This is a genomic window from Pollutimonas bauzanensis (assembly GCF_900129885.1).
GTDB classification, from domain to species: domain Bacteria; phylum Pseudomonadota; class Gammaproteobacteria; order Burkholderiales; family Burkholderiaceae_B; genus Pollutimonas; species Pollutimonas bauzanensis.
In genome coordinates this window covers 342,750-400,420 of the sequence record NZ_FQXE01000003.1, presented here as the reverse complement: position 1 = coordinate 400,420, position 57,671 = coordinate 342,750, and the positions used below count along the sequence as shown (strand labels likewise).

Below are 57,671 nucleotides of genomic sequence, written 5' to 3'. Positions count from 1 at the left end.
GGCCACGCGAAATGCATGGCGGACGGCGTCGTTCTGCTGGTACCGGTACAGATGCGGCTGCAGGCTGCCCGTTTCCAGGCTGTTGAAATCGGCCAGCCAGGACGGCAGGTGTTCAGACACCTGCGGATCGGCCGCACAGTAGATTTCGGTGCGATTACAGGTGGAAAGTATGGCGGCTTCTTTCACCGACTGGCCGAAGGTCGAGCGCAAGCCGTCGAGGGCGGGCTTTAGCAAGTCTATCGGAAACGACACGCGTTCCCGCACCGATACGGGAGCGGAAACGTGATTCAGACCGAAAGTTAAAACGTCGACAGACATGTAGAGGATGAGCACAGGCCAAGTACTTGAACAGGCTGATTATAATCTCCCCTGAACTTTTCCTGACATTTCGATTTGTTTCAGCGCAAACTTGATGCAGATAAAGGAATAAGCGTGGCGCAAAGCGCACATTCTGTTTTTAGTGTACTATTTCGCCTTCTTGATGATGGCCTGGTAGCTCAGTCGGTAGAGCAGAGGATTGAAAATCCTTGTGTCGGTGGTTCGATTCCGCCCCAGGCCACCAAAGCAGCTATTTGCAATACCTATAAAAACAGCACAGCCAACAAAAAATTAAGCCTCCTTGCGAGGCTTTTTTTTCGCCGGCGGGGGAAACCTGTGCAGCTCCTACAGTTCCCGCCTAACAAAACGAATCGCGCAACAAGGGGCGTCATCCCATCCGGGACAACGCCCCGGAACACTATAGCCCCAGATGCTGCCGCTCATCCGCGGATAAGACCGACATCTGGCCCGCCGACAGATCACCGCGACCAACAATCTGCACCATATGATTGGGCCGGTAGCCGACTTCCTGGGCATTGATGCCCGAGCCGCTGCCCGTTGCGCCAGCCGCCCCGCCGCCGCTCACGCTCTCGCCCCCAAAGCCCAGAATCTGCACGCTGAAAATCGACGGTTGATTCTGACGGGCTTCATTGCGGGCGCGCGACACGGTGTCTTGCGCCGCGCTGGCCGCCGAGGCCGAAGCCGCACTGGCCGAAGTCAAGGCGCCGACGTTGACCGCTGCCATGACCGGAATACCCGTGGACTCGCCCTGCACCTGGATATTGGCCGCGTTCACCACATGCAAGGCCGCGATGTTGACGTTGCCCGACACCCGGATGCCCGCTTCGCCCGCGTCAATGGTGCCCAAGGGCGCCACCAAGTCCACGTCGCCCGGTTCCACCTCGGCAATCGGGTTCAACGTGGCGATACCCGCACCGGTGCTGGGCGCCACAGGCGATAGCGTTACGTTGCCCCACTGGTCGTACACCCGGCGTGGCGGGGTGTAGACGACAGTGGTTTTGGAACCCCGGCCCGCGTTGATGTCACCCTGCGCCGACCAGGCCTGGATGTGGCCGCCAAAGGTGGTCATGATCCGGCTTTGGCCCAGCAGGATGCTGCCCAACGAATACATCTGGATGTCGCCCTGCCCTTGCGTGACCACGCCGGCCATCGAAGGCGGCGCCGCGCCTTCGATGCCATGCACCTGCTGGCCACCCGGCGTGAGCACCTGGATGCCGCCGCCAAAGTCGGTGCGCAGGCCCGAGGCGCCATACATCGTGAAGTCGCCCTCGTAGTGGATGGCCGCGCCATCGGCGTCCTGCTCGGGAAACAGCGCGGCGATGGCGCGCCGGCCCCGCAGGTAGCTGCCAAAGCGCGGGCCGTCGGCATCGTTGTATTCACGGCCGCCCTTGCGCAACTCCGCAAAATACAGCTGGCGGGCGTAGATGTCTCGCTGTGCGGGCGCCAGCGCGGCCAGCGCTTCGTGCGCGGTTGCCTCGTCGCCTTCATAGCCTTGGTGGGCCCGCAGCCAGTTCACCAGATGCAGCTCGCTTTCCTGGAGATAGTCCTGCTTCAAGTTACGGCGCGGCTGCGTGGGGTCGGCGTCGCGCAGCGCCTGCTGGCGCAGCAGTTCCTGGGCCGCGCCTTCTTCCGGACCCGTGTAGCCGAACTCCGCGTGCAACCACTCGGACAACGTCAGTTCGCCCTCATAGGTCTGCACCACCCGGTCGGGCTGAACGTCCAGGCCCAGGCCGTCCTCGATCCGGTTGGCCGCCGGGAGGTAGCGTGCCAGGAACCCGCTGTAGTCGGGTCCCGCCGCGCCCACGCCCGCCAAGACCGCGATGCTGGCGCCCGGCCGCGTGTCGCCGCGCAGCAGCCCGCCGATGCTGCGCACACTGGCCTGGTCTTCCTGGCGTATCTGGCGGCCGGCCTGCAGCACCACCGTGCCTGGACCGGCCACCGTGAAGTCGGCGTGGACGATGTCGCGCGTCGCCTGGATCAGCGACACATCATGGCTGTTATTGTGCAGCGCCACGCCCGTGAAACCCAGGATGTCCTGGCCGGCGCGCACCGACACCGGCACCGCCGCCTCGACCCAGCGGTCGATGGCGGGAATATAGTTGCCATTCGCTCGCGTGGACGTGATGCCGCCCGTCTGCAGGCCGACGATGTCGCCCTGGACCGCATAGAAGCGCGCCGGCGTATCGTCGCCGGCATGCAGCGCCGTTTCCAGCGGCGTGTTGGGACCAAAGGCAAACAGGGACTGGGCACCGCCCGAGGCGGTCATCACGGCTTCCCGCGAAACGTTGGTGATCGGGAAGTTGCCGCCAAACAGCGTACCCAGCGTGAAAGCCGGCCGCAAGGGACTGGCCACCGGCGTGTCGGCGCCCGACAGGGAGACGGCCGGTGCGCGCTGCGCCAGGATGGAGCCGCCGGCCAGCATTTCCAGCTCACCCGAACGGGAGGGCGCCAACAGCAAGGCTTGCATCGTCGATCCGCCCGTAGGCACGGCGGGCAGAATGATGTCGCCCTGTGCCGCCACCGCGCGCAGGATGGAAGGATAGACGAAGTATTGTTGGTGCTCCGTCCATACGTTCGTGCCCTGGTTCAGGCTGTTGTGGGCGGTGATCGGCGTCAGGTTCCCCCCGGCCGAAAACAGGTTGATCGCCGTATCGGGCGCCCACAGCGAGAACCAGCTCTCGCCGCCGCCCGTCTCCGGTTCCGCTGCACCGACCAGACGGTAAGGATTGCTGTTGAGCTGGCGTGTACGGCCAGGATCGCTGGCGCCGCCCAGTACGAGGTCGCCGCGCGTATCCAGCCACGCGGTCGCATCGCCCAGCATCAGCACCGGGCCGCCCATGGCCAGCCCCCCGCCCACGGCAAACGGGTCGATGGCGCGCAGGCCGGCGCCATCGCCATAGGTCAGGGCGATCCCGCCCACTTGGCCGGCCGACAAGGTCAGGTTGCCGCGCAGATTGGTCAGCACGCCGTTCAGATCCAGATGGTCTATGGAGCCGCCCGCCAGCCGATGCGCCCCGCCTTGGCCACCGGTGCCATTACTTTGCTGGGTTGCCCGCAAGGTCGGATTCAAGGCGCCGCCGACACGCAAGTCGAGGTCGCCGCCGCCGGTCAGCACCAGTTCGCCGTCAACGACCCGGCCAGTGCTGCCCACCGCCGCCACCAGGCCTTGTGTGCGGGGGCTGACGTCGTCCGTGGCTCTTACCGCGTCGCCGCGCGCGTCGCGCACGCCGGCATGGCGCTCGGCCGAGATGCTGAGATTGCCGCCGCCCAGCGTACCGAATCCTGTAAAACCGACCACGCGGGGCTGGCCGCTGGCGCGTGAGGAGTTGTTGACGTAAGTGCCGAAGTTGATCCACCAACTGGCAGCGATGTCTTCCACGCCCGGCGTGCTGTGATTGCCCTGGCGCCACAGCCAGTTGCCCACCGCGCTGCTGGCGTGACGCGACCACTCCCGGTCGGTGCTGGGATAACTGTAGCCGTTCTGCGCGTTGTCGCCCCAGACGTCGCCATACACGTCGCGCCCCGCCGATACCGTCAGGTTGCCGCCATGATCCGGATACCAGGCTTGGTAGGCGGCCAGCGCGGCGTCGTAGTCGCCGCCGCCCTGCACCTTGCCCAGCACGCCGCCTTCCTTGATGGTGCCGCGCGCCAGGTTGTACTGCGCGTCATCGGCGCCCAGCGAGGTGGGCGTGCCGGCCGTGTAGACGCCGTAGACCGACATCATGCCGACATCGCGCCCGGCCAGCAGCGACAGGTCTCCGGTGCCGGTGCGCAGCACGCTGAACAAGGGCGTGCCGAGGGCATAGTGGTATTCCGTGATCTCCGTGGGCGGGGTGCTGCCCCCGGCGACGCACCAGCCCGGCGAGCACACATCATCCAGGGTCACGCCCGGCCCCCAAAGACCCTCCCAATCGAGTCCCCAGTTGTCTACCAGCCACACGTTGATCTCCTCCTGCCCCATCCCTGCCAGCGAGGGATCGCCGAACATGTTGAGCGCGCCGTCCGGCGTCAGGAGCATCTCGCCCGGCAAGGCAACGCAGTACCCCGGCCCCCAGCCGCACAGCCCTTCCATGGTCAATCCAGGGAAAAAGAGATCCCAGCCGGCCCCCCAGTTGTCCAACAGCCATTGGTCGATTTCCTCCTGCGTCATCCCTGCCAACGCCGGATCGCCGATGGTGCCGAGTGCGCCTTCCGGCGTCAGGACCAGCGGTCCGCCGCCGCCCCCGCCTTCAAAACGCGTCGTGGTCGTGCCCAGCTTGCCGTAATGCGTGTCGGCCAGAACGATGTCGCCCGTCCCCAGCACATTGCGCGCTTGCACGTCGGCCGACCCCAGGTCGGCGCCGGCCACGGCCGTCAGACTCCAGGACGTCGCACCCTCGCCCAGCATGGGCGCCAGCGCCCAGTTGCGGCCATCCCCCGCCGCACGCAGACGAACCGGGGCGTCGCCCAGCAGTTCGACCCTGGTCTGCGCCGGGATGACCGAGCCGCGCGCCAGGACGATCGGGCCGCTGGCCACCAGCTCTGCCGGCAGCTTCACGCCCTTGGGCCAGGTAAAGGCCTGCACCGCGGCCGCGTCGCGCAGCCGGAAGCCCGCGCCCAGACGCGCGCCCGCCGTCAGCGCCAGCGTGTCCTTGAGCACGGTGCCGGCGGGCAGCACGCTGCCGGCGGCTGTGGTCACCTCGCCCGTCAACACCAGCCCGGACGGCAAGCTCAGTTCGCCACTGAGCGTGACCGCGACTGGCAGCAGCGTGCCCGCCGGCAAGGTCGCCGCATTGGCCGGCAAGTCGTAGTTCAGCGTGACACCGGGCATGAAGGCGGTGCCCGCTTCCAGCGTGACACCATCGTTGGGCACCACCAGATCGCCGCCGAAAGGCGTCTGCCCGATGGTGGCGCCGTAGCGGCCTTCAATCAGCCACCAGCCGTCCTCGTCGGGCGTGTCCGGCGGCGGCGCGAAACCGTCGTTGATGCTGCCGTGGATGTTCAGATTGCCGCCGGCGCGCAGCACCAGCACGCCCGGCTCGCCGAAGCCTCGCAGGGCGGGGTCCGAACGATTGGCGCCGGGGCCGTAGCGGTAGGCCGAAAGATCCAGGTCGCCATCGACGGTCAGGTCGCCATCCGGCGTGGCGCTGACGATTTCCACACCGGGGCGCAAGCGATAGTCGCCCAGGCCGGCCAGGCGATTGCGCAGGCCGGCATTGCCCAGCGCGGCGTTCATGAACGCGGTGCTCTCGCCGTCGATGCCATTCAAGTAGTCCTGGTTGATCAGTTGCGGCGTCTTGCCCGTGACATCGGGCTGCGCGGCCAGCGGCGCGTCGTCGTAGCTGCGAAAGGCGTTGACCGCGATGGCCTTGGCGCCCCGGATGAGCGGATTCCCCACAACAGTCACCGCCACGTCGTTGGCGCCGTCGCCCGAGCCCGCCAGCGCGCCGCGCTGGCTGCCGCCGCCCAGGCGGCGCGCGTTCAGGTCCAGCGTGCCCATGGCGCGCCCATCAAAGCCAGTCAGTTCGGTGCCCACGCGCACATCCACCGCTGCGCCCGGGCCCAGCGTAAGCGTGCCCGCGCGCGAGGTGAGATCCACGATGGCGCGATTGGCGCTCTCGACGATCTGCCGATAGCTGTCCACCCGCAGGCCGGTAGCGTGCGCGTCCAGCATGCCCTGCACCAGCAGGTCGCCTTGCGCGGCCAGGCGGATGCTGCCCGCCTGCAGGCCGCTGGCGTCGATGCGGCCGTTTACCGTCAGATTGCCGCCGTCCACCACGATCTCGACATGGCGGGCGCGCACTTCGTCGCCCACCGCCAGATCGCCCTGCTTGAGCTGGAAACGCCGCGCGCCAAAAACGCCGCCTTCGGTCAGGCGCGTATTGAGCCCCGCAAAGTCGGCCAGCGTCTGCGCGCGCAGCGTAACCTCGGCGCTGTCGTAGGGCACCAGTGTGCCGCCCGCGTTGTAGATGTCGCTGGCGCCGCCCAGGATGGTGCCCGCCAGATCCAGGCGGCCCGCGCCCTCGCCCAGCGCGATGGCCTGCAGGCGGCCGCCCCGGTTGTTGCGGGCGGACAGGTCGATGACCGAGCCCGCCGACTGCGTGATGTTGCCCTCGAAGCTCTGCATGACGAGGTCGCCGCCCAGGCTGTAGCGCTTGACGTCCAGCATCTCGACCTCGCGGCCGGACAGGTCGATGCGCGCGGCATCGCCCAGTACGATGTCGTCTTGCGCCTCCAGCGCCAGTCTGCCCGAGGGCAAGACCACCGCGCTGTCCAGCGCAAGGCGCCGCGCGGCCAGGCTCAGCGTGGCGCCCAGCGCACCGGTCGCACCGGGCTCAACTCCGGTCCCAGTCCCTTGCACGGTCAGCGCGCCGCCGGCCCGCACATCCAGCGAGGCGCCGGCCTCGCCCGTCAACATCGGCGTGCGCACGGTCAGGTCGCCGCCGCGATAGCGCCAGCTGCCGTCGGCCTGCTGGCCATCCAATTGGTGATGCACGGCCAGGCTGCCCTTGCCTCCCGCCGTCACCATGCGGTTCGCGTCCAGTGTCAGTGAAGAAAAACCCAGCACCAGGCGTTCTGCCGGCACCAGCGAACTTGCCGTGGCGTAGGGCGCCGCGTCAAAGCGGATGACCTCGGCCGTGATTGCCAGCGAGCCATCGCCCAAGTGGTCCACCAGCGCGCCGCCCGGCGCGGCCGGCGTCGCGTAGCCGGGAACGATGCTGGCGCGGTCGGCGGCCAGCGAACCGGCCCAGACGAACTCGTTGGCGATGATCGTGGCCGCGTCGCCCGCCGACCCATAGCCATAGATGGCCGGCGCCCCCAGCACCAAGCGCTGCAGCGACGGTGCGCCGCTTGCGCCGCGCGTGTCCAGCAGCACTTCGCCAAAAATGTTGACCGACTCGCCGGCCGTCAGGATCAGGCTTTCCAGCGCCGGCGTGCCCAGGGCGGTATTGCCGCGCAGCAGGTTGTCGAGCACCTCCTGGCGCAAGACCATGCCGGGCGGCAGATGGCCCGCGGCCTGCGCATCGGCCAAGGCCTGGGCTGAGCCCAGGTTCAGCGACGACACGCTCAGCGCCAGGTTGCGCGTGCCGTATTCCACCGCGTCACCCAGGGAGAAAACACCATTGGTGGCCACGCCGATCGTGCCTTCGGAAACGACGCGCGTCACACCTTCGCAACTCGCCAGGCAAGCGCCAAGATCGATCCGCGTGGCGTTGTCGAAAGTCGGAGGCACCAGGGTGAGCAAGCCATTGGATACGGCCAATACACCCGAGGATTGGGTATTCAGGTAATAGCCATTGCGGGCGTCGATCGATGCTGGTCCCATACCCAGCGTGCTCAACGTGGCGCCCTGCTCCACGATGATGCTGCCGTCGCTGCCACCGGCCAGCAGAATCTCGGGCGCCGCCAGCATGGCACCAGAGCGCACGAGCACGGACGACCCCGACACGTACTGCGCGCCCGAGCCGTATTCGCCACCTTGCACAGCACCCAGAACCAGGCGGGAGGGACGCAGACCGGTCAAGGCATCGGCCGACACGGCCGCCGCATCGGCGCCGGAGATCGGCGCCTGCCCGGGGGCCAGGACCTCCAGACCGCCAACGGGCCCGGACACGGACAGCGTGCCGCCAAAGCCCTGGCTGCCCGCAGCGGCCTGGAAACGCGCCTCGCCCTGGACACGCAAGGCGGGGGCATCGCCCATGCCCGCCCCGGGCCTAAGGTCGATATTCAACTGGCTGGCATCGACCGGCAGCATGGCGCGCGGGATGCCGCGGCGCGCGGCGTCGGCCAGCAGGAACTCGGCGTACGAGGTTTCGTTGTATTGGGCATGACGCCGCAGGACATCGGCCGGCATCACGAGCAGACGATTAGCCAAGGCATTGCGCTGGCCGGTGTTGGCTGTTCCCAGATAACCCGTGCTTGCCCAAGCCCCGGCGCGCGTGCGCACGGGCGCACCGCTCTGCGCATCGGACACCGCAGCGATTTCCACCCGGAACGCGCCCGGCAAGAGCGCATAGGTGGATGGCAAGAGTGTATAGGTGCCGGCAGGCAGGCCAGGCAAGCTGCGATCGATCGTGACCTGTTGACCGAAAGCCGGCGCGCCCGCCCCCGACTCGGCCACGATGGGCGCATACGCGCCGCTAAACGAAGGCACGATGGCGTAGACGCCATTGCCCGCCTGGCTAAACATCGCGGCGGGATTGCTGTCTCCCAGCGCATGCTTGAGGATGTCCACTGACCCGCCCCGGCCGCTGACGAATCCCGCGCCGCGCAGATCACCGCCCCCGTTCAGGTCCAGCACCGCGCCCGACTCGATCTCGATGCTGTCGCCATTAATGGCCAGCATCCGCCGGTAGCGGGGGTTGTTGTGGTTGCCGCCGGCCGGCGTCGGTTCAATATTGGCGCCGTCGTACAGGTAGTTGATGCCATCGGCGGTGCCGCCATAAGGCATGACCAGGCCTGCGCCGCTGACCGACGTCAGGCTGCCCGCAAGAAACTGGATAGAGGACGTCGAATCATACAGCTCTGTCGCGCCTATCTCGATAAAACCCAGCGGCGCGCGCAGGACGGTGCCCTGCTCGATGCTGGGCGCATGGACTCTCAAGTAGCCAAAGGCCGAGTAGGGCACGGGCGGCAGTTGGCCATCCGGGCTGCGCAGGACCAGCCTGGCATCCGGGTTATGCAGGGCGTCTTGCGCGGCGTAGTAGTAGCCGGCGGCGATGCGCGCCTGCGCGCCCGTGACGGGGTAGATCTGCGCAGCCGTCACGGTCATGTGATGGGGCGCGAGCAGTTGCGTGCCGCCGGTCGAGGTGTCGATGCTATTGAGCAGGCGCACATCGCCTCGGCTCGACAGGGATACGTCGTCGAAATTGCGGAAATCCCAGAGGCCGCGAACATCCAGCAGATCCGCTTGAACCGCAATGCGGTGATCGCGTTTCATCCAGTCCAACTGCGACGGGGTCGGCCTGTCGTAGAAGTCGCCTCCCGACAGTGGCTCGTAGACAGCCTGGTCGAGGCGCAGGTGCGGGGCGCGCAAGCGCACCGAACGGCCCTCGGGCGCGTCGTCATGCAAACCGATCGGGCCGGAGAAACGCAGGCTTTGCGACAAACCGAGATCCAGATCGCCCTCGATGCGCACGGTGGCGTCTATGGCCAGATTGCCAAAACCGCCGGCCTCGATGCGATCCACGCCCAGGCGCGCCGTGCCGTAGACCGGCCCGCCGTCCAGAACGCCTGGCTGCAAGTCCGCTGCCAACAGGCTGTCGCCCTGCGTCTGCGCCAGCGTCAGAATGCGCGGCGCCAGCACGGCGGCGTCGACGGTATTGCGGGTGTAATAGGCGCTGCCGTTCAGCGACAGGCCCAGCGTGCCGCCGGCCGCGCCCTCGCCGCCCGCTGCGGCGCGCAGCGCGCCATCCAGGTATAGACTGCTGGCCGACACCAGCACGATGCCGCCGCCATCCGAGGCCACCGTGGTCGCGCCGCGCCCTGGCAGGTCAAGCACGGCCTGCGTGCCCGAGGCATCCAGCAAGGCGCCCGGGCGGATGATGATGTGACGGTCCATGGAGCGGTCGGTCCGGTATTCGCCCGTTTCCCAATCGAGCGTGCCGCCGATGTCGATCTGCCCGCCCGCCAGCACCTGTCCGTAGCGAAGACCGTTGCGGTCCCGCGCCACGACACTGCGGCCCGATACGTCCAGCACAGCCTGTTCGCCGATCCAGACCGACTGCGCGCCGGCCTCGGAATTGAATGCTTGGGCATCCAGGCGCGTGTCGTTGATGAAGATGCGCCCGCCCGGCGCCTGCAGCCTGCCTTCGATGGTGATCTGCCCGCCGCCGATAAGGCTGATGGCCTGGCCCGGATCGACCTCCACTCGCGCCCCAAGGCCCACGCGTATCGTCTGGCCCACGCCATTGCGGTTCGAGGCCAGCGCGAGCGTCGCCCCCTGACGCTGGGTCAGCACGCCACGCAACAGATCGGTCTGGTAGAGGGGCGGCATCCATAGCGACAGTACTTCGGACGGCGCCGCGCCCAAGGCCTGCGCCTGACTGGCATCGCCCTCATAGCGGTAGACCGGCCGCTGCACAACGATATGCGCGCCGTCAGCCACTTCCACCCCGCCGTGGCCATTGATCTCGTACTGCGCAAAGCCTTGCTGAAACAAGGCCGGATCGAGCACCAGCGTCTCTGCGGCGGCGATGTCCACCCCGCCCAGCACAATCCTGCCGCCGCTGGTCACCGACAGCGTGCCTGCGCCCGACATCCCGTAACCATTGACAGCGCCTGCGAGGGCCAGGCTGCCGCCCGGCAGGCTCTTGTCACTCAGCACATTGGCCGCCAGCGTGACGTCGCCGCCCCGGCCTGCCTGCAGGCTGCGGTCGCGCATCAGCGCCGCCCCCGAGGATACATCGATCACGCTGCCCTCGATCACGTTCACGTCGCCTGTGCCGCGCAACGAAACGCTGCCGCCATGGCGATACGCGATGCCTTCCATGTCGTGCGGGCGATCGACTCCATTGACCCACAGGCCGCTCGCGTCCAGACGCGCGCCTTCGGAGACGTTCAGGTGGCTCGCCCCGGTCGCCGGCGCCAGCGCCACGTTCTCGTAACGGGCACCGTTGACCTGGTTCAGCACGTTGCCCGCCTGGATCCTGCCGCCACGGCTCACCAGGTCCGCGTTGATGTCCACCTGCGGGGCATACAGCGTGATCTCGCCGCCATGGCCGGCTACCAGGTCGTTCTGGACCGTGATGCTACCGGCGGCCGCCACCATGACGCCACCCAGGTTGAAAGCATTGAGCTGGTCGGTGTTCAGGTAGAGCGTGCCCTCACGGTCTTCGGGCAGCACCGTATCGAGCGCCAGGCCGGCGCCAATGTGCTCGGCCGTATTACTCAGGATGATGTGCTCGATTGCCTGATCGGTGGGCATCAACCGGTACTGCAAGGTCCCGCCGTCCTTGACGTAGTACGGCGTGTAGGTGCCTACGATCAGTTGGCCACCGCGTGCCGCGGCGTTTTGCGACTGGTAGTAGCCCTCCAGCCCGGCTTGTGCCGCTTCAGTTTGCCGTGCGCCCTGGTAGGTGTCGCCCACAATGTCGCCTTCGAGCACGGCGTTGCGTGTACTCACGATCAGGCGCCCGGCATCGCGTCCCACGGTGTAGCCTTGCTCGAAGCGCTGGCGCGGGGCGATCAGCGGGTTGTAGAACGCGCGGGTTACGTCCCAGCGCACGCTGTGGTCTTCATAGCCTTGGTACAGGCCGGTGTAGAGCAGGTCGCCCGGCGCGCGGGAAAGTTCGTACAAGCGCTTGTCCGCGCCACGCAGCCAGCTCTGGCGCATGAAGCCGTCTTGCACATCCAGGGTACCGCCCGAAAGGTTGATCTGCGAACCGGCCTGGGTGATGACGTCGTTGCCGGTAAAACTCACCGTGCCGCCTTGCGCCATCCATTCGCCCGCCCCGTGACCTGTCGTGCCGAGGTATCCCCCCACTTCCAGCAAGCCGCCGGCGGTATACCAGCGGTCTGACGCGTAGCCACCGCTGCCGGCCGGCACGAACACCAGTTCGCGCACGTCCACCCACACATCGCTATTGCTAAGATGGCTGTTGTTGCCCTCCGGGTTGCTGTCGCGATTGACCGGGGCATCGCGCATTTCGTTGCCCTGCACGTTGATCTTGATGGTGTTGGATTCCATTGCGACTTTCACGCCAAGGGCGCCAGACACATCGATGATGGATCCATCGCGCAGCAGAGCGCGCTCGGCGGCATCGACCGCCACCTGGCCACCTGTGGCTAGCGTAATGGAACCATTTTTGAAGTCCACGGTGCCGGCGCTTTTGATTTCCACCAGGGATTGGTCGCGGCGATACTTGTCGCCCGACACAATATTGCCTGCCCTGTCCAGCGTGGGAGCCAGCAGGCTATCGCGCTGGCTGTCCAGGGCGGTGGCGCTTTCGTCCAGCAGGATGGCAGTGGCGGCGCCTTCAGCCAGGATGACCTCGGCATTCTCGCCGCCGGCGTGCAAATGCAGAGTGCCCCGGTTGTTCACCGAAGTGCTTGCCAGCGCCACACCGGCTTGTTCTATGCGGTTGCCGATCAGCGTGATGTCGCCGGTGGCGGCGGTGATCAGGCCGGTATTGCTCACGGCGCCGGCCGTGCTGCCGACAGTAAACTGCGCGGTGATTTCATTGCCGCGCGTAGTCGACTGTTGGTTGCCTTCGGTACCTTGGCCACGCTTGATCACAAAGCTGTCCCCCGCCGCCAGCGCCGTCTGGCCATTAGGCGTGGTGATGGTGCCGGCGTTGTGCACTTGCTTGCCGGCCAGCAGCACGTAGCCGCCGCCTGTGGTGGAATTGGCTGACGTGGCAGTCGCGATCTGCGCGCCCTGCTCTACCAGCACTTGGCCGGCTGCGACCTTGAAGGTCGCCGTCGTCTCGTTGGCTCCGAACAGTCCGATGTTAAATTGCGCATCCGATATGTTGGCGGCCGCCGCCACCAGATTGCGTACATTCACCTGAGACGTGCCGCTGAACACCACGCCGTTGGCATTGGCGATCATGACTGTGCCATCGCCCTTGATCTGGCCCTGGATCTGGCTGGGGCGCATTTGCGGGTCGTTCACACGGTTAAGCACCGCCCAATCGGCTTGCTGCTTGAAGTCCACCGTGGTGTTGCGGCCGACGTTGAACGTTTCCCAGCTCAGGATGGCCTTGTCCTTGGATTGTTCAATCGCCACCGTGGTCCGGCCGGCGTTTTGAGTCTGCACCGGTGCTTTGGCATTGATCCATGCTTCGGTCAAGGGCCGGGTGGCGTCGATCTTCAAGCCGCCTTCAGTCAAACCATCAGGCACCGAGGGATCATGGGCCGCGGCCGCGCGCGCTGCGGCTTGCGCGGCCTGCTGAGCGGCGATGGCTGCCGCCGCAGAACCCAGGTTGATCACTGAGCGATTGAGCTTTTGCCGGGCCTGCTGCTGTTGCTGAGCCGCCGAACTGACACCGGCCAGCATCCCATTGGGCAGTTTTCCCGTTGCAGCAGCTTGCGCCTGGGCCGCGCCCTTGACGGCCATCCAGCCGCTGCTGAAGGGACGCGCCTGCGCGCGGACATCCGTCCCCGCCAGGCTACCCGCAAGAGCCAGCATCGCGATGGCGGAGGCCAACGGCGTCAGGCGCGGCAGTTCCCACCGCTGGCTGAAGCGACGCGCCATGGTGGACGAGGACGAGCGGGCAACGGGGATAGACATGTCAATCGAATCCTGAACTTAGGCAGTAGAACGAAAAAAGCGTCAACCCTGACGGGGCAACACTCACTACCTATTAGGCGTTTGAGCAGCAAATCGGGAAACCAAAAACGCATGAAGCTTTTGTGACATCACCCATAACGAACAAAGCGCCGCGCGTTTGCTTCGTTGCGTCGCCTTGCCTTATCCCGTCCCAAGCCGGGAACCCTCCCGCGTTCAACCGCGTCTAGCTCAGGAATACAAAATCCCCCACCCGGCGCACATTCACGTTGTGCACGACCCGCAGCAACTCGATCGCATCATTCAACGCATCGATCTTGAAATTGGCGCTGAAGCGGCGATTTGCCAGGGCGTCGTTCAGCAACACCACCCGGCCGGACCGGTAACGATTTATTTCCGCAATCGCATCGACCAGCCGCAAGTTGTCGAACACCACCACGCCCTGGCGCCAACCCGCATCATCCGGGGTGATTGCCCCGAGCTCGCCCAACTGACCCCGGCTATACGAAATTTGCTGCCGCGCCGCTAACGCCACCGTGCGCGAAGGATGATGCAACTGGGCCGCGCCTTCGGTACATCGCAGCCGCACCTGGCCCGTTGCCAAGCGGCGCACGTCAACAGCGCCGTGGGTCATTACGATGCGCGCGTCCTCCGCCAGCACCTCGCAGGGCGAATGTCGCGCCGACACCGCCGCCTCCCCAGCAATGAGCGCAATGCGCGGCGTTCCGCCAGTGTGCAGCAGCGAAATGCTGGTCTGCGTGTTCAAGGAGACCTGAACACGATGGGCCAGTTGAATATCGCGCTGCTCGCCAGTGGCCGTGCGATAGTCGGCCCCCAGTTCGGACCACGAAGGCCAGAGCCCCGCCGGCGGACGAATAACGCCCACTACCGCCAGCGTTCCGAACGCAGAGGCCGCGGCCCCAAGGAAAAACCGTCGAGTCGTCTGTTGGCGAGGCGGCCTGGCCATCCGTTGCGGATGACGCTCTTCGAAGACTTGAGCCATCGCGCCCAGAGTTTTCCAATCCTGGCTAGCCTGCGCCCAGGCCTGGGCATGCAGCGCGCTTTGAGCGCGCCAGCGCCGAAACGCCGCCACGTCCTCGGTGGTCGGTTGGCCTGTCTTGAGCTTGATCGCCCAGGCTCGCGCCTGCTTGCCGGCGGCGGCCTGGTCCGCCGCCGGCAATGGACTCGTTGAGGATTGCGGTGGGTTCATAGCTTGTTTTACGCCCTGCGTAGCCGTAGTGCTTTAGTTATAGACGTTTGAGTCCGTAAAAAAGAACCCCCCGCCGCGCAATGTGAGGTCATAGTCTTCAATTAGTGATCGCTTTCTTCGAGCTTGGCCATGGCTTCCAGGCAGACGCTGTGCGCCGCCTGAATCTCCCGGCGCACCATGACCCGCGAGATGCCCCAGCGTTTGGCCAGCTCGCTGGTCTCGGTGCCATGCACGCGATATTCGATCAGCAAGGCGCAGCGGCGCGGCGGCAGCGCCTCAAGCACCTTGAGCATCCGTTCCATTCGGGCATGCCCAGCTATCACGCGCTCCGGCCCGGGGCCGTCGCAAGGCAACTCAAACAGGCCATCAATTTCAGTATCGCTGACCAGGCGCGCATCACGGCGTATCTGATCGATGGCGCCATTGACCGCGGCATTGACCAGATAGGTTTGAGGATGCTGCACTTTATCGAAATCATCGCGTCCCAATAGGCGCACGTAAGCATCGTGCAGGGCATCGCCGGCCATGTCGGATGAGCTGCCCAGCCGCCTGGCCACTTGCGTCTTGAGTAAGTCATAACGCTCGGTCAACAACTCGCGCAGCTTCCCCGACCCCGAACCGCTCATGGCGGACAGGCGCCATAACGGCGCGCCGCCTCGGGCGAGACGATCATCACCACCGGCTGCGCCATCTCGGGCGGCGGCGCGCCGACCGGCAAATCAGCCAACGCCGCCCGCAACGCCGGCTCCAGATCCGGGCGCTCGGCGACCCGTACACGGATCTGATGCAGGCGCTGATCACCGCTGACCGAAAAGCGCAGCGCGATGCGGTAACGGCCGGCCGCGATCGCCGGGTTGGCGCAAAGCGCCTGCGTAATCTGACGTTGCAGGAGCCCGTCGTAACGCCTTTGCGCCACGGAGGGTAAGGAGGTATCGGCCGACGGCGAGGCAGGCGCCGGCCGCGCCATCAGCATAATGGAACGCCGATTGACGAAACGCGCACTCAAGGCGGTATCGCCAAGCAGTTGCTTGAGCGCCGCTTCGGCAGTGTGGTGGCCCCGGACAAGGGAAGATCGCTTGCCCGCAACCACGCTCGTTTCATAGAACACTGAATACCCGGTCAGCCCGCCGTAGCGCTTTAAGGCCTCAGCCAGCGGCAAGGACGGAATATCGAAGTCGAACGTACCCGAAGACGGCGCCAACGGCGCGCCAGCCGAACGATCCGGCGGGGCCTCCTGGGCGTGAACTGTCACCATCGCGCCTGCGATGCCGGTGCTGAGCACCACAATCAGTGCGGCAACCGCACGCACGCGGGCAACAGACAAAAAGACTCGAATAAAATACAGGCTGAATTCATGCGCGGCGAGCCAGAACAAACGACAACGAACCGGGTAGGCGACCAGGACAAGCCTGCATGATACGAATTGTTTGTGTAAATTACATGACAAGCTTATGACAACAACGCCCGCAGCCGGCACCAGCACGGCGGCTTCGGCTATCGGCTTATATCGACCTCATTTGTTTTGACCTGCGGCTGCCCGACGTTTTTTTCAAATGCTCGAAGAACGCCGCATTGGCGGCCATGAGATGCGCCGCCTCGCGCAGCAGTTCGGCCTCGTTGCGGGATTCGCGCGCCAGCCGGGCCGCGGCAAACTCCAGCGCCCGGACGACACGCCCGGGTTCCTGCTTGATGTTGCGCATCCGCTTAAGCAGCACTCGCAGACGGCGGGCCGTTCCCGGCGTTATGTCCGGCGCCTGCAGCAGTTCCTGCACGCGCAGCGCGACAATACCCAGGCTTTGCAGGGCCAGGCTGCCCCCCAGCGCCGAGATCCCCTGCTCGCCCGTCTTGTCCATCCAGTGCACCAGTTTGATGAGACGGTGATAAAGCCGCGCCCGCCGGATTTCCTGGCGCGCGACCGGAGCCTGGTCGGCGGCAATGTCCTGCACTTCCTGCAGCATCATGCCCATCAAGGTCTTCATGCGGCTTTGCGGGGTGGACGGGTAGATGAACCGGAACGCGACGAAGGCGGTCAGCGGAGCCAGTATCACGGCGAGGGTGTTGATCAGAGAGTCGCCGAACGTACCTGTCAGAGGGTAGACCGGTTGCAGCAGGATGAGCATGATCATGTTGAAATCATAGCTGCAAGCCATGCTGCGGCGGTACGCCGCCACCAATCCGCCGAACAGGATGAACGGCATCATCGACAAGACCAGCCCCACTTCGCTGGTGGCGAACGGCCAGACCAGCCAATGGCAAATCAGGGCGGCGATGGCCCCCAGCAGCTGTCCCCAGAAAATGACCCGGCCCATCACCCTGGCCGGGCTGTCGAACGCCGAAAAGATAGACATCATGACGGCCGTGCCTATCATCATGTAGGGGCCGCCCCGCCATCCGGTGGCCACCCAGATGAGCCCGACAAAAAAGATGGTGACGGCGGCGCGGATCATGGCTTGCCGGGCGCCCACCCAATCCAGATGGACGACGGCAGGCTGCGTATCCGGCGCCAGCCGGGTTCCCTTGTCCCGGGCTGCCGACAGCCCGGCCAGCGCGGCCTGCATCCGAAGCAGCGCCGCGTTCAATGAGGGCCGGGACGCCGAGAGATCAATGGCCTGCGCCATGATCTGGGTCGCCTGCCCTATGGGCCGGGACTCCTTCAAAGCCTGGGCCGCGCGCGTCAGCTGGAGCGCCAAGGCTTCGTCCGGAGGAAAGCTCTGGCCGCGCTGCAAGCAAAGCAGCGCCGAGACCTGGGCCGACAGCAGCGTGCGCAGGGGACGAATCGAACGATGCGACTGCAAGGAACCCGCCCCCAATGCATCGAGCCGTTCATCGATGTCGGCGATTTCCGACAGCAGCGCTTCGACGAGGTTCCCGGGATGGGCGGGTTGGCGGCGCAACTGCCGCGCCATATGGTCCAGGATACTGCCGGACAGGTGTTGCACCTGCCGGGTGACGGCTTCTTGTGTCTGCCGGCTGGCAAATAGCCAGCCCACGGCCAGGGCGGCGGCGACGCCCAGCATAGCCGTCAGCAGGCGATCGGCGCCCAGGCTGAGAATATGATCAGGATGCGGGCTGCCCAGCATGGCCACCATGACGGCCGAGTAACCCGCCAGCATCGTGCCATAGGATACGAAGCTGCGCTGCAGGTTGCCGATGCCGGCGCACAAGCCCAGCCACGCGGCCATTCCAATGACCAGCCATAAGGGCTGGCCATCCGCCATGAACACGAGCAGCACACCGGCGAGCGTGCCGGTCACGGTGCCCAGGACGCGGAACAAGCTTTTTTCCAGCATATGATCGCGTATCGGCAAGGACGCCGCCCACACCGTCATGCCTGCCCAATGCGGATGCTCCAATCCCAGCATCCATGCCGCCAGCACCGCCGCGCAACAGGCCAGCGCCGTGCGCAAGGTGAACTGCAGCCGCCCGGCATCGAACCCCAGGCGGGACAGCGATTCCGATGCGCTCATGCGCGCCGCTCCTTGTCATCCAGAATGGCTTGTATGCGTTCTCCGATACGGCCGAAGGCATGCAGCATGGACTCGATGTCCTGATCCTTCAGGCCAAGCAGAATATCCGTCTCCACCCGAGCCAGGACTTCGCGAATTTGCGCGACCGAGGCGCGCCCGGCATCGGTCACGAAGATCAGCTTGGCGCGACGGTCGGCCGCGTCGGCGCGCCGTTCGATCAGGCCGCTGTGTTCAAGTATATCCAGCAGCCGCACCAGGCTGGATTCCCCCAAGCCCACCCGCAAGGCCAGCTCTTTCTGTTGTACGCCATCGCCCAGTTCATGCAAGCGAAGCAAGGGCGCCCATGTGGCGTCGGTCAGACCGGTTTGCGCCAGGCTGTGGTCCAGCGCACGGCGCCAGCGGCGGGCAAGCTCGACGAACTGCACACCGAAGCGCTCGCGCGAGGAAAAGGAAGTCATAGGCAAATTTAGTTCAGATTGCGATAGTTTGAATGCTAATTATATAAGGGAAACCGGACTATTGTCCAAAAATGACGGCGCGGCCGGATCCGGGTCCGGCCATTTCCCGGCAGTTGGCATCGGCCGCCGGCGGGGGGGGCTCATATTGAGCAATCGGGAATATTGAGCAATCGGGAAGGAGGGGCCCTGTCGGCGGAACTGCGGCTGACCGGCCAGCCTATTGTGCGGCCCGCAGCGCGTAGTGGATGCTGAATTCGCTGGAATAGACCGTATCGCCGCATAGCACCGGCCTGTCCTGCAGATCGAAGATGATGTGTTCGCGCACCAGCAGGGCCGCGCCGCGCTCGACGGACAGGCGCTGCGACAATGACGCCGTCGCCAGGGTGGCGCGAACGACATTATCGATGCGCGCGATGCGCAACCCCAGGTACTCGCGGAACAGGTGCTGTACGGCATGCTGCGCCAGCCAGTCGGGCTGGATGTCCTGGCCGATGGCTTCGGGAACATAGCGGTCTTCGGCGGCGATGCGGCCGCCGACGCGGCGCAGGCGCTGTATGCGGTAGACGGCGGCCCCTGGCGCCACCTGCAGCATGTCGGCCACCCGCTGCCCGGCCTCGGTCCGGGCGTACTCCAGCAATTCGTAGGACACGGCCTGCCCCGCGGCGGTCGCGCGCTCTTCATAGCCGCCGACGACCCCGGTATCGACGTTGTCGCGCTGCCGCTCGCTGACGTAGGTTCCGCTGCCCACGCGGCGCGATACCAGGCCTTCGAAGCCCAGTTCCTGGAAGGCGCGCGCGACCGTCGCCCTTGTCGTGCCGAAACGCCGCGCCAGTTCGAATTCCGATGGCAGCCGGTCGCCCGGCATGAAGTGGCCCGCGGCAATGCCGCCGCGTATGAAGTCCTGGATCTGCCGGTAAATGGGAACTGAGGGGCTCATGGAAGCAAAGTATACAGCAGGTAAGTAAGGGTTTCCGTTATGTTGACTAGTTGACTAGTCATATTGTTCAATAGACAAATCATAACGCCGCAAATGCAGACAATGGACATCGTCGACACACATATACACGTATTCAACAGCCTCCTGCCCCTGGCGCCGGAGCGCCGCTACGCGCCTTCCTACGACGCGACCATGGCGGACTATTTCCGGCGCGGCAGGGCCGCGGGAATAACGCGCGCCGTGCTGGTCCAGCCCAGCTTCCTGGGATGCGACAACAGCTTCATGTGCGCCGAACTGCAAAAGCATCCCGGCGCGCTGCGCGGCATTGCCGCGATCCCGCCGGACATCGCCCCTGACACACTGGCCGACCTGCGCCGGACCGGAGTGGTGGGCATACGGCTGAATCTGGATGGCCTGCCCCTTCCCTGCTTCCATCAGCCGCAATGGAGGTCCCTGCTGGCACAGCTGGCGCGCCACGACATGCTGGTCGAGGTCCATCGCGACGCGCGCGACCTGCGTGAATTGATACCCCCGCTGCTGGATGCCGGGCTGCGCGTCGTGGTGGACCATTTCGGCAGGCCCGACGATGCGCTGGGCTGCGAAGACACCGGTTTCCGCTATTTGCTGTCGCAGGCCGCCAGCAGGCGCGTATGGGTCAAGCTGGCCGCGGGCTACCGCAATGGCTGGAGCGATCCCGCCGCCGCGGCGGCCGTGGAGGCGGGCGCATTGCTGCTGGAGCACTTCGGCGCCGACCGGCTGGTCTGGGGGTCCGACTGGCCCCACACGCGCCACGAGGAAAGCAATGATATCCCCGGCACCCTGGCCGCCCTGGGGGCCTGGGTGCCTTCGGCCGAACAGCGCCATACCATCCTGGGCGCCAGCGCGATGCAACTGTTCGGATTCGAATCATGAATACGACAGTGCCATCCACGCGCCGAATGCTGCATGCCGGAGGCAGGCCGCTGGGCTATTTCCACGATCTGGCCGTGCTGCAGGAACAAGGCTGGGGCAATATCGGACGGCTGCCGTTCAGCCTGCGCATTCTGCTCGAATCATTGCTGCGCCACGACGATGGCGGCCAGGAAATGGCCCAATCGATCCGGCAGTTGGCCGGCTGGCGGCCGCGGGAGACACAGCGGCCCGATATTCCCTTCACCGTGGCGCGCATTCTTGCGCCCGATGCGTCCGGCATTCCGCTGCTGGCCGACCTCGCCGCCATGCGCGACGCCGCCTGCGCGCAGGGCGCGGCGCCAGGCGCCATCGAACCGCTGCTGCCGGTGGACATGGTGGTCGACCACTCGCTGCAAGTGGAGCGAGCGGGGTCCAGCTACGCCCTGGCCTATAACACCCGCATGGAATTCGAGCGCAACGGCGAACGCTACAGCTTCCTGAAATGGGCCGCCGGCGCGTTCGACGGGATACGCGTCGTTGCGCCGGGCAACGGCATTATCCATCAGGTCAACATCGAATTCCTGGCGCACCATGTCTGCCAGGATGGCGGCTTGCTCTATCCCGACACGGTGATCGGCCCGGACAGCCATACCGCCATGATCAACGGCCTGGGAGTGCTGGGGTGGGGCGTGGGCGGCATCGAGGCGGAAGCCGCCATGCTGGGCCAGCCCCTGGCGCTGGCCATACCGGATGTCGTGGGCGTGGAGCTCTTGGGGCGACTGCAGCCCGGCGTCATGGCGACCGACCTGGCGCTGAGCGTTACCGAGTTGCTGCGCCGCTCGGGCGTCGTCGGCAAGTTCGTGGAGTTCTATGGAGAAGGCGCCGCTGGCCTGAGTCCAGCGGATCGCTGCACGGTCGCCAACATGGCGCCGGAATATGGCGCCACTGCCGCATTCTTCGCCGTCGATGCGCAGACCATGGACTTCCTGCGGGCAACGGGCCGGACGCAGGAGCAGCTGGAACGGATATGCGCCTATTGGCAGGCGCAGGGCATGTACGGCATGCCCAGGCGCGGCCAGATCGACTACAGCCAGGACATCCGCATCGATCTCGCCCAGATAGAGCCCAGCGCGAGCGGCCCGCGCCGGCCGCAGGACCGCGTCGGGCTGGCCGAACTGGATTCCCAGTTCACGCGGCTGCTGGCGCTGCCGGCCGATCAGGGCGGATTCGGGCGCGGCGCACCGGCCCGCGGCGATGCTCCAGCCGCGCGGGGCGACAATGCCGCCGCGCTGTCCGACGGCGACATCGTCATTGCCGCCATCACTTCCTGCGCAAATACGTCGAACCCCGCCCTGCTGCTTGCCGCGGGACTGCTGGCACGCAACGCCGCCGCGCATGGGCTGCGCTGCGCCGCGCACGTCAAGACATCGTTCACGCCCGGCTCGAAGGTGGTGCAGTCCTACCTGCGGCAGACCGGCTTGCTGCAAAGCCTCGAGCAGCTCGGCTTCCACATTGCCGGTTTCGGATGCGGCACATGCATGGGAAATTCCGGCCCCCTGCCGGCGGATGTGGAAGCCGCCATTGGCGCGCGGGACCTGGTCGTGGCCTCCGTGCTGTCGGGCAACCGCAACTTCGAGGCGCGCATCCACCCCAGCATACGCGCCAATTACCTGATGAGTCCGGCCATGGTGGTCGCTTTCGCCCTCGCGGGGCGCATCACCGACATCCAGCGGGCGCCGCTGGGCCTGGATGCCCGCGGCCAGCCCGTCTTCCTGCGCGACCTCTGGCCGTCGGCGGCCGATGTGCAGGCCTTGCTGCCCCAGGCGCGCGATACCGCGCATTTTCTGGACAGCTATTCCGAGGCCGCCATGGACAACCCGCTATGGAGCGCCCTGCCTGCCCCGCAAGGCAAGCGGTTCGCCTGGGACCCGGATTCCACCTACCTGCGCCGCCCGCCGTTCCTGGATGGCGTCCAGGCCGAGCCCGCGCCGCTGGCGCCTGTCGCCGGCGCGCGGGCCCTGGCCCTGCTGGGGGATTCGGTAACCACGGACCATATCAGTCCCGGCGGCAGCATCCATCCGGACTCGCCTGCCGGACAGTACCTGCTGCGCCATGGCGTGGCCGCGGCTGAATTCAATACCTATGTCGCCAGGCGCGCCAATCACGAGGTCATGGTGCGCGGCACATTCGCCAATGTGCGATTGCGCAATCGCATGGTCGCCGGAATCGAAGGCGGCGTGACGCGCATGCAGCCCGGGGGAAATATCCTGCCCATCCATGAGGCGGCCCGGGTCTATCAGGCCCAGGCTGTTCCCCTGCTGGTCTTTGCCGGCAAGGAGTACGGCACCGGTTCCAGCCGCGACTGGGCCGCCAAGGGAACCCGCTTGCTGGGCGTGCGCGCAGTGATAGCCCGCAGCTTCGAGCGCATCCACCGCAGCAACCTGGTCGGCATGGGCGTGCTGCCCTGCGAATTCCTGGATGGCCAGGATATCGACAGCCTGGGCCTCGACGGCACAGAGGCCTATTCCCTGCCGGGCATCGAAAATGGCGTGGAACCCAGGCAGATACTGCCATTGCGCATCCATCGCCAGGATGGCTCGATCACCGACGCCCGCGTGCTGCTGCGCGTGGACACCCGGCTGGAAGCCAGCTACATCCGCCATGGCGGAGTGCTGCCCTATGTACTGCGCAAACAGCTGGCCAAGCCGCCGGCGCAGGCGAGCCAGGCATGAGCAGCGTGACATTCCCGCAACCTTATCACCCAGTCAACAACACCACGAATTCCTTTCGGAGACTCTCGATGAAAACACCATTGCTATCCACCCTTATCGCCATTCCGCTGTTGGCGTTGGCATTGCCTGCCGCGGCGCAGCAAACCCGGCTGATCATTCCCGCCCCTCCCGGCGGCGGCACGGACGGATTCTTCCGCACCGTGGCCCAGGCCGCCAATGAAACGCTGGATTCCACCCTGGTCGTGATGAACGTGGGCGGCGCGGGCGGTTCCATCGGCATGAACCAGATGATCCGCTCCGTTCCGGACGGCACGACACTGGCGGCCGTATGGAGCAGCCCCGTGACGGCTATCCCCCACACATTGAAGAAAAGCTATGGCCCGGATGACTTCACTCCCATCATCCAGATCTCCAGCGCGCCATATGTCTTCTGCGTGAATGCCGATTTCCCGGCGCGCACCGGCAAGGGGATGATAGAAGAGCTGGCCAGGAACCCGGGCAAGTATTCCTATGGCAACGATGGCATCGGCGGCACGGGCCAGTTGGCCTCGGAACGCATCTTCCGCGCCAAAAATCTATCTGTCCTGGGCGTACCCTTCAAGGGCGCAGGCGACACGCTGAACAATTTCCTTGGCAAGCACGTGGATATCTATGTCGGCTCCATCCTGCCCATCAAGCCCCACCTGGCCGCCGGCAAGGTGTTCTGCCCGCTGGTCAGTTCGGCCGCGCGCGCGCCATCGCTGCCCGACGCTTCGAGCCTGACGGATATTGGCATTCCGGAAGAGGAAACGCTGCTATGGCGGGGCATCCTCGGACCCAAAGGCACTCCGCCCGCCATCATCGAAAAACTGCAGGCGGCATTCACGCATGCCGCGCGCAAGCCCGAAATCCGCAAGTTCGTGGAAGACTCGGGCGAGGAAGTGGTGATCCGCAGCGGCCCGGAACTGGAAAAAATGCTGAGGCAAGAGTATGAGGCGCTAGGCAAGGTCGCCGAGTCGCTGGGCGTGGCCAAGCAATAGCGGGATGGCCGTCGCCGGACGCGGCCCGCTGGATAAGCATTGGCAATATAAGCGTTGACAGAAAAGAATGATCGTTCTACCATTTGCGCTCCTATAAAGAACGATCATTCTCCCAGCGCCGCCATGACCATTCCCGATGAAGCATCCTCGACCCGGGCCAGGCTGCTGGACACTACCGAGCAATTGATCTATGCCGGCGGCATCTGCGCTACCGGCATGGATCTCATCGTCAAAACCTCGGGCGTGGCGCGCAAGACCATTTACCGCTATTACCCCACCAAAGAAGCGCTGGTGGCCGCCGCGCTGCAGCAGCGCGATGAGCGCTGGATGCGATGGTTCATCGGCGCGACTTCGGACGCGGATGCGCCCGCCGAGCGCCTGCTGTCTATGTTTCCCGCATTGCGCCGCTGGTTCGCTTCGGATGATTTCCGGGGCTGCGCCTTCATCAATGCCGCAGGCGAGATAGGCGGCGCCGCCAGCCCGATCCGGGCCGTCTGCCGTCTTCACAAGCAAGGTCTGCTCGACTATGTGCGCCAGTTGGCATTGGCCTGCCGCGTCGACGACCCCGAAGAAACCGCGAGGCAGCTTCTGGTATTGATCGACGGCGCGATCACGGTTGCGCTGGTGACCGGCGATGCCTCTATCGCCGACAGCGCCGAACGAATGGCGGGCAGGCTCATCCAGCCTCGCGCCGTCGCCGAAAATTTTCCACCCCGCCAATGAATGAGGCCATAGCCATGTCAACCAGCAGCGAAGTCCGTCCTCCCCTGCCCCCTTTCACACGGGAAACCGCAGTCCGGAAAGTCCGCCTGGCCGAAGACGGCTGGAACAGCCGCGATGCCGCCAAGGTCGCGCTGGCCTACAGCCTGGATACCCGCTGGCGCAACCGCGCGGAATTCGCCGGCAACCGCGACGAGGCGCGCGCGTTTCTGGCGCGCAAATGGGCCAAGGAGCTGGACTACCGGCTGATCAAGGAGCTCTGGGCTTTTACCGGAAACCGCATCGCGGTGCGCTATGCGTATGAATGGCACGACGATTCGGGCAACTGGTTCCGTTCGTATGGCAACGAGAACTGGGAGTTCGGCGAGGACGGCCTGATGCTCAACCGCTACGCCAGCATCAACGATATGCCGATCAAGGAATCGGAGCGCAAATTCCACTGGCCTCTCGGACGCCGTCCCGACGATCATCCGGGCCTGTCCGAATTGGGCCTTTGAGGCGCCGCGGCGCGATGCAGCCCGCCGCGCAGCGCCGCGGCGGCTAAGCGGATCCGTCGCGGTCCCAGCGACGGATCTCCCGCAGTACGGAAGGCGCCCAAAGCGCCAGGCCGAGCAGCGCCCACGCCATCATGGCCCGGCCCGCATCGGCCTGCTCGTCGACGAGGTAAACACTGCAAAGCTGCTGCGGCGCATCCCGGTACAGCAGGCCGATGACGAAAGTCATCCAGAACCAGTTCAACAAGAAAAAGGCCTGGATCGTGATGCCCGCAAGCTTCCATGACAGTCCCGCCATCGACCCCGCGAGGACTATGCTGGCCACCTTCAGGACCGCCACGGCCGGGTCGAGGACGGCGTAGTCCAGGGCCGCCGGCACCATCCAGAGCGACAGCGCCAGCATGGCGAAGAGCAGGGCCGGCACGCCTGCCATGTTCCAGGGCGCCGCCATCCGGCTCAGCCGCGCACCGCCAGCCCGGGCCGCCAGCCAGCCCAGGATGAATAGCAGGGGCAGCTCGATACCCATGTGCCGGGCCATCGATTGTTCCAGCCAGGGCTGGAACAGCGCCGACACGGCCAGCAGCAAGCCAGGCAGCCATGGGGGCGGCGGCCATCGCCTGGCGCGCCCGGACCGCGGCCGGTTCTTCATCCGCCCCGGCCTCCCGCGCCGCGCGCCAGGTAATCAGCCAAGGCAAGATCCGGCCTGTCGATATCGTAGGCCTTGGAAAGCCGGCCATGCGTATCCAGCAGGAATAGCGCGGCGTTATGCGAATAGCCGCCCATTCCATCAGGCAAAACGACGATGCCGAAGGTTTTCAGCAAAGCCGGCAGATCGGCCGGATCGCGCACGGTTGCGAAGCGCCACAGGTCCGGATCGGCATCCACGCGGCGCGCGTGGGCCGCCATCACCGCCGGCGTGTCGTTGAGCGGGTCGAAACTGAGCGTCAGCAAGCGCAGCCTATGCCGCAGCCCCCTGGACTCGATGGCATGCTGCAGCCACGACTGGCCGGAGATGCTGCCGCGGCAAATGGATTGGCACTGGACGTAAATCAGCGTCACGAAAGTGGCATAGGGCGATGCGGCGCCGTAGCGGCCCAGGGACAAATCCCGGCCGTGTTCGTCCACCAGCGCGAGGGCCGGCAGCGCGCGCGGCGCGCGTTCGAGCTGCGCGCGCCGCACGCCGTCGGCGGTGAGCGCGGCGAACCCGGCTGTCACGGCGGCGTAAGCCGCCAGGCCCATCGCCAGGACCACGGCCGTCGCCGCCAGGGAGCCCAGCGCGCTCGATCTCATGATGCCGGGCCGCCGCCGGCGGCGGGCGAGCCATGTTTCAGCAGGTCCTCGGCCCCTTTCCATGGCTCGGCCCGCCCGGCCGTCGCCTTGCGCGCCGCCTCGACCATGGCCGCATCCAGCGCGGGAGCGCGGTTGCCCCATTCCTGGCGGATGAACGTCAGCACGGCGGCAAGCTCCGCATCGCTGAACTGGCCGCCGAAAGCCGGCATTGCGCCGCTATACGTCACGCCCGCGACTTCGATGGGTCCATTCATTCCGTGCAGGACGATCTTGGCCAGCAAGTCCGGGGCGCCGGCCACCCACGCCGATCCCGCCAGCGGCGGAAACACCCCGGCCAGCCCCTGCCCCGCCGCCTGATGGCAAGCCTGGCAGGCGGCGGTGAAGATTTGCCTGCCATCCAGAACGCCCTGTTGCGGCGCCGCCCCCGCCGCCAGGGTGGCCGGCGCCCTACGGTCGCCCAGGGCGGCGGCGCCATTGGGGCTGGAAGCATAGATATAGCAAACGGCCCATACGACCAGAGCCGCTATCAGCCCGATAAGCACGCGGGGCACGGGGTTGTTCTGTTCGTGCGGCTCGGCGTTCTCCGCGCCGCGGGTTTGCCCGGGCCCGGTCATGGCCGGCTCCCCGCGGGCCCGGCCGGCCGCGCCGCGCCCGCCCGCCCGTCGCCGGCGGAAGCGGACTCGTCCGCCAAGGCACCGGCCTGCTCAAGCGTCAGGACGGGATAGCTGCGTTTCAGGCTCAGCAGATAGGCGACCAGGTCGACAGCCTCGGGGCTGGCCACCACCACTTTGCCTTCTTGCGCCGCGCCGGGAGGCAGATGCACTACGCGCTCATTCTTGGCCACGGAGCCCGGCTCTTTGACATCGAACAGGAAGCGATAGGAAGGCATGTTGCTGCCGGGAGTGTAGGCTCGCGGCTGGAACAGGTGCCCCAGCTGCCAGTCGGCGCTGGGCTGGCGCACGCCGATATTGAACAGGTCGGGGCCGGTGCGCATGGTGCCCAGCAGCGGGGGGTCGTCGTAATGATAGTCCCCGGCGACCGAGGCGCGGCCCCAGCCGCGGCTGGCGTCGGCGGCGCCGGCGCCCGTGGTGCTGGGCTGCTGCGTGTGGCAGGCGATGCAGGCATTGGCCTGGTAGACAAGGCGGCCGCGCAGTTCCTGGCTGGTATACGGCTTGAGCGCCGCCGGCGCCGGCTCATCCTTGAGCTGCAGGAACGGCACGACTATCATGGCCGAGGTGGCGAGCGACAGCGTCACCATGGCGCCGACAATGAGTTTGAGTTCGTTTTCCATAGTCCGGATTAGGCAGTGAGTTGCGCGGGGGCGCGCTCGGAGACCGCGAGCACGCCGGAACGCAGGGTGATCAGCAGCACATGCAGGGCGAAAACCAGGTGGCCCAGCGTCATCAGCGCGCCGCCGGCCGAACGGCCCTGCAGCCACGGCATCGTGACGGCCACCGAATCGATGAACGCCCTTGCCGGGTCCAGCAGCACCAGGCCTTGCAGAATGCCGCCTATGCTCAGCGTGACCATGTAGACGGCGAAGCCGGCGGCGACCAGCCAGAAATGCAGCGAAATCAGCCCGGGCCGCGGCCATGCCGTATCCAGGATGCGGGGCATGGCAAAGTAGACGCCGCCGAATATCACCATGGACACGAAGCCATACATGCCCAGGTGGGCGTGCGCGACCGTGAAGTGCGTGAAGTGGGTGACCGCGTTGACCGAGCGCAGCGCCTCGAACGTGCCTTGCAGTGAAGCGACGGTGTACATCATGGCGCCGAACACGATGAAGCGCAGTGTCGGCGAATGGCGCAGCGCGCCGGAATGCCCTTTCAGCGTCAAGTGCTGGTTCACCGAGAACGCCAGCACCGGAATGACCATCATCACGCTTTGCACAATGGACAAGGTGATCAGCCATTCGGGAATGGGGCCGCCGATAAGATGGTGGGCGCCGACCTGTCCATAGAAAAACGCGAGGGTCCAGAAGCCGAGCAGGGACAGGTTGTAGGAGCGGATGGGCCGGCCGATGACCTTGGGCAGGAAATAATAGACGGCCGCGATGGACAAGGGCGTGTAGAACAAGCCCAGCACGTTGTGCCCGAACCACCAATTCATAGTCGCCTGCTCCACGCCGAAATGCACGCCGGGAACCTTGGCCACGATATATAGCGTGGGAAACCAGAACAGGGCCGCGCCCATGTACCAGACGGAAACGTACAAATGCCTGGCCTTGCGGCGCGTCAGCATGAGCGCCATGGGCAGGCCGATCAGCATGCCGCCTATGGCGAACAGGACGCCAATCTGCCAGGGAATCTCCAGCCATTCCAGGCCGGCGTTCATGCCGGCCGCAATCGCCCCCACGCCCGCGATCAGCGCGGCGTTCCATAGCAATGCGCCGAAGACCACCAGGCGTCCGCCCAGCAGCCTGGTCTGCAGCAGGCGGGGCAGCATCCAGATCGCCAGGCCTAGCAGGCCCAGGGGCGCCCAGCCGTAGGCCACGCCATTGAGGTGTATGGTGCGCAGGCGCCCGAAGCTTAGCCAGGCGGCACCGGTGAGCAGATCGGGCCAATGCAGCTTGAGCGAGCTGAGCAGGCCGGCCAGCGAGGCCACGATCAGCCATACGACCGCGCAGCCCAGCAGCACGAAGGCCGGAAAAGCGCTGGAACGGTCGGCGGCTTCGCGCGCGGCCATTTCCGCGGCGCTGATCCGGGCGCCGCGATTGGCGGCGATATAGCCATCGGCCATGCGCGCCAGCGCGCGGCGCTGCGCCCCGCCGGCCGCGGGCTCTTCGGGCCGCCCGATTTCCCCGGTGGAGAAAATCGTCCGGGCGCCGCTGGATTCGGCATCGAACAGCCCTTTTCGCAGCGACCAGATGAAGGCGAAGAGGCCGGCGATGGACAAAATGAAAGTAGCCAGCAATAAGGCCGTCGGGTTCATGGCTATCCTTGGATGCGCGGGCGCCGCCATCGGCGCCCGCTGTCAATACACGAGAGCATGCTACCCTTTGGATATCAAAATATTAATAATCAGATATCCAATAAAAAAACATATCAGTTCTGCCTGATATCCTTGAATTCCCCGAATCTGATACTGCAAATACTGTCGATTCCCCGCTACCATCCAGATGGTAGGAAATTGTCCGGTTTCATGAATATCGATATCAGAAGAAAGCCTGCTGGCGCCAACCCCTGGAGAATTCCATGAAACTTTACGAGTCCCTGGCTGCGGAACTCGCCCATTCCATCCGCAGCGGGGTCCTCAGGGCCGGCGATCGCCTGCCCTCCATACGGCAGGTCACCGCGAACCGCAATGTCAGCGCCTCCACCGTTTTCCAGGCCTACTATGCCCTTGAAGCCCAGGGCCTGATCCGCGCGCGCCAACGTTCGGGCTATTTCGTGGCGCACGGCGTGCGGCGCCTGGCCCCCGAGCCGGATTCGTCCTCGCAACCCCAGGAAGAAGCGGTATCGGTGGATATCAGCGACCGGGTGTTCGACGTGCTCGAATCCACCATGGTGCGCAATGTCGTGCCGCTGGGCTCGGCGTTTCCCAGCCCCCTGCTCTTTCCCCTGGAAAGGCTGGGGCGGGCGCTGGCCAGCAGTATTCACCAGCTCGACCCATGGAGCACGGTGGACGACTTGACGCCCGGCAACGCCTGCCTGCGGCGCCAGATCGCCTTGCGCTACCTGGCCGAGGGCCTGCATATCCATACGGACGAAATCGTCATCACCAACGGCGCGCTCGAAGCGCTCAACCTGTGCCTGGCGGCCGTAACGCGCCCGGGCGACGCGGTGCTGGTCGAATCGCCCACCTTCTATGCCGCCCTGCAGTCGCTGGAAAGAATGCAGCTCGAAGCCATCGAAGTGCCGACCCATCCGCGCGAGGGCATCGAGCTGGCCGCGCTCGAGCGGGCCATAGAACGGCACCGGCCCAAGGCATGCTGGCTGATGACCAACTTCCAGAATCCGCTGGGCAGCCTGATGCCCGATGAAAAAAAGCGGGCGCTGGTCGAATTGCTCACACGCCACAACGTGCCGCTGATCGAAGACGACGTCTACGGCGAACTCTATTTCGGCAACAGGCGTCCGGCGCCGGCCAAAGCCTTCGACCGCGAGGGTATAGTCATGCACTGCTCCTCCTTCTCGAAATGCCTGGCCCCCGGCTACCGCGTGGGATGGGCGGCGCCCGGGCAGTACGCGCGCGCCGTCGCGCGGCAGAAGCTGACCAGCACGCTGACTTCGCCGGTCCCGATCCAGCTGGGACTGGCTCACTACCTCGAAAAGGGCGGCTATGACAAGCATTTGCGCAAACTGCGGCAATCGCTCGAAGCCCAGCAGACTGTCTTCGCGCAAGCCATCGGCCACTATTTCCCGCCCGGCACCCGGGCGACGCGCCCGGCCGGCGGCTATTTTCTATGGGTCGAAATGCCCGACGGCGTCGATGCCCTGGATATCCACAAACACGCCTTATCCCATGGCATCAGCGTCGCGCCGGGCCCGATTTTCTCGGCCAAGAGAGCTTTCGCCAACTGCCTGAGGCTGAATTACGGGCACCTCTGGGATGCGCGCAGCGAAGCAGCCGTCGCCACCCTGGGCAGACTGGTGGGCGCCTATGCCGGCCGGTCCGGCGCGGGCCCGCGATGAACAGGCGGCCGCGGTGGAAATATTGCCTATTCCCATAGCGCAAGCGCTCTAAATAACCAAAAGGAATAATCAAATACTTTTATATTTGTTTTGAATCAACTGCCCCATTGATAGACTGTTTGGGAATATAAACTTAGATCAAGAATCGAGACCATGAGCCGCATTACCATCCAGACTGTAGAGACCGCCCCCTCCGAAGCGAAAGAACGCTTGCTGGCGGCGCAGAAAAGCAATGGCTTCCTGCCCAACCTGATAGGCGTGCTGGCCAACGCCCCGACCGCCCTGGAAACCTACCAGGTCGTGAGCGCCATCAATGCGCGCACCGGCTTGTCGGGCGCCGAACGCGAAGTCGTCCAGATCACCGCCGCCACCCTCAATGGCTGTGGCTTTTGCGTGGCGGGCCATACCGCCATCGCCCGCAAAAAACTCGCCATGCCCGAAGAAGCCATCCAGGCCCTGCGCGCGACGCAGGCGCTAAGCGACCCCAAGCTCAACGCGCTGGCCCGGTTCACCGTCGCCGTCATGGAAAACAAAGGCCAGGTGTCGGACATCGAACTCCAGGATTTCCTGGCGGCTGGCTACACTCAGGCCAGCGCCCTGGAGGTCGTGCTCGGCGTCAGCCTGGCGACCTTGTGCAACTACGCCAACAACCTGGCCAAGACGCCGATCAACCAGGAATTGCAGGCATACGCCTGACCCCACCTCAACAAGCACCTAGCAAGGAACTACGCCGTGAGCCAACCTGATCCTGGCACAGCGCTGCTCGAAACCATCGCGGCACACGTCAAAACCGGCCTGGCCCCGCTGGCGGACGCCATCGACCGGGAGGGCCTGTACCCGGCCGACTATTTGCGCCATCTCGGCGCCCTGGGCGGTTTCGGCGCGAGCATCCCGCCCGAGCATGGCGGATCGGGGCTGGGCCTGGCCACGCAGATAAAAATCACCACCGAAGTGGGGCGCGAATGCGGTTCCACGGCCTTTCTTGTCTGGTGCCAGTCGAGCTGCGCCGGCTATCTGCTGCTCTCGCCGAATCAGGCCGTTCGCGATCGCTACCTGAAGCCGGTCGCGCAGGGCAGCCTGTTTTCCGGCACAGGAATGTCCAACGCCGTCAAGCATCTGGCGGGCATTGAAAAAATCCACCTGACTGCCCGGCGCGACGGCGACGGCTATGTCGTGAGCGGCTCCCTGCCCTGGGTTTCGAATGTCGGCGCCCAGCATCTGGCGATCGCGGCCGCCTCGGTCGAAGGAGAAGGCTATGTGATGTTCGCCGCGCACGGCAGCGCCGATGGCCTGAGCCTGCACCCCTGCCCGGAATTCTCGGCCCTGGAAGGCACGCAAACGCTGAATCTGCGTTTCAAGGACGCCAGGATTCCCGCCGGCGACGTGCTGGCCCATCCATCCCAGTTCGCGCAGTACATGGCGCGCATCAAGCCCGGCTTTATATTGGGCCAGACAGGCATAGGCTTCGGCGTGGTCGAAGGCTGCCTGAAGACCATACGCGAAAGCAATGCCAGCACGGCCCATGTGAATGCGTTCCTGGACGACCAGGGCCCGGACCTGGCCGCGGCTCTCGATGCGCTGAAAGCGCGGGCCGGCGCGCTGGCGCAACAAGCCGAGGCTGGCGAAGCCGCCGTCCTGGATGTGCTCAGGCTGCGCGCGCGGACCTCCGAGCTCACGCTTGCCGCGGCCAATTCCGCCGTCCTGCACGCCGGCGCCAAAGGCTATCTGATGCGCCACGCCGCCCAGCGCCGTCTGCGCGAAGCGGTGTTTGTCGCCATCGTCACTCCCGCGCTCAAGCACCTGCGCAAGGAAATCCACGACATCGAGCAAGCGCAGGCGGGCGGCCGGCCCGCCGATGCATTCAAGCCCGGACCAGCCGCTCACCAGACCGAGGCCGCCTGGTGAAGCAATGGATGTGCGGCCCCTGCGGCCTGGTTTATGACGAAGCATTGGGCATGCCCGAAGAAGGCATCCCGCCAGGCACGCCGTTCGAGAACATCCCCGAGGACTGGGCATGCCCGGATTGCGGCGTGAGCAAAGCGGATTTTTTTCTGATTCCCGATTAGGACTGCCTCATGAATACCTCGACGGCGCCGGACAGGCCGATTGTTTTGGACGCCCATGAGATCGCGCTCAGTTATCAGCGCCCCAATCAGCGTCCCAACACGGTCCTTCATGATTTCTCGCTGCACCTGGCCGCCGGCGAGGTCGTGGCCATCCTCGGCCCCAGCGGAGTCGGGAAGTCATCCCTGCTGCGCGTGCTGGCCGGCTTGCAGACGCCCGACCAGGGCACGGTGCATATCAATGGCGAACGGCTGCGCGGGCCGCATCCGCGCTTGAGTTTCGTCTTCCAGGACCCTAGCCTGCTGCCCTGGCTGACGCTCGAGGAGAATGTCGCCTTCGGCCTGGATTTCAAGCACCAGCCGGCCATCGGCAAGGCGGACAAGCACGCAAGAGTGCAGGCCGCCATCGCCGAGGTCGACCTGCAAGGCGCGGCGCAGCGCTACCCCGCCGAACTGTCCGGCGGCATGGCGCAACGCACGGCCCTGGCGCGCAGCCTGGCGCGCCAGCCGGAAATACTATTGCTGGATGAACCCTTCAGCGCGCTGGATGAAATCACCCGCGGCGAAATGCAGGCGCTTTTGCAGCAGATCACCGCGCGGCACCAGGCCTCGGCCATCCTGGTCACGCACGACATCGATGAAGCCCTCATCCTGGCCGACCGCATCCTGCTTATCGGCCAGTATCCCGGGCGCCTGATAGGCGAGTGGCGCATAAAGCTGCCCCATCCGCGCGACGCGGTGGCGCCGCAGCTGACCAGCGTACGCGTCGAAATCATGCAGTCGCTGCGCGAAGCGCGCGGCGCGGCGTCCCGCGCGGCCCGCCTCGATTCATAAAAAACCCGTTCGCAAACACCCTTGCCCGCCAGCCCTGACCAACAAAGAACTCCATGAAAAAACCCATGCATTACGGCCCTAGCCTGGAAGCCCGCCGCCAGTTCATCAAGCTTTCCACCCTGTTCACCGCCATGGGGGCCCTGCCTTTATTGCAAATGCACAAGGCCGCGAGAGCCGCCGAGCCCGACGCGCCGGTGAGAATCGGCTACCTGGCCATCACCGATGCGACTCCCCTGCTGGTGGCCCACCATAACCAGCTCTTCCAGAAACAAGGCCTGGACGTGGAAAAGCCCCGTTTATTCCGCAGCTGGGCGCAAATCGTCGAAGCCTTCCTGGCGGGACAGGTCAATGTGGTCCATCTGCTGGCGCCGATGACGGTGTGGGCCCGCTATGGCAGCCAGTCGCGCGCCAAAGTCGTCGCCTGGAACCACATGTCCGGCTCGGGCCTGACCGTGCAGCACGACATCAACCAGATCACGGACCTGGGCGGCAAGACCGTCGCCATTCCCTTCTGGTATTCGCTGCATAACGTCGTGCTGCAGCATCTGCTGAAAAGCAAGGGCCTGGAGCCTGTCAGCCAGGGCGAACCCGGCCCCGCGCAGGTAAAGCTGGTGGTGATGTCGCCATCCGACATGGTGCCCGCGCTGGCCAACAAGCAGATAGCCGGATACACCGTGGCGGAGCCTTTCAATGCCTCGGCCGAGGTATTGAAAGTCGGCAAGATCCTGCGCTTTACGGGCGATGTCTGGAAGGACCACGCCTGTTGCGTGGTGCTGATGCATGAGCAGGACCTGGAACAGCGCCCCGAATGGGCGCAGAAAGTCGTCAATGGCATCGTCCAGGCCCAGGCGTGGATACAGGACCATCGCGAGGAAACGGCCCGTATTCTGGCCAAGGACAATCCGCAGCGCTATACCCCGCATTCGTATGAAGCCCTGGCGCAAGTGCTGCTGCCCGAGCTGATGGACACCGCCCGGTACGAGGCGTCGGGCGCCATTGTGAATACCGGCTGGAAGGAAAAGCGCATCGACTTCCAGCCCTACCCCTTTCCCAGCTATACCGAGGAACTGATCAGGAAGCTCAAGACCACGCTGGTGTCCGGCAAGAATGACTTCCTGCAGCGGCTGGATCCGGCCTTCGTGGCGCGGGACCTGGTGGATGACCGTTATGTGAAGAAGGCCATCGCCGACAATGGCGGCATGGCCGCATTCGGCCTGCCCGAATCGTTCACGCGCCAAGAAACCATTACAACCTGAAACCAAGGACGCGGACCGGCCAGGTCCGCGGCGCCATCCGCCGAGCGCAATGATTAAAGCACTGAAACAGATTCATTTGAGCACAAGACTGGCCCTCAGCCTGGGCGGCCTGCTCGTGCTGATCGCGCTATGGGGACTGGGCACGCACTGGCTGCAGGCGAGCATTTCCCTGGCCGGCCTGCTGGGCCCCGGGGAAACCTTCAAAAGCCTTTATGAACTGCTGGTGCAGAATCAGCTGACCTTGCACGCGCTGACCAGCCTGAAACGGGTCCTGATCGGCCTTGGCCTGGCGCTGCTGCTGGGAGTCCCCATAGGCCTGGCGATCGGGACCTCGCGCGCCCTGGAGAACTGCACGGGCAGCGCCTTCCAGTTCCTGCGCATGATTTCACCGCTGTCATGGATGCCGATTGCCGTAATGGTATTCGGCATCGGCGACGCCCCCATCTATTTCCTGCTCACCTTCGCCGCGGTCTGGCCCATCATCCTGAATACCGCGGCCGGAGTGCGCCAGCTGAATCCGAAATGGCTGATGCTGGCCAAGAGCCTGAGCGCCACGCGCCGCGAAGTGCTGTTCAAGATCGTCATGCCAGGCATCCTGGGGCATATCCTGACCGGCGTGCGCCTGGCCATAGGCATCATCTGGATCGTGCTGGTGCCCTGCGAAATGCTGGGCGTCAGTTCCGGCCTGGGCTATTTCATTCTGGACACACGCGACCGCCTGGCCTATTCCGAGCTGATGGCGGTCATCGTGCTGATAGGCGCGCTGGGCTTCATGCTGGACGGCCTGGCCCAGAAACTCTATCAATACTGGACCCACAGCCCGAAGGCGCCGTAGCGCCAGGGACCGCCGAGCCCACTGCTTCGGCCGGGGGACCGGCGCCGCGCCCCCCCTTTCCGGCCAGGCTTATGGCGCAACGATATTCGCCGCCTTGACCACGGCATCCCAGCGCTCGAGTTCCTGCTTGGTGAATTCGCCCAGCTTGGCCGGCCCCATGTATAGCGCTTCGGCGCCCAGGGTCTGGGCTTTTTCGCGGAACGCCGGAGTCTTCATGATGGTTTCGATTTCCGCCGCCAGTTTGTCGACGATGGCGGACGGCGTGCCGGCGGGAGCATAAACGGCAAACCACGACGAAACGAGCAGGTCGGGGTAGCCGGCTTCGGCGGCCGTGGGAACATCGGGCAGGGTGGGCAGGCGGGTCGTGCCGGTCACCACCAGAGGCGTCAGCTTGCCCGCGGCGATATGCGGCAGCAGCGGCGGCGGCGTGGTCATGGTCAGGTCCACCGAACCGCCCAGCAGGTCATTCATTGCCGGGCCGGTGCCGTTATAGGGAATATGCACCAGGCGCGTGCCGGCCATCTGATTGAGCAATTCGGTAGACACCTGCTGCAGCGACCCGACGCCCGACGAGGCGTAGTTCAGCTTGCCGGGGGCTTTCTTGTCGGCATCGACGAGCTCCTTGAGCGTCTTGTAGGGCAAGGTGGAACGCACCACCAGCACCTGCGGCGCCGACAATATATTGGCCACGGGCGCGAAGTCCTTGACCGGATCCCAATTGAGATTAGGCGTGATCAGCGGCGTGATCACCTGGTAGCCCGAGTACTGCAGGAGCAAAGTGTAGCCGTCGGGCTTGGCGCGCGTGACCAGTTGCGCCGCAATGCTGCCGGCGCCTCCCGGGCGGTTTTCGACCACCACGCTCTGTTCCAGCGCGCGGGCCAGGGGTTCGGCTATCATGCGCGCGGTGATGTCGGTCGTGCCGCCCGGCGCGGCCGATACGATCAGCCTGATGGGGCGGTCGGGGTAGGCTTGCGCCTGCGCCGCCGCTGGGCTGGCGCTCATGGCCAGGCCCAGCGCGCAGGCCAGCGCGGCCATCGGGCGTTGGAATTTCATTGTAGATGTCAAAGCAGTCTCCTCGGGTGTACTGGAAAAATACGTCGCTCGGTCAGGCGCCGATAGCGCCATCGAGTATGCCACCAGCGGGGCTGGAACACCCATCCTTATTGCGGCAAGCCGGTTATCATGAAATACGAAAGCCCGATCCGGCGGCGTTGGGTGAAGGACACTGGCCTGAAGGGCGGGGTTGCGCTTAGGCTCGCGGTCAAGCGGCCGGCGGCTGGCGCTGCAGATGGGCGAGCAAAAGCCTGGCCGCCGCGGTCAATGCCTCGGAGTCGCGCACGCCTATCAGCAGCTTGCGGCGCGCCCAGCAATCGCTCAGCGGAATCAGCGACAGCCGCATGGAGCGGGAATGGGGCGATGCCGCCAGACGGGGCAGGATGCCGATGCACTGGGTCGCGACCGCCATGCGGCAGATGGAATCGAAGCCGCGCACCTGTATGCGCAATTTCAAGGTCCTGCCCAGGCGCTCGCTTTCCTCCTGCAGCCGCAGCGCGAGCGAAGTGTTTTGCGAAAGCCCGATGTAGTCATAGGAGAGCGTATCGGCGAAGCTGATCTGCTTGCAGTCCGCCAGCGGATGGTGCGGCGGCACTATCAGCACCAGATCATCGTAGCGGTAAAGGTAGGTATGCAGGCCCGCGCAGGACGTGCGGTCGGCGAAAATCCCCAGGTCCGCCAGATTGTCGACGACCGCCTTGACGATATTGGTGCTGTTCTCTTCCTTCAGGCTGATGCGGATCGCCGGATGGGCGCGCATGAACGCGGCCAAGTCATCCGCCAGGAACTGGGTGATCGCGGAGGTATTGGCCGCAAGGCGTATATGCCCTTTTACGCCAAAGGCATAGTCGGACAGAGCGCTGGTCATCTGCTCCATTTCGTGGGCCATGCGCAGGGAATGGTGCAGAAAGGCCTGGCCCGCGTCCGTCAGCTCGACGCCGCTGGCGTGGCGATAAAGCAGCTGGGTGCCCAGCGCCGCCTCCAGGTCCGAAATGCGCTTGCTGGCGGCGCCCACGGCCAGATGGGACTGCCGGGCGCCCGCCGATATGCTGCCTTGGCGCGCCACGGCGATGAACAATGAGAACGTGACGAGGTCGAAGCGGGCAAGGTTCATGAAAAAAATGTGTAAGGTCGCGCGAGAGTCCGATCGTAGAACGGAAACGGGCGGGGCTCAAGCGTGAAGAACTCCGGCCTGAAGGGCGACGCTTGCACTTAGGCTCGTGGTCACGGATGATCAGCCAGCACGCACGCATAAAGCAGCTTGTCGGCCGCATAGCAGCCGCAGGCCGCGGCTTCGAGTCCCGCGCGGTCCATAATCATGATGTCGCCGCGATGATAGGCTATGAGCCCGCGCTGCTTCAATGCGCTGGCGGCGCGGGTGACGCCGACCCGGCGAACGCCCAGCATGTAGGCCAGGAATTCCTGGGTGATGTGCAATGCATCCGAATAGGCCCTGTCGTGCATCATCAGGAGCCAGCGCGCGAGGCGGGCCTGGACCACATGAAAGCGGGTGCAGACCGCGGTCTGGGCGAATTGGGCCGCCATGACATACAGGTAGCGCTCAAGCAGGCGCACGAGCGCGGGACTGGACCCGATTTCCCGGCGGAAAGCCGCGGCGCCGATGCGCAGCGCCTTGCCGCTGCCCTGCACCACGGCGCGCAGCGGCGAGGCGCCCACCCCCAGGAACAAGGGCATCCCGAGCATGCCCTCGTCGCCCACCAGGCCCACTTGCAGCGCGGCATGGCCATCGATGGGCGCGATAAGCGAAATAAGGGCTCCGGTGGGAAAGTAGGCATGGTGGCTTATTTCGCCGGCCTCCGCCAGCACGCCCGCGTACTGCAGATCGACCCGCTCGCAAGCCACCATGAAGCGCTCGCGGTCCTTGCGCGGCAAGGCGGCGAGCAGGCGATTGGCGGCGGGCGCTGGCGGTTTGCTTGGCACTTCGGTTCTCCTGGACGGTCGGTTTCATCCGTGCGCGGCTAATGGCGCAAATGCATGGCGATACAAGATCGCCATGACAGTCTGTCGCGGAATCACAGGCGCGTCCGGGCGGTAGCGCACCTAGCCCGCCAGGCGGATAGCGCAGTGTCTTTCGAAGCGGGGGCAGGACGGCCTAGGGAAACCTGACCTCGGGCAACAGGCGGTCGTATTCCTTCCTGACGACCGCGTAGCATTCGCAGGTCCGGGCTTCCAGCCCGGCGCGATCGAGCACGGTGATATGGCCGCGGCGATACTTGATCAGGTCCGCTTTCTGCAGATTGCCGGCGGCCTCGGTGACGCCTTCGCGGCGGACGCCCAGCATGCTGGCAATCAGTTCCTGGGTAATGATCAGTTCGCTGGAGTGCCGCCGGTCGAGGCTGAGCAGCAGCCAGCGGCAGAGCTGCTGGTCCAGGGAGTGGTGGCGGTTGCACACCGCCGTCTGCGCCATTTGCGTCAACAGCGCCTGGGTATACCGCAGCAGCAGGTGCTGCATCGGGCCGGCGCGCAAGAATTCGTCTTTCAGCACTTGCCCCGGCAACTGGTACACATGCCCGGCGCTCTGCACCACGGCCCTGCTGGGCGTCGTTTCGCCGCCCATGAACAGGGACACGCCGACGATGCCATCATTGCCGACCACGGCGATCTCGGCCGATGCGCCATCCTCCATGACATAGAGCAGCGAAATGATCGCGTCGGTGGGGAAATGGACGTGCCGCATCTGGCTGCCCGATTCATAAAGCACATGGCCCAGCGGCAGCTGGACCAGCTCCAGATGCGGAAACAGGCGGGCCTTGTCTACAGCGGGAAGCGACGCAAGCAGGTGATTCGCTTCAGGTGCGAGTGATGTGGGCAGGGCAATCTCCGGGTCGTTGGCGCCCGTTTTATTGCCGCAACAGCCTGAACGGGACGCATGCTGGACGCATGCCCGCAAGTATAGAGCGCGATCGGAATGATGTGTGCGATATCGCACGAAGCTGATCGCGCTGCAGCCAGCGCTAAACCCGGCGCCAGCATCGCGGCGCCGGACTTAGTCATGCGCGGCTAGATCTTGCCCATCAGGAACAGGACCAGCAGTACGATCAGCACCAGCCCGAGGCCGCCGCTGGGGCCATAGCCCCATGATTTGCTGTGCGGCCAGCTGGGAATTGCGCCGATCAGCAATAGAACCAGAATGATCAACAGAATTGCGCCCAATGACATTTGAATGCCTCCAAGTTGTGAATAGTTGCGGAACCTGGCGAATGCCATGTCTTCATCCGCCATGTTACGCGGCCTGCGGCCCCTGTCTGTACGCTTTCGCACACAGCGGTTTCCCCTGGCCGCCATTGCCGCCGCCCGCCGGAATCGCCCCCTATGTTCGACAGCGCACAGACTGCGCCGGACTCGGCGATCATGCTTGTGCCAACCTAAAACCGGAGTTCACTCATGACACAATTCAGCAAATATCTTTCCGCACTGTTCCTGGCCGTAACCGTGGCCACCGCCGTCGGCTGCACGTCGACCCCCACCAGGGAAGGGACTGCCGAATACGTCGACGACAGCGTCATCACCACCAAGGTGAAGGCCGCGATCCTCAATGAGCCGACGCTCAAGGTCGCTGAAATCAATGTCGAGACCTTCAAGGGCGTGGTCCAGTTGAGCGGCTTCGTCGGCTCGCAAGCCGATATCAGGAAGGCGGTCGAAGTGGCCCGCAAAGTCGGCGGCGTGAAATCGGTCAAGAACGACATGCGCATCAAGTAATGCCCTGAGCAGGGCCGCCATGGCGCAGGCGCATGATTGATGGACTATGATGCAATGGAAGTGACCACCGCCAGCGTACGATACGCTGCGCGTCCATCGCAGCATGTGCAGTGAATTTTTATGCGTGACGCCATGACGCCCAGCCGCCGATTTTTCTTGTTCCGTCGCCTGCCGGGCTGCATTCTTGCAGCCTGCTTTGCCCTGCTCGCCACGCTTACGCTTTTCCGTGCAGGCGCGGCGGGCGTCATCCATACAGAGGCCTCTGAATTCTCTCCCATCGTCGTCTCTGAATATGGCGGCGAGCGCTGCATGAAATTTGACGGGCCGCTGCCCCTGGGCCGCCAAACCTGCATAGATCTGCAGGATCCCGACAAAATGGTGTTCGACTACACGCGCATGATGATGAGCGCCCTGTTCGTCAATCCCGATCCGCAAAAGGTGCTGATCGTGGGCCTGGGCGGCGGCACGCTCTCGCGCGCCCTGGGCAAAGCGCTGCCCGGGGCCGTGATCGACACGGTTGAAATAGACCCGGCGGTCGTGAAGGTGGCGCAGCGGTTTTTCGGCTACGAGCAAGGCCCCGCGCAGCGGGTTTTTCTCGAAGACGGGCGCGCCTTCATCGAACGCGCGCACCGCGACGGCCAACGCTATGATATGGTCATGCTGGACGCGTTCGACACGGATTACATTCCCGCGCATTTGCTTACGCGCGAATTTTTACGGCATGTCCGCGCCATCCTGACCCCCGACGGCGTCCTGGTGGCCAATACCTTCTCGGCCAGCACGGTATACGACAGCGAATCCACCACTTATGCCGATGTATTCGGCCGGTTTTTCAACTTGCGCGGCGGCAACCGGGTAATCATCGCCGTGCGCGGCACGCTGCCGGACCATGCCCGCCTGCGGCGCAACGCCGATGCCGTCGCCGGCAAACTCCGGCCTTTCGGAATCGATGTGAATCGCCAGCTACGGATGTTTTCCCTGGACCGCGACTGGGACGAGAAGGCCCCGGTATTGACCGATTGATATTGACCGATTGAAAGAGACTCATGCATATCCTGTGGAGATATCTGCGCCCGCATGGCCGGCTCGCCGCCCTTGCGCTATTGCTGGCCGCCGCCAGCCAGACGCTTGCGCTGGTCGACCCGATCATTTTCGGCATTATCATCGACGAATACGCCACCAACCGCGCCGGGAAGACCGACCATGAACTAGTATCGGGCGTGCTTACGCTGCTGGCGCTGGCGGTGCTGGTGGCCGTATTGTCCAGGCTGTTCAAAGCGCTGCAGGAATACGTGACGAGGCTGGTCGTTCAAAAGCTTGGCACGCAGATCTTCAACGACGGCCTGCGCCATGTGCTCAGGCTGGAATTCCAGGAATTCGAAGAGCTGCGCAGCGGCGAGATCCTGTCCCTGCTGCAGAAGGTTCGCGCGGACAGCGAACGCTTCATCAACGCCTTCATCAACACCGTGTTCGCCGCCGCCGTCGGGATCGCCTTTCTTACCTGGTATTCCATCACCAAGCACTGGATGCTGGTGCCGGTATTCCTGTTTGGCGTGGTACTGCTGGGCGGGCTGACCGGCCTGCTCAGCCGCGAGATCAAGAGCCAGCAGCGCTCTATCGTGAGGGAAACGAACCGGAACTCGGGCTTTATCACCGAATCTTTGCGCAATATAGAATTGATCAAGAGCCTGGGGCTGACCTTTTCGGAGATCCGGCGCCTGCAGGCGCAGACCCTCAAGATATTCGCGCTGGAAATGCGGAAGGTCAAACGCATACGCCTGCTGTCCTTCCTGCAGGGAACGACACTGAGCCTGCTCAAGCTGGCCATCCTTTTCGCCTTGCTGTGGCTGATCTTTCGCGATGTGCTGAGCACCGGGGAATTGATCGCCATGCAATTCATCGCGGTGGCGATCTTCGCGCCGCTGCAGGAGCTGGGCAACATCATTCTTGCCTACCGGGAAGCCGAGGCGTCGCTGCTCAACTTCGATGCGCTGATGAGCAAGCCGATAGAGCGGCGGTCGAAATCGGCGGTAGACATCGGGCCGGTCAGCCATATACGTTTCGAGCAAGTGAGATTCCGGCATAAGGGCGCCCCCGACAATGCCCTGGACGGGGTGTCCTTCTCCGCAGGGCTGGGCGACACCATCGCATTCGTGGGCCCCTCGGGGTCCGGCAAATCGACGCTCGTGAAACTTCTGGTCGGGCTGTATACGCCGGCGAGCGGCGAAGTGTTCTACAACGACATCTCGACCAGGGACCTGCGCTTCAATCCGGCGCGCCGCCAGATAGGCTTCGTGACGCAGGAAACGTATTTGTTCGCCGGGACAATTCGCGAAAACCTGCGGCTGGTCAAGCCCGATGTCAGCGACGCCGAAATCGTGGCGGCCATGGAACAGACTTCCTGCGCTTATCTGCTGGACAAATCGCCCGATGGGCTCGACACCCTCGTGGGCGAAATGGGCGCCAAGCTGTCGGGCGGCGAAAGGCAGCGGCTGTCCATCGCAAGGGCGCTGATACGCAAGCCGCGCCTGCTCATCTTCGACGAAGCCACTTCCGCGCTGGACTCCATCACCGAAGAGCAGATCACCGATACCGTGCGGCTGATTTCCGCGCGACGCGACCAGATCACGATCATGATCGCGCACCGCCTTTCCACGATCATGCATGCGGACACTATTTTCGTGCTGGAAAGGGGAAGCATAGTCGAAAGCGGCACCCATGCCGCGCTGCTCGACAGCAAAGGCCTGTACTACGCGATGTGGCGCCAGCAAATCGGGGAACGCTCATCCGCGTCGAAGACGGGCAAGCCGGATTCCGCCTGACGGCTTTCCGCCCCGCTAGAGGCGCCGCTGGCCGGCCAGCTGCCGCAGGACCGCGACCAGCCGGTCGATTTCCTCGCAAGTGTTGTAGAACGCCAGCGAGGGCCGCACGGTCGTCTCGACCCCGAATCGCCGCAGAATGGGCTGCGCGCAATGATGGCCCGTCCTGACCGCGATACCTTCCTTGTTGAGGGCCTGCCCGACTTCTTCGGTGTCATGGCCGGCCAGCACAAAAGACATGACGCTCGCCTTGTCCGATGCCGTGCCTATCAGCCGCACGCCTTTGACGGCGCCCAGGCGCTGCATGCCGTAGGCCAGCAGTTCATGCTCGTAGCGCGCGATGTTTTCCATGCCCACCCGGTTCACGTAGTCGATCGCCGCGCCCAGGCCGACCGCATCGGCAATGTTGCCGGTGCCGGCCTCGAACTTGTTAGGAATAGGCTGGAACAGGGTTTTTTCGAACGTGACATCGGCGATCATGTTGCCGCCCCCCTGCCACGGCGGCATGTCCTCGAACACATCGCGCCTGGCCCAGACCGCCCCGATACCGGTGGGCCCGAAAACTTTGTGGCCGGAAAACACAAAGAAATCGGCGCCAATTTCCTGCACGTCCACGCGCATGTGCGAAACCGATTGCGCGCCATCGACCAGCGCCAGGGCGCCCGCGCGGTGGGCCAGGTCGACGATCTCCTTGACTGGCACCACGGTGCCCAGCGCGTTGGAGACCTGCGTCACCGCCACGATCTTGGTGCGATCGCCGAGCAGCTTGCGGTATTCGTCCAGCAGCACCTGCCCTGAATCGTCAACCGGTATGACCCTGAGTTTCGCGCCCTTGGCGGCCGCCAGCTGCTGCCAGGGCACGATGTTGGCGTGATGCTCGAGATGGGACACGATGATCTCGTCGCCCTCGCCCACATGCTGCCCGCCCCAGCTCTTGGCCACCAGATTGATCCCTTCGGTGGTGCCGCGTACGAAAATGACCTCGTTGACGTCCGGCGCGTTGATGAATTGCCTGACGCGCTCGCGCGCGCCCTCGTAGGCATCCGTGGCGCGCGCGGCGAGTTCATGCGCGCCCCTATGGATGTTGGAGTTCTCGTGCGCGTAGAAGTATGAAATGCGGTCTATGACAGACTGCGGCTTTTGCGTGGTGGCCGCATTGTCCAGCCATACGAGCTGGCGGCCGTTGACGCGTTCCTGCAGCACAGGGAAGTCCCGCCGCAGGGCATGGACGTCGAAAGGAGGATGCCGCCCGCCGCCGGCCTGGGGCACAGCGTTATGGTGCGCCGGATTGGCGGGCGTCACATAGCCGCTGGGCAAGGTCACCGCATCGACGAAATAATAGCTCGCGCCCGCCGGCGCCGCGGGCGCGCCCAAAGCCCCGGGACGATCCAGGGAGTGCGGGACCGGCCGCGCAAATGGCAAGCCGGCCAGTTCGTCGCTGACAACCGTGCCTCCTAGCACGCTGTCGCGCCCGCCGGGCGAAGGCTGGCCATAGTTGTCGCCGGCAAAATAGAATGGCGACGCCCCGGAGGCAGGATCGCGCGCCTCCTGGGAAACGCCTGCCGCTCCGGCTTCCGGCACCCCGAGCGCGGCCCCGCCGAAGCGCGGCTCATAGGCGGGCACGGTGCTGACAACGGCGTCGGGCAGCCCATTGCCGCTGGCGGCATGCGGCAAAAGCGCAGGGGCGCGATGGGCGAGCGACAAGGGCTGGGTGGGCGACGCGGGGATCAGGTTTGCGCCAGGCGCCAGGCCCGGCGGTATGGGTGTGCCGGGCACGCTGGGACCGAAGCCCGCGGGGCTGGCCAGCGGCGAACCTGCAGGCGCGATATTGCCCGGAGCCTGCACGCCGGCGGGCCAAGGGGATGGCAGGGAAGGAAGCGCCGCGAAGAACGCATTGGCAAGGCTCGCGAGCGCGGCCGGATCAATGGGAGACTCCGGCGGCTGCGGCTCCCCCGATGGCAGGCCGGCCAACACGGGAATGGAATCGTGGATAGTCATCGCGCAGCCCGTTATTTATAGATGTCGGCGTAATCGTGATACTTGCCGACTTCGACATCCTCGAGCACCGCCAGGCCATCGTCGGCAAGCACCGCCAGCGAGCAGTACAGCGAAATCAGGTAGGAAGCGATGGCATGGTTGTTGATGCCCATGAAACGCACAGAAAGGCCGGGGCTTTGTTCGCCTGCGAGACCAGGCTGGTACAGTCCGACCACGCCCTGGCGCTTGTCGCCGATGCGCAGCAGCAGGACCTTGGTTTTACCGTCGGCCACGGGGACCTTGTCCGAAGGAATCAGCGGAATACCGCGCCAGGTGACGAATTGCGAGCCGAACAGGCTGACCGTGGGCGGCGGGGTGCCGCGGCGCGTCGCTTCGCGGCCGAACGCGGCGATCGCCAGAGGATGGGTCAGGAAAAACGCCGGCTCTTTCCAGACCTTGGTCAATAATTCATCGAGATCGTCGGGAGTCGGGGCGCCGGTCAGCGGAAAAACACGCTGCTCATCCACGACCTGCGACAGCAGGCCGTAATCGGCGTTGTTGATAAGCTGGCTTTCCTGGTTCTCCTTGATGGTTTCGATCGTCAGTCGCAGTTGTTCCTTGATCTGGTCGTGCGGGCTGCTGTAGAGATCTGAAATACGCGTATGCACGTCCAGAACGGTGCTGACGGCGTTCAGGAAGTATTCCCGCGGCCTTTCCTCGTATTCGACGTAGGTGCGCGGCAACTGGCTTTCGTCCTCGCGTTGCGTGCAGGCGACTTTGATGGCTTCAGGATTCTTGACCTTGTTCAAGCGGTAGATGCCGGCCTCCACCGGCACCCACTGGAGCAAATGGGTAAGCCAGCGCGGGCTGATGGTCGAAAGCTGGGGAACGGTCTTGGTTGCATTGGCCAGCTGGCGCGCTGCATTGTCGCCAAGGGCGACGGTCCCGCCCACGTTTGCGGTCATATCAGGCTCCTTTATAAGCAAATAAGAAAAAAGACTTTGAGCGCCAGTATCCCGCGCGGGCGTGTGCGTGCTCAACGGGCTATAGCCAGCATTCGTAGTCAGTTTGAGCGGCCCGGGCCGGACGGCGGTCCGCAATTGGTCAGCAAATCGGCCAGATCGATGTTCAGCGCCTGGGCAAGCTTCTGCACCGTGACTATCGAAGCAATGACGCGGCCGCGTTCGATTTCGCCTACATAGGAACGGTCCAGCCCGGAGTATTCCGCCAAGCGCTCCTGCGACCAGCCGCGCTTTTCGCGGCACTGGCGGACCCTGATACCGAACGATTCAATCAATTTCCTGTGCATCCAGCCTCCCGTCCCGGAAGAACGGTTTTCCCCCGGCGGCGGCGCGTTCCATGCCGAGCGGGCCGGACTGCGTCACGCTGGCGCGCGGCGGAACGGCCCGATGAAGACATTAATCCTGCGCCCAGGGAAGCCCGTGGAAACGCCAGCCGTCGCGGCGGCCGCGCTGTTGCGCCGAATCGATCTCGCCCTCGAAACCTTCGGTCACATTGAATGCGTAAGCGAAGCCGGCCTTGGCTGCGGCCTCCGCCGCGAGCGCGGAACGCTTGCCGCTGCGGCAAAGCAGCAGCAGAACCGCTTGCTTGCCCCCTTCGTTAGCGAGCTTGGCTTCGAGCTCCCGCACAAAACGGGGGTTGCGGGTAAGGCTCGTGCCGGTCGCCCAAGGCACATGCAGGCTGCCCGGAACGTGGCCCACGAATTTGCGCTCTTCGCCCGAGCGGACATCGACAAGAATGGCCTGCCCGTTCCGGACAAGTTCCCAGGCTATCGGCGGCGCAACTCCGCCTGCATAGGCCAGGCCCAGCCTGGCCGCGTCGGCCTGCGCTAGTTCAAGTTCTCCGGCCAGGACGGCCTCGTCGGCGACTGCGGATGACATGCATATTCTCCTGATGCGCGTTATAGCGGATTGATGGCGGCAGGCAGCAAATATAGAGCGTCGCGGCGAAACGGCAAAAGAACAAATAATCACTTTCTAAAAAGTATTTGATATAAGGAAAATCGTCTATATAACCAATTCTTCTGTATTCAAAAAAAATTCCGCATATCGAAATACAAAAAACATCGTTCAGATATGAAACATCGTCCCGTAGACTTTTCTGACTGGCCGGCGTCAAGTCTGGCATTGCGCCCTCAGTACCCCTCTTTCAGCAACGCCGTTTTTGCACCCGGAGACTCTTCATGAACGATCGCCTCACCCCCGCATTTGCATCCCGCTCCGTAGCCGTCAAGGCTGGCTTGAACCATCCCGTCATCGATACCGATGTACACGTGAACGACTACACCCCCGTGCTGGAAGACTATGTCCAGCAGTACGGAGGAGGCCAACTGGTCGACGCGCTGCGCAAGGTGCTGGGCTCGCGCTTCAATACGCGCAGCAATGGCAAGGACTGGTATGAGCAGACCCAGCAAGAACGGCGCCATCACCGCACATTGCGCTCGCCCTGGTGGGCGCGGGTCACGCGCAACACACTGGACCTGGCGACCTATACATTGCCCGAGCTGCTGAACGAGCGGCTGGCCGAGCAAGGCGCCGATTATTCGGTCCTGTTTCCCAACGATGTGCTGGCGCCTCTGGGAGCCGGGAAAGAATATCGCCAGGCGCTGCACCGCGCGATCAACCATTTCCATGCCGACCAGTACCGCAAGTACAGCGATCGCCTGACGCCAGTGGCCGGCATCCCGCTGCACACGCCGCAAGAGGGCATCGAGGAACTCGAGTTCGCCGTCAAGACACTGGGCCTGAAAGTGATCAACATCGCCGGCGGCGTGCGGCGGCCCATTCCCGCGATAGCCGAAAAATATCCCGCCGCCGAACATCCCGACGTGGCCAGGCATGCCAGCTATACCGACTTCTATGGCATTGACAGCGAATACGACTACGATCCGTTCTGGGCCAAAGTGGTGGAACTGGGCGTGCCCGTCACGACTCATTACGGCAGCCAGGGCTGGACGGGCCGCCACTCAATCAGCAATTACATGTACAACCACATCGGCCACTTTGCCGACGGTTCCCAGGCGTTCGCCAAAGCGCTGTTCTTCGGCGGTGTGACCAGGCGCTTTCCCAAGCTGCGCGTCGCGCTGCTCGAGGGCGGCGCCGACTGGGGCTCGCACGTTTTCACGCACCTGCTCGACAGATGGGAAAAGCGCAATCGCCACGCGGTGCAGAACTACAACCCCGCGCATGCCGACCTGGATTTGCTGGAGGACCTGTTCCACCGGTATGGGCAGGACCTCATCAAGGGCCGCAAGCTGGACAAGGCGACGCTGCTGCGCGACAGCCTGGGCAGATCCGCCCTGCCCCATAGCCGCGAACCGAACGAAGACGAGATCGACGATTTCGCGCTGGCCGGCATCGAGGCGCCCGAAGACATCAAGACGCGCTGGGTGGACAGCTTTTATTTCGGCTCGGAGGCGGACGACCGCAGCGTTGCCGCCGCTTTCAACGATAAGCTCAACCCACTGGGCGCGAAAGTCAACGCGATCTGGTCATCGGACATCGGCCATTGGGACGTTCCCGACCTGACGGAGCCCCTGGCCGAAAGCTGGGACCTCGTCGAGCAGGGCGTCATCGGGCCGGCCGACTTCAAGGCATGGGTGTTCGACAACCCGTACCGGCTCTACACCGAAGCCAATCCCGACTTCTTCGCGGGCACTGCGGTCCAGCGCAAGCTCGACTCCGGCAAGTGAATGACGGATCCATGAGCTACCAGGAACATCTATGAATCAATTCAAGCAAACCCGCAGGCGCGTCCTCGCGACGCTCGCGGCAACCATGGCCTGGGGCTATGCGTCCCGCCCCGTCCATGCCGCCGCGCCGGAAAGCATACGCATCGGCGTCGCGACCGCCGGCGGCGGCGACCCTATAACGTGGGGCGGCTCGCCCGGTTCCGTGGCGCGCCTGAACGGCTGGCTGGAAGAGGCCTTCAAAGGCAGCGGCATCAAGATCGAGTGGCTGTTCTTCAAAGGGGCCGGGCCCGCGGTCAACGAAGCCATCTCCAACAAGCAGATCGATTTTGCCTATCATGGCGATCTGCCCTCCGTCGTAGGCCGCGCCAACGGCTTGAAGACCCGGATCCTCCTGATCAGCGGCGCCCGCAATAATCTGTATGTCGTTACGCCGCCCGGTTCGGACATCAAGACCATAGAAGGCCTGAAAGGCAAGCGGGTGGCCATTTTCCGCGGCACCAACGGGCATCTGGTCGCCAACAACCTGCTGGCCGCGCATGGCCTGCAGGAGCGCGACATAAAAGGCATCAATCTGGACAGCGGCAGCGCCCAGGCGGCGCTGGCCTCCAAGGGCGTGGACGCGGCGTTCGGCGGCCAGGAATTCTTCAAGCTGCGCGATCAGGGGCTTGCCACGATTGCCTATTCCACCCAAGGGAAAGATCCGTCGTTCACCCGCCAGGCGCACTTGCATGTGCGCGATGAATTCGCCGCCGACCATCCCGGCCAAGTCCAGGGAGTGGTCGATGTTTTCTTGCGGGCGGCCGCCTGGGCGTCCGACGAAAAGAACCGCGAAGCCCTCTTCAAGCTGTGGGCGCGCAGCGGCACGCCTTACGCCTCCTATGTCGCCGAGTTCGAGAACCAGGAGCTGGCCACGCGCAATTCGCCGCTTGTGGACGAGTTCATCATCGGCCGCTACAAGGCCGTCGTGCGCGATGCGCTCGCGCTGAAGCTGATCCGCCGCGAAGTCTCGATCGAGGACTGGTTCGACACCAGCTTTCTGCAGCAGGCGCTCAAGAAACAAGATCTGGAGAACCGCTGGACTTACTTCGACGCGAATGGCAAGCCGAAAGCGCAGCCGGTCGCCGCCGCGCGCGCCGGCGGCTAGCCAGGAGAAAACCATGACACCAAGCACCACACTTGTCTCGCCGGCCGCGATGACCCCGGCAAGCGCCCGGGCGCCGCGAACGGCAGGCCGCTTGTTGCGGCGCCTCGGCGATGGCGCGCTGCCCTGGCTGTTGCCGGCCGCTTTGCTCGCGCTCTGGCAAACCGGCGCCGACCGCGGATGGATTTCGCCCCAGGTGCTGCCCCCGCCTCGATTCGTGCTTGAAACTTTGCTGGATCTCTTCGGCAGCGGCGAATTGTGGCTGAACGTGGAAGCCAGCTTGCGGCGCGTGCTGCTGGGCTTTGCCGCGGGCTCGCTCCTGGGCCTGCTGCTGGGCTGCGCCATGGGCTTGTCGCGCCGGATCGAATCCTACTTGCTGCCCACCTTCAACGCTTTGGTGCAGATTCCCGTGCTGGCGTGGCTGCCATTCGTGCTGCTGCTGGCAGGCATAGGCGAGCCGCTGAAATACATTCTTATCGCCAAGGCTGCCCTGGTGCCGGTCACTCTCAATACACTGCAGGGCTTTCGCCAGACTCCGGCGGCGTTCCGCGAGGTCGCGCAGGTATATGGCTATACCCGCCGCCAGGAAGTGCTGGAGATCATAGCGCCACTTGCCATACCCACGCTATTCACCGGCTTGCGGCTGGGCTTCACCAAGGCGTGGCTATCGCTGGTAGTCGTGGAACTTGTGGCCTCCAGCGAAGGGCTGGGCTACCTGATCGTCTATGGCCGCCAGTTGTTCCAGCTCGACCTCGTCATGGCGGCGGTGATTGTCGTAGGCGCGATCGGCTATCTCATCGACAAGCTGCTGAATCTGGCCGAGTCCAGGATCGTATGCGACCGTCCGGCCTCGACGATTGGAGTCAATGCATGAGCTCCCTGGCTTCTTCCACGAACCCGGCCGCCGCGGCCGGGATCCCGCCTCCCTTGCGCACGCGGGAGCCAGGCCGCTGGCGCGGCTTCGTGCTGCCCGTGGCCGCAATAGCCCTGTGGTGGGCCGCTTCCGCCCTGGACCTGGTCAATTCCGCCTTGCTGGTTTCTCCCGTGAAAGTATGGGACACGGCCGTCGACCAGCTCGCCACGGGCAAGATCTGGCTGGCGCTGGGAGCCAGCCTGGCGCGGGAGCTGACCGGTTTTGCCATCGGCACCACCGCCGGCCTGGCGCTGGGCGGGCTGCTGGGCTTCCTGCCGCTGTTCAACCGCATCGTGGGCCCCAGCTTCAATACCTTCAAGCAGATTTCCCTATTTGCCTGGATCCCGCTGATCTCGGTGTGGTTCGGCCTGGGCGATGTGGCCAAAGTGGTGTTTCTTTCGCTTGCCGCGCTGGTGCCGGTGGTGGTCAATACCTGCGACGGCATCCGCAATGCGCCCGAAAGCCTGCTGGAAGTCGCCCGCGTCTATGGTTTCACGCGCTGGCAGACCATCGCCCAGGTGGTACTGCCCGCCGCCCTGCCCGCCATTTTCACGGGCGTCTACCTGGCGCTGATCTACTCCTGGCTCGCCACCATAGGCGCCGAATATCTGCTGGTGGCCGGGCAGGGCATCGGCAACACGCTGATCGAAGGCAGCGAGCATTTCCGGATGGACCTGGTCATCTTCGGCATGTTCATCATTGGCCTGGTGGGCTGGCTGATGAATGCCTCGGCCCGCATCGTCGAGCGCCGCATCGCCCGCTGGCGCGGAAACTAATAATGCCAAACAAGGAACGCAACATGGCCCGGCCTCAAGCAGAAGCGCAGTCTCCAGCACCCTCCCCGGCGTTATCGGCGCCGTCCGGCTCCCCGCCGCGGTCCAATGAGCTCGACGTCATAGGCGTATGCAAGCGGTATGCGAGCGGGCAGGCCAGCGGCGGAGTGCTGCAGGTACTGGACAATATCGACCTGCACGTGCCGGCAGGCCAGTTCATCAGCATCGTCGGCGCAAGCGGCTGCGGCAAATCCACCCTGTTGCGTCTCATCCTGGGCCTGGACGGCGAGTTCGAAGGCCGCATCCTCCTGGATGGCAAGCCGATTTCCGGCACAGGCCCTGAACGCGGCATCGTCTTCCAGGACCATCGCCTGTTTCCCTGGCTGACAGTGGAACAGAATATCGGCATCGGTTTGCGCAACGCGCCATTCAACGCGGCAAAAAAGCGGGATCTCATTGCCGGACACGTCGCCCTGGTCAGTCTGGAGGGTTTCGAGAAATCGTATCCACACCAGATATCCGGCGGCATGGCGCAGCGGGTGGCGATCGCCCGCGGGCTTGTCAATCGGCCCCGCGTATTATTGCTGGACGAACCCTTCGGCGCGCTCGACGCCCTGACCCGGTCCCGCCTGCAGGCCGAACTGCAGCGCATATGGCAGAAAGAACGGATAACGATGCTGCTGGTGACTCACGACGTGGAAGAAGCCGTATTCCTGGGCGACCGGGTAGTAGTGATGCAGCCCCATCCCGGACGCATACGGCGCTCGGTGCAAGTGGACCTGCCCCGCCCGCGCAACCGCAGCGATCCCCGCTTCATACAGCTGCGCGACGATGTGCTCAGCGATTTCCTCGACATAGACCCCGATCGGACCGATCAGGCGATCCCGCGCGACGGCGGCGGCATCCGCCCGCTTTCTTTCGACGTTCTGGGCATGGCGTGGTAGCCGCTGCCCTTTCGGGCGCCCGCGTGCAAGCAAAGCTGGCAGGCAGGCGTTTCCCCCGGGCCGGTATTTGTATTATCCTGATAGCGCCTTGCGGCTCGCGGCCGGCGGACGAGGCGGCTTCAAGGGAAAAAGGCCGATCGATGTCTAGCTTTCGTCATACTAAGGAGCCGGTCCATGACTACCTCGCCAAATGTTCCTCTTCCAGGCAAGGAAGACCTTGCCGCAACGTTGAACATGCTCAGCGCCCGATGGGGCTGGTTTGTCGCGCTGGGCGCCGTACTTGTCGTTCTTGGCGCGCTCGCATCGATCTACGTATTGAGCGCCACCCTGGTCAGCGTGCTCTATGTCGGCATACTCATGCTGATCGCCGGCGCCGGCCAATTGGTCCATGCATGGCGCGTCAAGAACTGGAGCGGCTTCCTGTTCTGGAGCGCCAGCGGCCTGCTCTACGCCGGCGCCGGCGCGCTGGCCATCGCCAATCCGTCGGCCGGCGCGGCGCTGCTGACCTTGCTGCTGGGTGCCACGCTGATCGCCTCGGGCGCGCTGAGGCTATGGCTATGGTTCAACAACCGCTCCCAGAGCGGCTGGCAATGGATAGCCCTGTCGGGCCTGATCACCCTGGCCGCGGGCGTGCTGATTGCCGCCGGCTGGCCGGGCAACAGCCTCTGGGTATTGGGGCTGCTGCTGGCGATCGACCTTTTCTTCCAGGGCTGGACGCTGGTTTTCCTGGGCTTCGCATTGCGCCGGCGGCGCCAGTAGCAGCCTAAGGTTCAGTCGGCCCTGAGCCCCATCTCGCGGGTCAGCCGGCCGAACCGCGCCATGTCCCGCGCTATCATCGCCTGGAATGCCGGCGCGGTGCTGGCCGCGGTGTCGTATCCCATGGCACGCAGGTCGCGCGCCATTTCCGGGCGCCGCATGATGGCAGCGACCGCGCCGTTCAGGCGCTCGATGATGGCCGGCGGGGTGCCCGCCGGCGCCAGCAAGCCATGCCATTGATCCAGCTCGTAGCCGGCCAGGCCTTGTTCCGCCACGGTGGGCACTCCGGGCAGCAAGGGCGAGCGCTGCGGCGAGGTCACGGCCAGCGCCCGCAGCGCGCCGGCCTGCAGCAGGGGCAAGGCGCTCGAGGCCGTCACCATGCCCAGCGCCACATCGCCCCCCAGCACGCCCGCCAGGGCAGGCCCGCAGCCGCGATAAGGCACATGCAGCCAGGCCGCGCCGGTGCGCCGCAGCAGCATTTCCCCGGCCAGATGCTGCGGCGTGCCATTGCCGCATGAGGCGTAGGCCGGCGCCGCCGCGCCCGCCTCCGCGCCCCGGGCGTCCAAAGCCTGGCGCAGGGTTTTCCACTGCGTGCCGGCCGCCGTCACCAGCACCGACGGCACGAACGCCACGTTGATCACCCCCAGCAAGTCCGTTTGCGGAGAAAACCCCAGCTTGCCATACACCCCGGGATTGATCGCATAGCTGCTATTGACCACCAGCAAGGTGTAGCCGTCAGGCCTGGCCCGCGCCACCGCCTGGGCGCCGATATTGCCGCTGGCGCCCGCCCGGTTTTCGACCACCACAGCCTGGCCCAGGTCATGCTCCAGGCCTGCCGCCAGTCGCCGCGCCAGCGTATCAGTGCCTCCGCCGGGGGGAAATGTCACGACCAGGGTGATCGGCCGCGCCGGATAGGCGCCGGCGCCGGCATCGGCCGGCGCCGCGGCCGCGCCTGGCGCCAGGCCGGCCAGCGCGATGGCGCATAGCGCGGCGGCGCACCCGGACAGGACCGCGGCAGGCCTAGGCATGGTCCGCATCCAGGCCGATATCGAGCACCGGCGCGCTGTGCGTGAGCCAGCCGACCGCTATCAGATTGACGCCAGTCTGCGCCACGGCGGGAGCGCTTGCCGGCGTGATGCGGCCTGAGGCTTCGGTCACCGCCCGGCCTGCCACGATGCGCACCGCCTCGCGCAGCATATCGACCGGCATATTGTCCAGCAGGACGGCGTCTATCCCCAGGTCGAGGCCTTCTTCCAATTGCGCCAGGGTATCGACTTCCAGCTCGATGCGCACCAGATGGCCCACCCCGGCGCGCGCGCGCAATATGGCCGCGCCCACGCTGCCCGCCACGGCGATATGGTTGTCCTTGATCAGCACCGCATCGTCCAGGCCATAGCGGTGGTTGCTGCCGCCGCCCACCCTCACCGCATACTTCTGGATGGCGCGCAGCCCCGGCATGGTCTTGCGCGTGCAACTGACTCGGGTGCCATAGCCGCGTATGGCGTCGGCTATGGACGCGGTGGCGCTGGCCACGCCGCTGAGGTGGCACAGGAAATTCAAGGCGGTGCGCTCGGCGCTCAGGATGGCCCGCGCGGGGCCTTCCAGCACCGCGATCTCGTCGCCTGGCGCCAGCCGCGCGCCATCTTCGCGGCGGACCAGCATCTGAACGGCGGGGTCCATCAACTGGAAAGCCAGGCGCGCCAGATCCAGGCCGGCCAGCACGCCTTCCTGGCGCGCCACCAGGCGCATGCGCGTGCGCGCCGCCACGGGCACGATCGCATCGGTGGTCAGGTCGCCCGCCCGGCCCAGGTCTTCGCGCAGCGCGTCGCGCACCAAAGGCTCGATGATCACGGCGGGCAAAGGCGGAATGGCCGTTCCCGCGCCGGCGGCAATGTACTGCGCCGGGACTTCATTAATTATGCTCATTTTGAGTATTTAAAGGGAAAATAATAGTGATCGGAATCCTGCATTCCGCCCCGGCCGGCATCGCCATGCATCAAGACGCGACGCCGCCTCTTTTTATGCTAACTCTGAGCATAATGAAACGTCAAGCGGATGTTTTATTTCGCCAGAGGCAGCTTGCTGCCGGCAATGGCCCGTTCGCGCAGCACGTCTCCACGGAACTGGAACAATTTGGCCGGCCGCCCCGCCGTGCCCTGGGTCATCCTGCCGGTTTCTTCGACCAGCGCCTGCTGCTCGATGAAACGGCGGAAATTCTGCTTGTGCAGGCTGCGCCCGGCCACCGCCTCGAATGCCTGCTGCAATTGCAGGAGCGTGAATTCAGGCGGCATCAACTCGAACACCACCGGACGGTAGCGTATCTTGGCGCGCAGGCGCGCCATCGCCGTGGCCAGAATGCGGCGATGATCATGCAGCATGGGATCGCCAGGCAGGGTCGCGCCGGGCGGGGAACCGGAGCGCCCGGCCGCTTCCGGCACCAGGCCGGCCTCGAACAGCAGTTCATAGCGCTGCAGCACCATGTCCTCGCTCCAGCTGGCGGAGTCCAGCCCGAAGGTGTAGTCCACCCTGAGCCGGCGCTGGCGCTTGGCGGCCGCGCCGGGCGCGTCGCCGCACCAGCGGCGCAAGGCCGGCAGTATCCGCCGCGCCACCATATCGGGGCGCCCCGCGCGCCAGTCTTCCCATGGGAAATAGCGGTACCAATCCTGCCAGCCGACAGCATCGACGACGGGATTCTCGAGCTCGCGGGTCAGCCCCAGATAGCTGACTGAAATAATGCGCTGCCCCTGCTGATTGGCGCGGTCGCCATCGGCAAAAGTATAGAGCTGCTCTACATATCCCAGCGGGTGGTGGGTCTGGGCTTCGACCCAGGCGCGCAAGCCTGCCTGCAAGGAACGATGCGACGACTCGAATGGCCCGGCCGGCAAGGCATGGGCGCGATCGCGGGTCAGCACGCGCGGCTGACCCTGGGTTACCGCCACCAGCACCGCGACCAGTTCAGTCGCAACCGTGTGGGCGGGCAAGGCGGAAGGATGGGCTTGAGCAGATGACATGGCAGGCGCGAAAACCATCATTATAGGAATATTAGCGGGTCAAATTTTTCGAAACAGCCGTTAGCTGGGCAAAACATGAGACGGCAGCATAAATGTGATTGCCTTCCGTCCCGTTCCTGATATATAACAAAACAATTAGAAACATACTGCCCGTTATCAATCATGGATAGCGAGGCCCACCCGAGGCTCTTGCCATAGAGCATCATTTGAGGATGACAGCATGGGGACAGGCGAGGATAAGGCAGAAAGCGCGGCGGACGACGACAGGTTCGCTTTCGCCGCGGAGGACAGCCAGCCGGCAAGGCCCGCCGCCTCCCATACGTATTCGCCGCAGACGCCGGCCATCCTGATGGTGGATGACGACAAGGAGTTCCAGCAATCGCTGAAGCTGGCCCTGGACAACTTCGAATTCCAGGGCCATCCGATCCAGATCCTGTGCGTCGGGTCGGCGACGGAAGCC

The 57,671-nt window shown here is 64.8% G+C and carries 47 protein-coding genes and 1 tRNA gene (2 of these 48 cut by a window edge); 23 read left to right on the top strand and 25 right to left on the bottom strand.

The window, feature by feature from the left end; genetic code table 11:
- Positions 1-318, bottom strand: partial view of a glutamyl-tRNA reductase gene (gene hemA, locus BUB23_RS07740; protein WP_073102695.1) — the beginning only. 957 nt of this gene lie to the left of the window's left edge; 318 of the gene's 1,275 nt are visible here — the first part of the coding sequence; it begins with the start codon at positions 316-318; its stop codon lies beyond the left edge, outside the window.
- A 168-nt stretch (positions 319-486) separates the two neighbouring features.
- Between hemA and BUB23_RS07735 the strand changes: the two genes are divergently transcribed.
- A tRNA-Phe gene (locus BUB23_RS07735) sits at positions 487-562 on the top strand.
- A 174-nt stretch (positions 563-736) separates the two neighbouring features.
- Here the strand turns inward: BUB23_RS07735 and BUB23_RS07730 are convergent.
- From BUB23_RS07730 to BUB23_RS07700, 7 genes are all read right to left on the bottom strand, one after another.
- Positions 737-13,552 carry a filamentous hemagglutinin family protein gene (locus tag BUB23_RS07730; protein WP_073102508.1) on the bottom strand — a complete coding sequence of 4,272 codons (12,816 nt, stop codon included), beginning with the start codon at positions 13,550-13,552 and terminating at the stop codon, positions 737-739.
- 223 nt (positions 13,553-13,775) lie between these two features.
- Positions 13,776-14,759 carry a FecR family protein gene (locus tag BUB23_RS07725; RefSeq protein ID WP_073102507.1) on the bottom strand — a complete coding sequence of 328 codons (984 nt, stop codon included), beginning with the start codon at positions 14,757-14,759 and terminating at the stop codon, positions 13,776-13,778.
- A 101-nt stretch (positions 14,760-14,860) separates the two neighbouring features.
- The gene (locus BUB23_RS07720) at positions 14,861-15,385 is read right to left on the bottom strand and encodes an RNA polymerase sigma factor (RefSeq protein ID WP_073102506.1); all 525 of its coding nucleotides are present in this window, start codon (positions 15,383-15,385) and stop codon (positions 14,861-14,863) included.
- On the bottom strand, positions 15,382-16,134 hold the full coding sequence (locus BUB23_RS07715) for an STN domain-containing protein (protein WP_073102505.1): 753 nt from the start codon (positions 16,132-16,134) through the stop codon (positions 15,382-15,384). Before BUB23_RS07715 ends, BUB23_RS07720 begins: the two co-directional genes overlap by 4 nt.
- 127 nt (positions 16,135-16,261) lie before the next feature.
- Positions 16,262-18,226: an FUSC family protein gene (locus BUB23_RS07710; protein ID WP_073102504.1), complete on the bottom strand. Its 1,965-nt coding sequence runs from the start codon at positions 18,224-18,226 to the stop codon at positions 16,262-16,264.
- Positions 18,223-18,684: a MarR family winged helix-turn-helix transcriptional regulator gene (locus BUB23_RS07705; RefSeq protein ID WP_073102503.1), complete on the bottom strand. Its 462-nt coding sequence runs from the start codon at positions 18,682-18,684 to the stop codon at positions 18,223-18,225. Before BUB23_RS07705 ends, BUB23_RS07710 begins: the two co-directional genes overlap by 4 nt.
- Before the next feature lie 217 nt (positions 18,685-18,901).
- A complete protein-coding gene (locus tag BUB23_RS07700; RefSeq protein ID WP_073102502.1) occupies positions 18,902-19,621 on the bottom strand; it encodes a GntR family transcriptional regulator in 720 nt (239 codons plus the stop codon).
- Positions 19,622-19,723: 102 nt separating this feature from the next.
- On the opposite strand from BUB23_RS07700, the gene BUB23_RS07695 reads away from it, so the two are divergent.
- From BUB23_RS07695 to BUB23_RS07675, 5 genes are all read left to right on the top strand, one after another.
- On the top strand, positions 19,724-20,533 hold the full coding sequence (locus tag BUB23_RS07695) for an amidohydrolase family protein (protein ID WP_245801195.1): 810 nt from the start codon (positions 19,724-19,726) through the stop codon (positions 20,531-20,533).
- Complete coding sequence (gene acnA / locus BUB23_RS07690) at positions 20,530-23,244, top strand: aconitate hydratase AcnA (protein WP_073102500.1); 2,715 nt, start codon at positions 20,530-20,532, stop codon at positions 23,242-23,244. Before BUB23_RS07695 ends, acnA begins: the two co-directional genes overlap by 4 nt.
- A 68-nt stretch (positions 23,245-23,312) precedes the next feature.
- Complete coding sequence (locus BUB23_RS07685; RefSeq protein WP_073102499.1) at positions 23,313-24,263, top strand: tripartite tricarboxylate transporter substrate binding protein; 951 nt, start codon at positions 23,313-23,315, stop codon at positions 24,261-24,263.
- A gap of 123 nt (positions 24,264-24,386) precedes the next feature.
- Positions 24,387-24,986 (top strand): TetR/AcrR family transcriptional regulator, encoded by a 600-nt coding sequence (locus tag BUB23_RS07680; protein ID WP_073102498.1) that lies wholly within the window; start codon positions 24,387-24,389, stop codon positions 24,984-24,986.
- A 14-nt stretch (positions 24,987-25,000) separates the two neighbouring features.
- Positions 25,001-25,480: a nuclear transport factor 2 family protein gene (locus BUB23_RS07675; protein WP_073102694.1), complete on the top strand. Its 480-nt coding sequence runs from the start codon at positions 25,001-25,003 to the stop codon at positions 25,478-25,480.
- A gap of 43 nt (positions 25,481-25,523) precedes the next feature.
- Here the strand turns inward: BUB23_RS07675 and BUB23_RS07670 are convergent, their stop codons facing one another.
- From BUB23_RS07670 to BUB23_RS07650, 5 genes are read right to left on the bottom strand one after another with little or no spacing between them, the layout of a single operon-like run.
- Positions 25,524-26,126, bottom strand: a complete 603-nt coding sequence (locus BUB23_RS07670) for a hypothetical protein (RefSeq protein ID WP_073102497.1) — start codon at positions 26,124-26,126, stop codon at positions 25,524-25,526.
- The gene (locus BUB23_RS07665; RefSeq protein WP_073102496.1) at positions 26,123-26,767 is read right to left on the bottom strand and encodes an SCO family protein; all 645 of its coding nucleotides are present in this window, start codon (positions 26,765-26,767) and stop codon (positions 26,123-26,125) included. Before BUB23_RS07665 ends, BUB23_RS07670 begins: the two co-directional genes overlap by 4 nt.
- Positions 26,764-27,381 (bottom strand): c-type cytochrome, encoded by a 618-nt coding sequence (locus BUB23_RS07660; RefSeq protein WP_073102495.1) that lies wholly within the window; start codon positions 27,379-27,381, stop codon positions 26,764-26,766. Before BUB23_RS07660 ends, BUB23_RS07665 begins: the two co-directional genes overlap by 4 nt.
- On the bottom strand, positions 27,378-28,058 hold the full coding sequence (locus tag BUB23_RS07655) for a cbb3-type cytochrome c oxidase subunit II (RefSeq protein WP_073102494.1): 681 nt from the start codon (positions 28,056-28,058) through the stop codon (positions 27,378-27,380). Before BUB23_RS07655 ends, BUB23_RS07660 begins: the two co-directional genes overlap by 4 nt.
- Before the next feature lie 8 nt (positions 28,059-28,066).
- A complete protein-coding gene (locus BUB23_RS07650) occupies positions 28,067-29,701 on the bottom strand; it encodes a cbb3-type cytochrome c oxidase subunit I (RefSeq protein WP_073102493.1) in 1,635 nt (544 codons plus the stop codon).
- A 263-nt stretch (positions 29,702-29,964) separates the two neighbouring features.
- Here BUB23_RS07650 and BUB23_RS07645 point away from each other — a divergent pair, with 263 nt between their 5' ends.
- The 7 genes from BUB23_RS07645 to BUB23_RS07615 all read left to right on the top strand — a co-directional run bounded on the left by BUB23_RS07645 (position 29,965) and on the right by BUB23_RS07615 (position 36,392).
- Positions 29,965-31,404: an aminotransferase-like domain-containing protein gene (locus BUB23_RS07645; RefSeq protein WP_073102492.1), complete on the top strand. Its 1,440-nt coding sequence runs from the start codon at positions 29,965-29,967 to the stop codon at positions 31,402-31,404.
- Positions 31,405-31,557: 153 nt separating this feature from the next.
- Entirely contained in the window at positions 31,558-32,100 is a 543-nt protein-coding gene (locus BUB23_RS07640) for a carboxymuconolactone decarboxylase family protein (RefSeq protein WP_073102491.1), read from the top strand.
- 36 nt (positions 32,101-32,136) lie between these two features.
- A complete protein-coding gene (locus BUB23_RS07635) occupies positions 32,137-33,309 on the top strand; it encodes an acyl-CoA dehydrogenase family protein (protein WP_073102490.1) in 1,173 nt (390 codons plus the stop codon).
- A complete protein-coding gene (locus BUB23_RS07630; RefSeq protein WP_073102489.1) occupies positions 33,306-33,470 on the top strand; it encodes a rubredoxin in 165 nt (54 codons plus the stop codon). The genes BUB23_RS07635 and BUB23_RS07630 overlap by 4 nt, the downstream gene beginning before the upstream one ends.
- Before the next feature lie 9 nt (positions 33,471-33,479).
- Entirely contained in the window at positions 33,480-34,301 is an 822-nt protein-coding gene (locus BUB23_RS07625; RefSeq protein WP_073102488.1) for an ABC transporter ATP-binding protein, read from the top strand.
- 65 nt (positions 34,302-34,366) lie between these two features.
- Positions 34,367-35,557, top strand: coding sequence for an ABC transporter substrate-binding protein (locus BUB23_RS07620; RefSeq protein ID WP_073102487.1), 1,191 nt, complete (start codon positions 34,367-34,369; stop codon positions 35,555-35,557).
- A gap of 49 nt (positions 35,558-35,606) precedes the next feature.
- Positions 35,607-36,392 carry an ABC transporter permease gene (locus BUB23_RS07615; protein WP_073102486.1) on the top strand — a complete coding sequence of 262 codons (786 nt, stop codon included), beginning with the start codon at positions 35,607-35,609 and terminating at the stop codon, positions 36,390-36,392.
- Between the two features lie 69 nt (positions 36,393-36,461).
- Here BUB23_RS07615 and BUB23_RS07610 read toward each other — a convergent pair whose 3' ends face one another.
- The 5 genes from BUB23_RS07610 to BUB23_RS07590 all read right to left on the bottom strand — a co-directional run bounded on the left by BUB23_RS07610 (position 36,462) and on the right by BUB23_RS07590 (position 40,625).
- Complete coding sequence (locus tag BUB23_RS07610) at positions 36,462-37,427, bottom strand: Bug family tripartite tricarboxylate transporter substrate binding protein (RefSeq protein WP_425439532.1); 966 nt, start codon at positions 37,425-37,427, stop codon at positions 36,462-36,464.
- 226 nt (positions 37,428-37,653) lie between these two features.
- Complete coding sequence (locus BUB23_RS07605; protein ID WP_073102484.1) at positions 37,654-38,559, bottom strand: LysR substrate-binding domain-containing protein; 906 nt, start codon at positions 38,557-38,559, stop codon at positions 37,654-37,656.
- Between the two features lie 110 nt (positions 38,560-38,669).
- Complete coding sequence (locus BUB23_RS07600) at positions 38,670-39,386, bottom strand: Crp/Fnr family transcriptional regulator (RefSeq protein WP_073102483.1); 717 nt, start codon at positions 39,384-39,386, stop codon at positions 38,670-38,672.
- A gap of 172 nt (positions 39,387-39,558) precedes the next feature.
- Complete coding sequence (locus BUB23_RS07595) at positions 39,559-40,278, bottom strand: Crp/Fnr family transcriptional regulator (RefSeq protein WP_073102693.1); 720 nt, start codon at positions 40,276-40,278, stop codon at positions 39,559-39,561.
- A gap of 188 nt (positions 40,279-40,466) precedes the next feature.
- Positions 40,467-40,625 carry a DUF3309 family protein gene (locus BUB23_RS07590; protein ID WP_073102692.1) on the bottom strand — a complete coding sequence of 53 codons (159 nt, stop codon included), beginning with the start codon at positions 40,623-40,625 and terminating at the stop codon, positions 40,467-40,469.
- A gap of 225 nt (positions 40,626-40,850) precedes the next feature.
- On the opposite strand from BUB23_RS07590, the gene BUB23_RS07585 reads away from it, so the two are divergent.
- The 3 genes from BUB23_RS07585 to BUB23_RS07575 all read left to right on the top strand — a co-directional run bounded on the left by BUB23_RS07585 (position 40,851) and on the right by BUB23_RS07575 (position 43,987).
- Entirely contained in the window at positions 40,851-41,165 is a 315-nt protein-coding gene (locus tag BUB23_RS07585) for a BON domain-containing protein (RefSeq protein ID WP_073102482.1), read from the top strand.
- A gap of 120 nt (positions 41,166-41,285) precedes the next feature.
- Positions 41,286-42,188: a spermidine synthase gene (locus tag BUB23_RS07580; protein WP_084135876.1), complete on the top strand. Its 903-nt coding sequence runs from the start codon at positions 41,286-41,288 to the stop codon at positions 42,186-42,188.
- Positions 42,189-42,211: 23 nt separating this feature from the next.
- Positions 42,212-43,987: an ABC transporter ATP-binding protein gene (locus BUB23_RS07575; RefSeq protein WP_073102481.1), complete on the top strand. Its 1,776-nt coding sequence runs from the start codon at positions 42,212-42,214 to the stop codon at positions 43,985-43,987.
- 15 nt (positions 43,988-44,002) lie between these two features.
- On the opposite strand, the gene BUB23_RS07570 is transcribed toward BUB23_RS07575, so the two are convergent.
- From BUB23_RS07570 to BUB23_RS07555, 4 genes are all read right to left on the bottom strand, one after another.
- Positions 44,003-45,982 (bottom strand): family 2A encapsulin nanocompartment cargo protein cysteine desulfurase, encoded by a 1,980-nt coding sequence (locus BUB23_RS07570; RefSeq protein WP_084135874.1) that lies wholly within the window; start codon positions 45,980-45,982, stop codon positions 44,003-44,005.
- An 11-nt stretch (positions 45,983-45,993) separates the two neighbouring features.
- Positions 45,994-46,926 carry a family 2A encapsulin nanocompartment shell protein gene (locus BUB23_RS07565; RefSeq protein ID WP_073102480.1) on the bottom strand — a complete coding sequence of 311 codons (933 nt, stop codon included), beginning with the start codon at positions 46,924-46,926 and terminating at the stop codon, positions 45,994-45,996.
- 98 nt (positions 46,927-47,024) lie between these two features.
- Complete coding sequence (locus tag BUB23_RS07560) at positions 47,025-47,270, bottom strand: helix-turn-helix domain-containing protein (RefSeq protein ID WP_073102479.1); 246 nt, start codon at positions 47,268-47,270, stop codon at positions 47,025-47,027.
- 109 nt (positions 47,271-47,379) lie between these two features.
- Complete coding sequence (locus BUB23_RS07555) at positions 47,380-47,862, bottom strand: rhodanese-like domain-containing protein (RefSeq protein WP_073102478.1); 483 nt, start codon at positions 47,860-47,862, stop codon at positions 47,380-47,382.
- A 302-nt stretch (positions 47,863-48,164) separates the two neighbouring features.
- Between BUB23_RS07555 and BUB23_RS07550 the strand changes: the two genes are divergently transcribed.
- The 6 genes from BUB23_RS07550 (at position 48,165) to BUB23_RS07525 (ending at position 54,203) form a co-directional block, all read left to right on the top strand.
- A complete protein-coding gene (locus BUB23_RS07550) occupies positions 48,165-49,673 on the top strand; it encodes an amidohydrolase family protein (RefSeq protein WP_073102477.1) in 1,509 nt (502 codons plus the stop codon).
- Between the two features lie 31 nt (positions 49,674-49,704).
- Entirely contained in the window at positions 49,705-50,817 is a 1,113-nt protein-coding gene (locus tag BUB23_RS07545; protein ID WP_084135873.1) for an ABC transporter substrate-binding protein, read from the top strand.
- A 49-nt stretch (positions 50,818-50,866) separates the two neighbouring features.
- Complete coding sequence (locus tag BUB23_RS07540; RefSeq protein WP_084135901.1) at positions 50,867-51,688, top strand: ABC transporter permease; 822 nt, start codon at positions 50,867-50,869, stop codon at positions 51,686-51,688.
- Positions 51,685-52,503, top strand: a complete 819-nt coding sequence (locus tag BUB23_RS07535) for an ABC transporter permease (RefSeq protein ID WP_084135871.1) — start codon at positions 51,685-51,687, stop codon at positions 52,501-52,503. The genes BUB23_RS07540 and BUB23_RS07535 overlap by 4 nt, the downstream gene beginning before the upstream one ends.
- A 23-nt stretch (positions 52,504-52,526) precedes the next feature.
- Complete coding sequence (locus BUB23_RS07530) at positions 52,527-53,444, top strand: ABC transporter ATP-binding protein (RefSeq protein ID WP_084135900.1); 918 nt, start codon at positions 52,527-52,529, stop codon at positions 53,442-53,444.
- Between the two features lie 174 nt (positions 53,445-53,618).
- On the top strand, positions 53,619-54,203 hold the full coding sequence (locus BUB23_RS07525; protein WP_084135869.1) for an HdeD family acid-resistance protein: 585 nt from the start codon (positions 53,619-53,621) through the stop codon (positions 54,201-54,203).
- Between the two features lie 11 nt (positions 54,204-54,214).
- Here BUB23_RS07525 and BUB23_RS07520 read toward each other — a convergent pair whose 3' ends face one another.
- The 3 genes from BUB23_RS07520 to BUB23_RS07510 form a co-directional block, all read right to left on the bottom strand.
- Positions 54,215-55,228 carry a tripartite tricarboxylate transporter substrate binding protein gene (locus BUB23_RS07520; protein ID WP_073102474.1) on the bottom strand — a complete coding sequence of 338 codons (1,014 nt, stop codon included), beginning with the start codon at positions 55,226-55,228 and terminating at the stop codon, positions 54,215-54,217.
- The gene (nadC, locus tag BUB23_RS07515) at positions 55,221-56,126 is read right to left on the bottom strand and encodes a carboxylating nicotinate-nucleotide diphosphorylase (RefSeq protein ID WP_073102473.1); all 906 of its coding nucleotides are present in this window, start codon (positions 56,124-56,126) and stop codon (positions 55,221-55,223) included. The genes BUB23_RS07520 and nadC overlap by 8 nt, the downstream gene beginning before the upstream one ends.
- Positions 56,127-56,260: 134 nt before the next feature.
- On the bottom strand, positions 56,261-57,211 hold the full coding sequence (locus BUB23_RS07510) for an NUDIX hydrolase (protein ID WP_143160909.1): 951 nt from the start codon (positions 57,209-57,211) through the stop codon (positions 56,261-56,263).
- A 220-nt stretch (positions 57,212-57,431) separates the two neighbouring features.
- On the opposite strand from BUB23_RS07510, the gene BUB23_RS07505 reads away from it, so the two are divergent.
- Positions 57,432-57,671, top strand: partial view of an EAL domain-containing protein gene (locus BUB23_RS07505; RefSeq protein WP_073102472.1) — the beginning only. It continues 2,025 nt past the right edge of the window; 240 of the gene's 2,265 nt are visible here — the first part of the coding sequence; it begins with the start codon at positions 57,432-57,434; its stop codon lies off the right edge, out of view.

Bases quoted from the DNA above. Each gene is read 5' to 3' on its own strand.
- BUB23_RS07730 (WP_073102508.1), bottom strand. From the start codon at position 13,552: ATGTCTATCCCCGTTGCCCGCTCGTCCTCGTCCACCATGGCGCGTCGC.
- BUB23_RS07725 (WP_073102507.1), bottom strand. From the start codon at position 14,759: ATGAACCCACCGCAATCCTCAACGAGTCCATTGCCGGCGGCGGACCAG.
- BUB23_RS07720 (WP_073102506.1), bottom strand. From the start codon at position 15,385: ATGAGCGGTTCGGGGTCGGGGAAGCTGCGCGAGTTGTTGACCGAGCGT.
- BUB23_RS07710 (WP_073102504.1), bottom strand. From the start codon at position 18,226: ATGAGCGCATCGGAATCGCTGTCCCGCCTGGGGTTCGATGCCGGGCGG.
- BUB23_RS07705 (WP_073102503.1), bottom strand. From the start codon at position 18,684: ATGACTTCCTTTTCCTCGCGCGAGCGCTTCGGTGTGCAGTTCGTCGAG.
- BUB23_RS07700 (WP_073102502.1), bottom strand. From the start codon at position 19,621: ATGAGCCCCTCAGTTCCCATTTACCGGCAGATCCAGGACTTCATACGC.
- BUB23_RS07695 (WP_245801195.1), top strand. From the start codon at position 19,724: ATGGACATCGTCGACACACATATACACGTATTCAACAGCCTCCTGCCC.
- acnA (WP_073102500.1), top strand. From the start codon at position 20,530: ATGAATACGACAGTGCCATCCACGCGCCGAATGCTGCATGCCGGAGGC.
- BUB23_RS07685 (WP_073102499.1), top strand. From the start codon at position 23,313: ATGAAAACACCATTGCTATCCACCCTTATCGCCATTCCGCTGTTGGCG.
- BUB23_RS07680 (WP_073102498.1), top strand. From the start codon at position 24,387: ATGACCATTCCCGATGAAGCATCCTCGACCCGGGCCAGGCTGCTGGAC.
- BUB23_RS07675 (WP_073102694.1), top strand. From the start codon at position 25,001: ATGTCAACCAGCAGCGAAGTCCGTCCTCCCCTGCCCCCTTTCACACGG.
- BUB23_RS07670 (WP_073102497.1), bottom strand. From the start codon at position 26,126: ATGAAGAACCGGCCGCGGTCCGGGCGCGCCAGGCGATGGCCGCCGCCC.
- BUB23_RS07665 (WP_073102496.1), bottom strand. From the start codon at position 26,767: ATGAGATCGAGCGCGCTGGGCTCCCTGGCGGCGACGGCCGTGGTCCTG.
- BUB23_RS07660 (WP_073102495.1), bottom strand. From the start codon at position 27,381: ATGACCGGGCCCGGGCAAACCCGCGGCGCGGAGAACGCCGAGCCGCAC.
- BUB23_RS07655 (WP_073102494.1), bottom strand. From the start codon at position 28,058: ATGGAAAACGAACTCAAACTCATTGTCGGCGCCATGGTGACGCTGTCG.
- BUB23_RS07650 (WP_073102493.1), bottom strand. From the start codon at position 29,701: ATGAACCCGACGGCCTTATTGCTGGCTACTTTCATTTTGTCCATCGCC.
- BUB23_RS07645 (WP_073102492.1), top strand. From the start codon at position 29,965: ATGAAACTTTACGAGTCCCTGGCTGCGGAACTCGCCCATTCCATCCGC.
- BUB23_RS07640 (WP_073102491.1), top strand. From the start codon at position 31,558: ATGAGCCGCATTACCATCCAGACTGTAGAGACCGCCCCCTCCGAAGCG.
- BUB23_RS07625 (WP_073102488.1), top strand. From the start codon at position 33,480: ATGAATACCTCGACGGCGCCGGACAGGCCGATTGTTTTGGACGCCCAT.
- BUB23_RS07620 (WP_073102487.1), top strand. From the start codon at position 34,367: ATGCATTACGGCCCTAGCCTGGAAGCCCGCCGCCAGTTCATCAAGCTT.
- BUB23_RS07615 (WP_073102486.1), top strand. From the start codon at position 35,607: ATGATTAAAGCACTGAAACAGATTCATTTGAGCACAAGACTGGCCCTC.
- BUB23_RS07610 (WP_425439532.1), bottom strand. From the start codon at position 37,427: ATGGCCGCGCTGGCCTGCGCGCTGGGCCTGGCCATGAGCGCCAGCCCA.
- BUB23_RS07605 (WP_073102484.1), bottom strand. From the start codon at position 38,559: ATGAACCTTGCCCGCTTCGACCTCGTCACGTTCTCATTGTTCATCGCC.
- BUB23_RS07590 (WP_073102692.1), bottom strand. From the start codon at position 40,625: ATGTCATTGGGCGCAATTCTGTTGATCATTCTGGTTCTATTGCTGATC.
- BUB23_RS07585 (WP_073102482.1), top strand. From the start codon at position 40,851: ATGACACAATTCAGCAAATATCTTTCCGCACTGTTCCTGGCCGTAACC.
- BUB23_RS07580 (WP_084135876.1), top strand. From the start codon at position 41,286: ATGCGTGACGCCATGACGCCCAGCCGCCGATTTTTCTTGTTCCGTCGC.
- BUB23_RS07575 (WP_073102481.1), top strand. From the start codon at position 42,212: ATGCATATCCTGTGGAGATATCTGCGCCCGCATGGCCGGCTCGCCGCC.
- BUB23_RS07570 (WP_084135874.1), bottom strand. From the start codon at position 45,982: ATGACTATCCACGATTCCATTCCCGTGTTGGCCGGCCTGCCATCGGGG.
- BUB23_RS07565 (WP_073102480.1), bottom strand. From the start codon at position 46,926: ATGACCGCAAACGTGGGCGGGACCGTCGCCCTTGGCGACAATGCAGCG.
- BUB23_RS07560 (WP_073102479.1), bottom strand. From the start codon at position 47,270: ATGCACAGGAAATTGATTGAATCGTTCGGTATCAGGGTCCGCCAGTGC.
- BUB23_RS07555 (WP_073102478.1), bottom strand. From the start codon at position 47,862: ATGTCATCCGCAGTCGCCGACGAGGCCGTCCTGGCCGGAGAACTTGAA.
- BUB23_RS07550 (WP_073102477.1), top strand. From the start codon at position 48,165: ATGAACGATCGCCTCACCCCCGCATTTGCATCCCGCTCCGTAGCCGTC.
- BUB23_RS07545 (WP_084135873.1), top strand. From the start codon at position 49,705: ATGAATCAATTCAAGCAAACCCGCAGGCGCGTCCTCGCGACGCTCGCG.
- BUB23_RS07540 (WP_084135901.1), top strand. From the start codon at position 50,867: ATGACCCCGGCAAGCGCCCGGGCGCCGCGAACGGCAGGCCGCTTGTTG.
- BUB23_RS07535 (WP_084135871.1), top strand. From the start codon at position 51,685: ATGAGCTCCCTGGCTTCTTCCACGAACCCGGCCGCCGCGGCCGGGATC.
- BUB23_RS07530 (WP_084135900.1), top strand. From the start codon at position 52,527: ATGGCCCGGCCTCAAGCAGAAGCGCAGTCTCCAGCACCCTCCCCGGCG.
- BUB23_RS07525 (WP_084135869.1), top strand. From the start codon at position 53,619: ATGACTACCTCGCCAAATGTTCCTCTTCCAGGCAAGGAAGACCTTGCC.
- BUB23_RS07520 (WP_073102474.1), bottom strand. From the start codon at position 55,228: ATGCCTAGGCCTGCCGCGGTCCTGTCCGGGTGCGCCGCCGCGCTATGC.
- nadC (WP_073102473.1), bottom strand. From the start codon at position 56,126: ATGAGCATAATTAATGAAGTCCCGGCGCAGTACATTGCCGCCGGCGCG.
- BUB23_RS07510 (WP_143160909.1), bottom strand. From the start codon at position 57,211: ATGTCATCTGCTCAAGCCCATCCTTCCGCCTTGCCCGCCCACACGGTT.